Source organism: Janibacter endophyticus, from assembly GCF_016888335.1.
GTDB lineage: Bacteria > Actinomycetota > Actinomycetes > Actinomycetales > Dermatophilaceae > Marihabitans > Marihabitans endophyticum.
This window is the reverse complement of sequence record NZ_JAFEJG010000004.1, coordinates 672,597-728,943: the sequence shown is the minus strand read 5'-3', so window position 1 is coordinate 728,943 and position 56,347 is coordinate 672,597. Positions and strand designations below refer to the sequence as shown.

The following is a 56,347-nucleotide window of genomic DNA, read 5'->3' as shown; positions in this document are numbered from 1 at the left end:
AGAGGGACACGCCGCCGAGGACGAGGAAGCCGAGGAAGGCGCCCGTGCCGATCCAGCGCCACACGCGCGGCGCCCCGCGGCGGGGTCGGCGTCGGGTGGGCGAAGGGGGGGTGCTCGTCTCGTCCGTCACCGCACCATCGTCTCATCGCGGCCTGCCGCTACCGTGACCCGGTGAGCCGACCCACCGCCGACATCCCGCAGATGAAGCTCCGCCCGTCGACCCGGCCCGACCCGGCCGAGGTGCCTGGCCTGCGCTGGGGCGTCCTCGGCGCCGGCTGGATCGCGAGCGAGCTGGTCCACGCCCTCGAGGTCGGGGAGCACGGGAGCACCCGGCAGCAGGTCGTCGCCGTCGGCTCTCGGGACCTGGGGCGGGCGGAGGCGTTCGTCGCCGAGCACTGCCGGGCGCATGCGCGGGAGCACGGGCCGGTGCGGGCGTACGGCTCGTACGAGGAGCTCGTGCTGGCCCCGGACGTCGACGTCGTCTACGTCGCCTCGCCGCACAGCGAGCACCTCGAGCACGCCCTGCTCGCCGTGCGGGCGGGCAAGCACGTGCTCGTCGAGAAGGCCTTCACCGCCGACGCCGGGCAGGCCCGCGCGCTCGTCACCGCGATCCGCGAGGCAGGGGTCTTCGGCATGGAGGCGATGTGGAGCCGCTTCCTGCCGCACTACGACGTCGTCCGCGAGACGATCGCCGCCGGGCTGCTCGGCGAGGTGACGACGGTGCTCGCCGACCACGGTCAGCGGCTGTGGCCGGGCGGTCCCCGCCGGCTGGCCGACCCGGACCTGGCCGGCGGGTCGCTGCGCGACCTCGGGATCTATCCCCTCTCGCTGGCCTCGATGGTCCTCGGAGGGATCGAGTCGGTCGCGGCGGTGGGGACACCGACGGACGAAGGGGTCGACGCGCGGGTCGCGATGGCCGTCCGGGGACCCTCCGGCGCGGTCGGTGCGCTGTCCTGCGACATGTCGACCCGGACGCCGACGACGGCGAGCATCAACGGGACCTGGGCCCGGATCGAGATCGACGGCGACTTCTACGCGCCGACGACGATCCGGCTGGCCGGCAGCGACGGTGTCGTGCTCGACGAGATCGTCAGCGACCCCTTCGAGATGCACCGAGGGCTGCGGCACGAGGCGTGCGAGGTCGCCCGGCGGGTGCTCGCCGGCGAGACCGAGTCCCCGCTCATGCCGCTCGACGAGTCGGTACGGCTCATGGAGGTCATGGACGAGGTCCGCGCCGCCGTCAGCTGAGGGGGAGATGGGTGGAGAGGTCGGTGCGGCGACCGCTGACCCGCAGCGACCCCTTCGCCACGGCGTCAGACCAGGCCAGCCGGCCGGTGGCGAGCTCGAGCCAGGTCTGCGGGTCGGTCTCGACGACGGCCGGTGGGGTCCCGCGGGTGTGCACCGTGCCCTCGACGCACTGGACGGCGGCGAAGGGAGGGACCCGCACCTCGACGGACCGGCCGGGTGCCGCCTCCGCGAGCAGGGCGAGGGTCCAGCGGACCGCGGTAGCCGTCTCGGTCCGCGAGGGCGACTCGGCCCCGGCCCAGCCGGCGAGCGCCGCCCGGCCGTCCTCGTCACTCACCTTGCGTGCCATGACGCGACATCTTCCCACGTCAGGGACCGTTCACCGACTCTTTGCCCGTTCGCCGAGCGGTGGTCCCCCGGCTCCGGCAGAGTGACCGCGTCCCGTCATGCCCTCTGGCGGTGACCGCTGCCCGACCCGCCACAGAAGGACCACACTCCATGCGCCACATCTCCCGCCGCGCCTGCGCCGTCACCGGCGCGGCTGCCCTGACGTTCGTCGGGCTCGCCGCCCCGACCGCCATGGCCGCCGACCCCGTCGAGCCCGGGGTGATCGACCCGGCCCTGACGAGCGTCAACCTGCTGAACATCAACGACTTCCATGGTCGGATCGACGACAACGGCACCGGTGAGCTCGGCCTGAAGTTCGCCTGCACCCTCGAGACCACCAAGGCGGACCTCGGCGAGGACTCGACGGTCTTCCTCTCCGCGGGTGACAACATCGGCGCATCCCCCTTCACGTCCTCCAGCCAGGACGACAACCCGACGATCGACTACCTCAACGCCCTGGAGCTCAAGGCGTCGGCCGTCGGCAACCACGAGTTCGACAAGGGCTTCTCCGACCTCACCGGCCGGGTCAGCACCCGCGCCGACTGGGACTATCTCGGCGCCAACGTGTACGAGCGCGGGACGAGCACCCCCGCGCTCCAGGAGTACTCGATCCAGACGGTCAACGGCCTGCGGGTCGCCGTCATCGGCGTCGTCACCGACGAGACCCCCGAGCTGGTCACGCCGACCGGCGTGAGCGGCCTCGACTTCGGGGACCCGGTCGCGGCGGTCAACCGGGTAGCTGCCCAGCTGAGCGACGGCGAGGACGCCAACGGCGAGGCCGACGTCATCGTCGCCGAGTACCACGAGGGCGCGACCGAGGGCGTCGTCGAGGACGCCACCCTCGAGGAGGAGGTCGCCGCAGGGGGCATCTTCGGCCGGATCGTCACCGAGACGTCTGCCGAGGTGGACGCGATCTTCACCGGCCACACGCACAAGCAGTACGCCTGGGACGCCCCGATCCCCGGCGGCAGCGGCACGCGCCCGGTCCTGCAGGCCGCCTCGTACGGCGCGTTCGTCGGCCAGGTCCAGCTCGGCCTCGACCCCCAGACCGGCGAGCTCGGCCAGTACTCGGTGACCAACGTGCCGCTCGTCTCGGCTCCCACCGAGGCGTGCGCCGCAGACCCGCAGTACGCAGCTGCCAAGGCTGTTGTCGACCAGGCCGTCGCCACGGCGAAGCCCATCGGCGAGCAGGTCATCGCCACGGTCGCCGACGACATCACCACGGCGGTCAAGCCGGACGGCAGCCGTGACGACCGTCTCCGCGAGTCCAGCCTCGGCAACCTCACCGCCCAGGTCTGGCTCGAGTCGATGAACGCCACCGGACGTCCCGGCGCCGACATCGGCATGATGAACCCGGGGTCCCTGCGGGCCGAGCTCTACTACGAGCCGACCGGCAACGAGGCTGCCGGCGAGGTGACCTACGCCGAGGCCGCGTCGATCAACCCCTTCGCCAACACGCTGCAGACGATCGACATCACGGGTGCCCAGCTCAGGACCGTCCTCGAGCAGCAGTGGCAGCCGGAGGGTGCCTCCCGTCCGTTCCTCAAGCTCGGCCTCTCGGAGAACCTCACCTACACCTTCGACCCCGACGCTCCTGCAGGGAGCCGCATCCTCTCGGTGATGCTCGACGGCCAGCCCATCGACCCGGCCGCGACGTACACGGTCGCGTCCTCGTCCTTCCTCATCGCCGGCGGTGACAACTTCACCGAGCTGCGCGAGGGCACCACCATGCGAGACTCCGGCCTCATCGACATGGACGCCTTCGTCAACTACCTCAGGGCGAACAGCCCGGTCGCGCCGAGCTTCGCCAAGCATGCGATCGCCGTCCAGGACCAGCCGGCACAGCTCACCGCGGGCGAGACGACGACCTTCACGGTCTCGGGTCTCGACCTCACGAGCAAGGACGCGCCGCGCAACACCCAGGTCGAGGTCTTCCTCGGGGAGCGCTCGCTCGGCGTCTTCCCGGTCGAGGAGGTCCTCACCGAGGCTCCGCCCTTCCCGACCCGCAACGGGCGCGCCGAGATCAGCATCGACGTCCCGGAGGACGTCGCCGGGGGCGACGCCACCATCCGCCTCGTGGCGGCCGACACGGGCACCGTCTCCACCTTCCCGGTCACCGTGATCGCCGCCGCGACCTCGACGACGACCACGGACGACGATGACGACGAGCCGTCGAGCACGAGCACGACGAGCGACGACGACACCACGTCGACCTCGACGAGCACGAGCGGCACGCCGACCTCCACGGCGACGGTGACCGGCCCGGTCGTCGAGACCGACGACTTCGCCCCGGGCGCCACCCCGGGCGCGGTGGCGAGCCTGCTCGGCCTGCTCCTCGCGGGCGGCGCGGCCGCCGGGACGTTCCTCGTCCGCCGCCGGAGCGCGCTGCGTCAGCACTGACGCACCACGTGCGGACGAAGGGGGCCGCCCGTCAGGGCAGCCCCCTTCGGCCGCTCTAGGGTGGCTCGGGTGAGCGAGGTCGAACTGGTCCGGGACGAGCAGGGCGGGGTCACCGTCATGGTCGACGGGCAGCCGCAGAGCCACGTCGACGTCGACGACCCGGAGGGGCTGGCCTTCGAGTACGTCCAGCACCTGGCCGCCGCCATCGACGCGCTCACCGAGGGCACGATCACGATCACCCACGTCGGCGGCGCCGGGCTGACCCTGGCTCGCTGGGTGGAGCACACCCGACCCGGATCACCACAGATCGTCCTCGAGCCGGATGCGGCCCTCACCGAGATCGTCCGACGAGAGCTCCCCCTCCCCCGCCGGCACCGCATCCGGGTGCGACCCGTCGACGGTCGCAGCGGGGTCGCCGCCCTGCGGGATGCCAGCGCCGACGTGGTCGTCGTCGACGCCTTCGCCGGCGGCCAGGTGCCGAGCGAGCTGACGACGCGCGAGTTCTTCGGCGAGGTGGCGCGGGTGCTGACCGCGCAGGGCGTGCTGCTCGTCAACGCGCCGGACGAGCCGGGTCTCAAGCACGTCGGGAGGGTCCTCGCCGGGATCCGCGAGGTGCTGCCCGAGGTGACCCTCGTCGCGACGACCGAGGTGCTCAAGGGGCGGCGTTTCGGCAACACGATCCTCGTGGGGTCACGACGCCCGGTCGACACCGACGAGATCGCTCGTCAGGTCCGGCGCTGGCCCTTCCCCAGCGGGGTGCTCGGCGCACGCGAGCTGACCCGGCGGTTCAGCGGGTCGCGGTCGCTCACGGACGCCGATCCCGCTCCGTCGCCGGTCGCTCCCGAGCTGGGGGCGTGGCGTCTGCGCTGATGCTCAGCCCGCCAGCAGGCCGGTCACCGCGGCCGGGACCCGCGCCATGTCGGTGAGGACGAGGTCGGCGTCGGCGAACCACGCGTGCGGGGTCATGTCCGACTCGTAGCCGATGACGTGCATGCCGGCGGCACGCCCGGCCTCGATGCCGGCGAGGCTGTCCTCGACGACGACGCACCGATGCGGGGCATACCCCATCGCGCTCGCCGCGTGGAGGAAGACGTCCGGCGCCGGCTTGCCGCGCTCGACCTCCTGGCTGCTGAAGCGGAGCTCCTCCGGGAGCAGGTCGGCCAGGCCGGTCGCCTCGAGCTTGTACTCGAGGGCGCGGCGCAGCGACCCGGACGCGACGCAGATGTCGTAGCCCGCCGCGAGGCAGCCCTCGACCGCCTCACGCGCCCCCGCGACGATCTCGAGCTCGTCGTGGCTGGCGCGGAACTCCGTGCGGAAACGCCGCTCCCAGTCGGGGTCAAGAGGGCTGCCCTTGAGTGCGGCCAGGGTGAGCCGGTTGTCGGCGTAGGCCTTGCCGACGAAGGTGTCGATGATCTCCGCCGGTGTCAGGCGCAGACCCAGGTCGGTGGTCATCCGACCCCAGGTCCGCACGTTGAGCCGCTCGGAGTCGACGAGCACGCCGTCGCAGTCGAAGACGACGAGCCCGGTCGCCATGCTCAGGAGGCGAAGTAGCGACGCATCGTGCCCGTGTGGGCCTCTCGCATCGCCTCGACGTCGAGCTCGAGCACGTCCTTGACCTTGAGACCCGAGCCCCCCGTCACGCCGACCCGGGCGACCGGGACCCCGTGCGCTGCCGCGAGGTTGACGAGCGTGGCGAGCCCTGCCTCGTCGGCGACCGTCACGACGGCGCGGGCGACCGACTCGGACAGCAGCGTCGTCACGGCATCGACACCGTCGCGCTCGCAGACCGCCGCAAGGTCGATGCTCGCTCCCACACCGTGCCGCAGCACCGACTCGGCGAGGGTGACCGCCAGGCCACCGTCCGAGACGTCGTGGCTGCTCGTGACGACACCCGCGCGGACCGCGGCGACGAAGAAGTCGGCGAGCGCCTTCTCCGCCGCGAGGTCGACCTGCGGCGGCAGCCCGCCGAGGTGCCCGTGCAGCGCGTGCGCCCACTCGCCGCCGTCGAGCTCGTCGCGGGTGGCGCCGAGGAGGACGACCGGCTGGCCGTCACCGACGAAACCGGCACCCACCCCCTTCGTCACGTCGTCGAGGACGCCGAGGACGCCGACGACCGGCGTCGGATGGATCGCCGTCTCACCGGTCTGGTTGTAGAAGGAGACGTTGCCGCCGGTCACGGGGATGCCGAGCTCGAGGCAGGCGTCGTAGAGGCCGGCGACCGAGCGCTCGAACTGCCACATGACGTCCGGGTCCTCGGGCGAGCCGAAGTTCAGGCAGTCGGTGACGGCCAGCGGCAGCGCGCCGGACGTGGCGACGTTGCGGTAGCTCTCGGCGAGCGCGAGCTGGGCGCCGGCGTAGGGGTCGAGGCGGCCGAAGCGGCCGTTGCAGTCGGTCGAGACGGCGACGCCGAGCCCGGTCTGCTCGTCGATCCGGACGACGCCGGAGTCGGCGGGCATGGCCTGCTTGGTGTTGCCGAGGACGTAGCGGTCGTACTGGTCGGTGACCCACGACTTGTCGCAGATGTTCGGCGAGGCGAGCAGGTCGAGGACGACCTGGCCCATCTCCTCGGCCTGCGGCCGCGGCAGCGAGTCGCTCGTGTCGGCCTGCAGGGCGTCGAGCCAGCCGGGACGGGCGAAGGGGCGCTCGTAGACCGGTCCGTCGTGGGCCACCGAGCGGGGCGGCACGTCGACGATCGTCTCGCCGTGCCAGGTGATGACGAGGCGGCCCGAGTCGGTGACCTCGCCGAGCACGGTCGCCTCGACGTCCCACCTGTCGGTGATCGCCATGAAGGCCTCGACCTGGTCGGGGGCGACGACCGCCATCATCCGCTCCTGGCTCTCGGACATGAGGATCTCCTCGGCCCGGAGGGTGGAGTCGCGCAACGGGACCCGGTCGAGCTCGACAGTCATGCCGCCGTCACCGGCGGAGGCCAGCTCGGAGGTGGCGCAGGACAGCCCGGCGCCGCCGAGGTCCTGGATGCCCTCGACGACCCCGGCCGCGTAGAGCTCCAGGCAGCACTCGATGAGGACCTTCTCGGCGAAGGGGTCGCCGACCTGGACCGCGGGACGCTTCGTCGGTCCCCCTTCGTCGAAGGTCTCCGAGGCGAGGACCGAGACGCCGCCGATGCCGTCGCCGCCGGTCTTGGCACCGAAGAGGACGATCTTGTTGCCGACGCCCGAGGCGTTGGCGAGGTGGAGGTCCTCGTGGCGCAGCTTGCCGACGCACAGGGCGTTGACGAGCGGGTTGCCCTGGTAGCAGTCGTCGAAGACGATCTCGCCGCCGATGTTGGGCAGGCCGAGGCAGTTGCCGTAGCCGCCGATGCCCTTGACGACACCCGGGAGGACGCGCGCGGTGTCCGGGTGGTCGATGGCGCCGAAGCGCAGCGGGTCCATGACGGCGACCGGGCGGGCGCCCATGGCCATGATGTCGCGGACGATACCGCCGATGCCGGTCGCGGCCCCCTGGTACGGCTCGACGTAGCTCGGGTGGTTGTGCGACTCGACCTTGAAGGTCACCGCCCAGCCCTGGCCGATGTCGATGACCCCGGCGTTCTCCCCGATGCCGGCGAGGGTCTTGCCGAGCGGGGTCTCGCTCGGGAGGTCGCCGAAGCGGCGGAGGTGGACCTTCGAGGACTTGTAGGAGCAGTGCTCGGACCACATGACCGAGTACATCGCAAGCTCGGCGATCGTCGGCCGGCGGCCGAGGATCTCACGGATGCGCGCGTACTCGTCCTCCTTGAGCCCGAGGTCGGCCCAGGGCTGCTCGAGGTCCGGGGTCTGCCCGGCGTGGTCGACCGTGTCGAGGCTCATGCGGACACCACCTGCTGGAGGACGGAGGTGAAGAAGGTGCGGCCGTCGAGGCTCGGGCCGAAGCCCTCCTCGACGCAGTGCTCGGGGTGCGGCATGAGGCCGACGACGTTGCCGCGCTCGTTGGTGATGCCGGCGATGTCGCGGTAGCTGCCGTTGGGGTTGGTGCCGGTGTAGCGGAAGGCGACCCGACCCTCGCCCTCGAGCCGGTCGAGGGTGGCCGCGTCGGCGACGAACTGACCGTCCTGGTTCTTCAGGACGATGGTGATCTCCTGCCCCTCCTCGAACTGGTGGGTCCAGGCGGTCGACGCGTTCTCGACCCGCAGGCCCTGGTCGCGGCAGACGAACTTCCTGTGGTCGTTCTGGATCATCGCGCCGGGCAGGAGGTGGCTCTCGCAGAGGATCTGGAAGCCGTTGCAGATCCCGAGGACCGGCATGCCCGCCGCCGCGCCCCGGACGACCTCGTCCATGACGGGGGCAAAGCGGGAGATGGCGCCGGCGCGGAGGTAGTCGCCGTAGGAGAAGCCGCCGGGGATGACGACCGCGTCGACGCCCTCGAGGTCGGCGTCGCGGTGCCAGAGGGCGACGGCCTCGCCGCCGCAGAGGTCGACGGCCCGACGGGCGTCGTGGTCGTCGAGGGAGCCGGGGAAGGTGACGACGCCGATCTTCACTGCACGGACCCGGTGATCGGGGCCTGCTCGGGCTCGTCGTGGGTCAGCTCGTGGACGTCGACGACGTCCTCGATGACCGGGTTGGAGAGGAGCGTCTCCGCGGCCTCGCGGGCGCGGGACAGGTGCTCGTCCGTGACGTCGCCGTCGACGGAGAGCACGAACCGCTTGCCCTGACGGACATCGGTGAAGTCCTCGAAACCGAGGCGCGGCAGGGCCCCTCGGACGGCCTGACCCTGGGGGTCGAGGATCTCGGGCTTGAGCATGACGTCGACGACGATGCGTCCCACTGGGGCTCCTGGTGCGAAGGGGGTGCGTCCAGGGCCGAGTCTAGGGCCGGGCTCTCGTGGCGACGAACGCAGTCACTCCGTGGGAACCGTCGCAGATGCGAGCGCCGATGCGATGTCTGCGATCTCGGCCAGCTCGCCCGTAGCGATCGCGATGACGAGGTCGTAGGCCTCGTCGTTGGAGACCCCCAACCTCCGACCGTTGAGCCCGTACACCGTGATGATCGCTGCCAGGGTGAGTCGCTTGTCGCCGTCGACCAGTGCGTGGTTGCGGGCGGTGGACTGGGCCAGCGCGGCAGCTCGCTCGTCGAGCGCCGGATAGGCGTCAGGTCCATCACTGGCCGAGCCGCTCCATCGCCTCCGCGTAGCGCGGGAGCTCCACGTCGAGGATCGCGTCGATCGCGCGGCCGCGGTCTAGGCGCCCCGCCTCCAGCATCACGGCACGCCGCACGACCTCCTGCCGGGACACTCCCTGGGCCTCGACCAGCTGGTCCAGGGCAGCCTCGAGCTCGGCGTCGGTGCGCAGGGTGAACGCCATGAGTCGATGGCATCGCCGCGATACCATCGAGTGCAGGCTCAGGCGAAGGTCTGCCCCGTGATCCGCTCGTAGGCCTCGACGTACTTGGCTCGAGTGGCGTCGACGACCTCCACGGGCAACGCCGGCGGCTCGTCGCCGGAGGCCTTGTCCCAGCCGGAGGCGGGGGAGGTGAGCCAGTCGCGGACGAACTGCTTGTCGAAGCTCGGCTGCTGCCGGCCCGGCTCCCAGCCGTCGGCCGGCCAGAAGCGCGAGCTGTCGGGGGTGAGCACCTCGTCTGCGAGGACGATCTCGCAGTCGGCGCCACGCTCGCGGATGGCCACCCGCACGTCCTCGTCCTGACCCAGCTCGAGACCGCGGAGCCCGAACTCGACCTTGGTGTCGGCGAGGAGGATGCCCCGCTCGGCGGCGATCTCGTTGCCGCGCGCGAGGATCTCGACGGTCAGATCGCGGACCCGCTCGGCGAGCGCCGGGCCGATCTCGGCGACGACCCCTTCGTACGGGATCGGCTCGTCGTGCTGCCCCATCGGCGCCTTGGTCGAGGGGGTGAAGATGGGCTCCGGGAGCCGCGACCCGTCGACGAGCCCCTCCGGCAGCGCGACCCCGCTCACCGAGCCGTTCGCCCGGTACTCGCTGAGGCCACCCCCGGTGAGGTAGGCGCGGGCGACGCACTCGACGGGCAGCATGTCGAGCCGCTCGACGACGACCGCGCGCCCGGCGACCGCGGCGGGCACGTCGACGCTGATGACGTGGTTGGGGACGATGTCGGCGAGCTGGTCGAACCACCACAGCGACATCTGGGTCAGCACCGCGCCCTTGTCGGGGATCGGGGTGTCGAGGACGAAGTCGTACGCGCTCAGCCGGTCGCTCGCCACGAGGAGCAGCTGGTCGTAGAGGAGGTTGCCCGCGTCGTCGAGCGGGGCGTAGAGGTCTCGGACCTTGCCGGAGTACTCGTGGGCGTAGCCGGGCAGCTCGGGGGTCATGGCCCCATCCTTCCAGCCGGCGAAGGGGTGTCGTCAGCCAGAGAGGTCGAAGGCGTGACGTATCGCGGCAGCGAGGTCGGGCTCCTGCGAGTCGAAGAGGTAGCCGATCTGACGACCAAGTGCCGCTCGCGCCACGGTGACGGTGGCGTCCAGGTTGACCACGGACTCGACCTGGACACCGTTCGCGGCACCGACGGGCACCTCGACGGACAGGCCTCGGATCGTCGTCGTGATGGGCGCCACCGTCACGAGCGAGCGCACGTCCAGCACCGCCGCTCGGGTCAGCACCACGGCAGGCCGCGGCTTGTCGAGCTGGACGACGTGGATCGGTCGCACCCTCAGTCGTCCAGGGCGGGCGTGCTCCGCGACGCGAGCCACGACTCCAGCTCGCCCAGGTCCCCCTCGGCGCTCGCGCGCGCGTAGACCTCGGCGTCGTGCTCAGCCAGCCTGCGTCGCAGCTCGCGTTCGAGCGCGGACTCCATCACCTCGGCACGGCTGGACACCGCACCCGACCGGACGAGCTCGTCCACCGCCGTGACGAGATCGTCCGCCAGACGGAGAGAGACCTGGATGCTCATGAGACCCACTGTAACCCGACCTGGGTGACAGTGGTCGATCGCCGCGGTCAGGGGACGTGCAGCTCGCCGCGCGAGGCCCGCAGCGCGATGTCGGTGCGGTGGTGGCTGCCCTCGAGGTCGACCTGCTCGACGGCCGCGTAGGCCCGGTCGCGCGCCTCGGTGAGGTCGGCGCCCAGGGCGACGACGGAGAGGACGCGGCCGCCCGCGGAGACGAGGGTGCCGTCCTCCCCCTTCGCCGTGCCGGCGTGGAGGACGTACGCGTCGTCACCGATCTCCTCGAGGCCGGCGATCGGCTCACCCGTCGCCGGCGACGCGGGGTAGCCGGGGGCCGCGACGACGACCGTCACCGCGGACTCGTCCCGCCACCGCAGCGGCTCGGCCTCGTCGAGGCGACCCTGCGCGGCGGCCATGAGCAGCCCGCCCAGCGGCGTCTCGAGGCGGGCGAGCACGGCCTGCGTCTCGGGGTCGCCGAAGCGGACGTTGAACTCGATGACCCTCGGCCCGCCGGCGGTCAGCGCGAGGCCGACGTACAGGACCCCGACGAAGGGGGTGCCTCGTCGCGCCATCTCGTCGACGACCGGCTGGGCGATGCGGTCGACGACGTCGTCGACGAGCCCCTCGGGCGCCCACGTCAGCGGCGAGTACGCGCCCATGCCACCGGTGTTGGGTCCCTCGTCGCCGTCGAAGACGCGCTTGAAGTCCTGGGCGAGGTCGAGCGGCACCACGGAGCTGCCGTCGCAGATGCAGAAGAGGGAGGCCTCGGGCCCGTCGAGGTACTCCTCGACGACGACCTGGGCGTCGCCCCCCTTCGCCAGGCAGGCCAGTCCGTGCTCGAGCGCGACGCCCCGGTCCTCGGTGACGACGACGCCCTTGCCGGCGGCGAGGCCGTCGTCCTTGACGACGTAGGGGGCGCCGAAGGCGTCGAGCGCCTCGGCGAGCTCCGCCTCGGTCGTCGCGACGTGCGCGACGCCGGTCGGGACCTCGGCGGCGGCCATGACCTCCTTGGCGAAGGCCTTGCTGCCCTCGAGCGTCGCCGCCTCCCGGCCCGGGCCGAAGCAGGCGATGCCCGCGTCGCGGACGGCGTCGGCGACCCCCGCGACGAGCGGTGCCTCGGGACCGACGACGACGAGGTCGACCGCGTGCTCGCGGGCGAGCGCGACGACCGCGCTCGGGTCGGAGGCGTCGACCGGGAGGCACATCGTCACGAGGTCGATGCCGGGGTTGCCCGGTGCCGCGAGGACGACGTCGACGGCCGGGTCGGCGAGCAGGGAGCGGACGAGCGCGTGCTCCCGCGCCCCGGAGCCGATGACGAGTGCCTTCACGTGGCTGAGCCTAGGGCGTGACGACGAGGGAAGAAAAAGGTGGGGCGCAGAGGATCCGGCGGGCAGGGGGGGAATCCGCCGGCTCAACTCTGCGCCCCCGCGCCCATGAGGTCAGGGGGGGACACCTCACGAGCGCGCCGACCCCGCAGGGTCGATAGATGAGAGTTTGACCATCGAGGCCGGTGGAAGGCAACCCAGCCTCTGTCGCGAGACCGACACTGTCGGAAACCCGCCATACTGACGGGCATGACGACCCACGGGGAACTGACCGCCCCCATGACCACCTACGACTACCTCGTGCCCGAGGAGGAGCTGAGGCGCTACTACGTCGAGCTGATCCAGGACCCGTCCGCCACCCGGGACTCGCTCGTCGCCGCAGGAGCCCACCCGGCCACCCTCGACCGGGTGCTGGGCCTCCTCGCCTACCGCGGGCTCATCGAGATCTCCCTCGACGGGCGCATCGAGGTCGCGCCGCCCGAGCCGGCCCTGGCGGCCTTCACCTCGGAGGTCGAGCGGGAGATCCGCCGCGTCCGTGCCTCGGCCCACCAGCTCGGCCTGCTGCACCGCAAGGCTCGCGACCAGGAGGACGCGAGGCGCAACCCGCTGCGCGTGGCCACCCTGCGGTCGGTGGCCGAGATCCGGGCGGTCACGACGTCGATGGTCGCCGAGGCCGAGGAGTCGGTCCTCGCCATGCGCGCCTACGGCACCCGCAGCATCCAGCTGCTCACGACGCCCGGCATCGACCACGACGCCCCGACGCTGGACAGCGCGGGCCACCCGCTGCGCCAGATCGCGGTCTACGACACCCGGCTGCTCGAGCTCGACGGGGCGCTGGCCTCCCTGCAGCGCCGACAGGCGGCGGGCGAGCGGATCCGGCTCGTGCGCGACGTCCCGCTCTCCGCGATCGTCGTCGACGGCATGTCAGCGGTCATCGACCTCACCAACGTCGACCCTGACGGCGACGGCTCGGCCGCGGTCTGGGACAGCCCGCTCATCGCGGGCATGGCCGGGATGGTGGAGGGCTTCTTCCGGCGAGGCACACCCCTCCCGGACATCGACGAGGGCAACGACCCCGAGGCCGGGCTCACCGCACGCGACCGCACGATCCTCACCCTCCTCGCGAGCGGTGCGTCCGACCCGATGGTGGCCCGACAGCTCGGGGTCAGCGTGCGGACCGTCGAGCGTCGCGTCCGGGTGCTCATGGACCAGCTCGACGCGATCTCACGGATGCAGCTCGGGATCGAGGCCGTGCGCCACGGACTCCTGTAGGCGAACTAGACTCGACCCTCGCCCGCGACCGCGGGCCGTACCCCGACGAAGGCAGCAGAGCAGGACAACGTGTCGGACAGCTCCTCCAGGTCCTCGGTCAGCGAGGTCTCACCCCAGGTCGCCGCTGAGATCGCGACCGAGCAGGCCCACCTCGACCGGGTCCGCTCCGAGCTCGCCAAGGCGTCCTCCCGCGCGGGCCTCGTCGCGACCGACGGCATGTCTCGCGGGCGCACCGACCGCACCGGGGACGTCCGCGACGAGGAGATGTCCGGGCTCTTCGAGCGCGACGCCCTCGTCTACACGGCCGCTCGCCGGATCGCCTCCCTCGAGCACCAGCACGAGGGTCTGGTCTTCGGCCGTCTGGACATCGACCACGGCGGGGACATGGCCCCCGCCGACCGGGAGGTCCGCTACGTCGGGCGGCTCGGCGTGCGCGACGACGACTACGAGCCGCTCGTCATCGACTGGCGCGCCCCCGCCGCATCGCCTTTCTACCGAGCGACCCCCGTGGAGAACCTCGGAGTGATCCGCCGGCGGGTGCTCCGCTCGCGCGACGACACGGTCGTCGGCGTCGAGGACGACCTCATGGTCCCCGAGGCGCCCGACGACATCGTCGTCATCGGCGACGGCGCCCTCCTCGCCGCGCTCACGCGAGCCCGCGGCACCCGGATGCGCGACATCGTGGCGACCATCCAGGCCCACCAGGACGAGGCCATCCGGGCGAGCGACCGCGGCGTCACCGAGATCACCGGCGGCCCGGGCACGGGCAAGACCGTCGTCGCCCTCCACCGCGCCGCCTACCTGCTCTATGCCGACCGGCGCCGTTACGAGAGCGGCGGCATCCTCGTCGTCGGACCCTCCGCGGCGTACACCGCCTACATCGAGCGGGTCCTGCCCTCGCTCGGCGAGGACTCGGTCGCGCTGCGGGCGCTCGGCGACATCGTCGACGCCATCGACACCTCGCGGCTCGACACCCCCGAGGTCGCCGCGATTAAGGGGTCCCTGCGGATGCGGACACTCGTCTCCCGGCTGCTCCAGGAGCCGGTGCCGGACGCGCCGACCGAGCTGCGGGCCTTCGTCGGCGGCATCGCCCTGCGCATCGACGCCGACCGCCTCGCCGCCATCCGGCGCCAGGTCCTGCGCGACCGTCCCCGCAACCAGGGCACCAAGGCCGCGCGCGAGCTCCTCGCGGAGGTCGCGTGGGCCTCGCACCGTGAGGGCGACCGCGACGAGTTCCTCGACGCCTTCGACGAGTCGATCGCGGTCGACTCCTTCATGGAGGCGTGGTGGCCACAGGTCGACCCGCGCCAGGCGATGCTCTGGCTCGCCGACACCGAGCGCGCCTACCGCGTCACCCAGGGTGTGCTCTCCCAGGGTGACGCCGCCGCCTTCGCGTACTCGATGCGCGAGGCGCTCGAGCTCGGCACGTGGAGCGTCGGCGACGTCGCGATCGTCGACGAGCTCTCGGTGCGCCTCGGCCCGGTCGAGGACGCACCCTCGGAAGAGCGCGGCTTCTACGAGATCGACGAGCTCGACGCGCGCGCGGCCGAGCGCGAGCTGACGACGATGGGTTCGTCGGTGGCCCCCCGGGCGATCGAGTCCGAGGTCTCCCCGACGCAGGCGCGCGAGCGCCTCCTCCACGGCCGGATCGGCCGCCCGGCGACCTACGCCCACGTGCTCGTCGACGAGGCGCAGGACCTCTCCCCCATGCAGTGGCGGATGGTCGGCCGGAGGGGTCGCCGAGCCTCGTGGACGGTCGTCGGCGACGCGGCGCAGGCGTCGTGGCCCGACGCCCAGGAAGCGCGGTCGGCCCGCGACGAGGCCTTCGGGTCCAACGAGCGGCGTGGCTTCCACATGCAGACCAACTACCGCAACGCGCGCGAGATCTTCGACTACGCCCGCGACGTCATCCTCCCTGTGGTGCCGGACGCGGACATCCCCCAGGCCGTCCGCGAGACCGGGCACTCGCCCGTCGAGCTGCCCTTCGGCGACGTCCTCGACGACCGTGCCCCGGGGGTGGGCGAGGTCGCCCACGAGGCCGTCCGGGCACTCCTCGACGAGGTCGACGGGTCGATCGCGGTCATCACCCCGGCTCGTCACGCCGGCCGGGTCGCCGACCTCGCCGACCACGAGAGCGGCCGCGTCGTCGTCCTCGACCCGATGTCGACCAAGGGCCTGGAGTGGGACGCGACGGTCGTCGTCGACCCCGACGCGATCATCGCCGAGTCCCCCGGTGGTGCTCGGGTCCTCTACGTCGCGCTGACCCGCGCCGCCCACCGGATGACCGTCCTTCGACCCACGACCTGAGCTCACCCCTTCGCCCATGACGAAGGGGGTGACCCGGCACGTGATCGTGCGGGCCACCCCCTCGAAGGAGCGGTCGTGCGCTCAGCCGGACTTGCGGCGGAACATCTGCTGGGCGCCGGAGGTCTCGGGCCCGTGGGCACCGTGGACCTTGCCGTCGCGACCGTCGGCGGAGACGTTTGCCCCGCCGTGGGCCTGCTTGCGCTCCAGCGCCTGCCGGAACTTCTCCTTGACGTCCTCCGGCGCGCTCTCGTGCTTGCTCACGCGCACCACCTCCTTGCGTCGTCGGTCGCGGCGGGACTGCCCGCCGTCCCCGTCACCGTTCCACCCGTCAGCCGAGCGCGCAACGGCATTTCACCCGCCGGTAGGGTGAGGGGGTTGTCCGACGAGCACCGAGGAGATGTCAGATGCCGGCGATCGTGCTGGTCGGAGCCCAGTGGGGCGACGAGGGCAAGGGCAAGGCCACGGACCTGCTGGGGCGGGACGTCGACTACGTCGTGAAGTTCAACGGCGGCAACAACGCCGGCCACACGGTCGTCATCGACGGCGAGAAGTACGCCCTGCACCTCCTGCCCTCCGGGATCCTCTCCCCCAACTGCACCCCCGTCATCGGCAACGGCGTCGTCGTCGACCTCGAGGTGCTCTTCCAGGAGCTCGACGGGCTCATCGCCCGCGGCGTCGACGTCTCCAAGCTGCAGGTCAGCGCCAACGCGCACGTCATCGCGCCGTACAACCGCACCCTCGACAAGGTCACCGAGCGCTTCCTCGGGTCGCGCAAGATCGGGACCACCGGGCGCGGCATCGGACCGACCTACGCCGACAAGATGAACCGGATCGGCATCCGCGTGCAGGACATCTTCGACGAGTCGATCCTGCGGCAGAAGGTCGAGGCCGCGCTCGGCTTCAAGAACCAGGTGCTGGCGAAGGTCTACAACACCCGCGCCGTCGAGACCGAGCGCGTGGTCGCCGAGCTGCGCTCCTACGCCGAGCGGCTCGCCCCGATGGTCACCGACACCACGCTCGAGCTCGAGCGGGCCCTCGACGCCGGCCAGAACGTCCTCCTCGAGGCCGGCCAGGCGACCCTGCTCGACATCGACCACGGCACCTACCCCTTCGTCACGAGCTCCTCGGCGACGGCCGGCGGCGCCTGCACCGGCTCGGGCATCCCCCCGACCCGCGTGAGCCGGGTCATCGCGATCCTCAAGGCGTACACGACACGCGTCGGCGAGGGCCCCTTCCCGACCGAGCTCTTCGACCACGACGGCGAGTTTCTCCGCGCAACCGGCCACGAGTACGGCACGACGACAGGTCGCCCGCGGCGCTGCGGCTGGGTCGACACGGTCGTCGGCCGCTACGCCACCCGGATCAACGGCGTCACCGACTTCGTCATCACCAAGCTCGACGTCCTCACCGGTCTCGAGCGGCTCCCGATCTGCGTCGCGTACGACGTCGACGGGGTCCGCCACGACGAGATGCCGGTCAACCAGAGCGACTTCCACCACGCGAGGCCCGTCTACGAGTACCTCGACGGCTGGTCGGAGGACATCACCGGCTGCCGCACCTTCGAGGAGCTGCCGGCCAACGCGCAGGCCTACGTGCTGCGCGTCGAGGAGCTCATCGGCGCCCGGGTCTCCGCGATCGGTGTCGGTCCGGGCCGCGAGGAGATCATCCAGCGGCACCCGCTGCTCGACCCGCGCGAGGACTGAGCCGCCACTCAGGCCCGGCCGGCCCTCGCGAGCGCGACCCCGAGCTGGTAGCGCGTCGTCACCCGGTGCTGCTCCATGAGCGCCGCCACCCGACGGCGCACCGTCCGCAGGGCGACGCCGAGGTGCCGCGCGATCGTCTCGTCCTTGTAGCCCAGGCCGAGCAGCTCGATGAGGCGCTCGTCGGCACCCGGGTCCTCCGCCCCCCGGCTCGGCGACCGCCCCCAGGCCAGGTCGAACCACGCCTGGAAGGCACCCACGATCACCGGGCTGCGGATGACGAGGTACTCCGACCCCGCGTCGCCCCACACCGAGGGCGTGACCACCACCTCGTCGCTGAAGATGGCGAACTCGTGCGTCAGCAGGTCACCGACCCGCTGCTCCTGCCCTGCCGCGTGCAGCGCATCGAGCCGGCTGACGTTCTCCGGGGAGTCGAGCACCTCGGGCCGATAGATGGTGCGCTGACGCTGACCCTCCCTGGCCCGCTCCAGCTCGTGGGCCGCGTGCTCGGCCTCGGTCCCGGCCCCGACGTCCGGATCGAGGAAGACGTTGTCGACGGAGGCGACCATGCCCGCGAGCCGGTCGACGATTGGCGCCGCGATCGCCTGGTCGAGGATCTCGACCCCGGGGCTGCGGGGTGCCCCCTCGCCCCGGGTGAGGTCCGCGCGCAGCATCATCATCGCGTCGCCGATCTCGGCCAGCTCCACCCGCCGCTCGGCGAGGCGGCTCAGCTCCAGCGTGAGCATGCGCTCTAGCCGCTCGAAGGGAGGCACGCTGCTCGTCGGCGACATGTTGGCATGTTAGTGCCACTGTCCTATTGGTGTCGCTGCTGAGCCCCTTTTCGCTCCTGACCTGGGGCACAATGGACGCATAGAGGGGGCGCTGGCGCCGGGGATCAGGGGACTCCGGACCAGCGCCCCTGATATTTGTCCATCGCGACCTTCGGGTCACGGTGCTCGTGCCGTTCAGGGGGAGGCGCGAGGAAGGGGCCAGGCTCAGGTGAGCCGGGCCCCTTCTCGCATGCTCAGGGCAGCAAGACCTGCGCCGCCTCGGCCGAGCTGTCGTGGAGGAAGGTGCGGCAGCGCTCCTCCTCCTCGACCTCGCCGATCGCGCCGGCGGCCCGGGCGAGCGCGGCGAGCGCCCGCAGGAAGCCACGGTTCGGCTCGTGCGACCACGGCACCGGACCCTGGCCCCGCCAGCCGTTGCGGCGAAGGGAGTCCAGCGCGCGGTGGTAGCCGGTCCGGGCGTAGGCGTAGCCCTCGATCGTCCGGCCGGAGGCCAGGGCGTCCTCGGCGAGGACGGCCCAGGCCAGTGACGACGAGGGGTGGGCCGCCGCGACCTCGGCGGGGGACACCCCTTCGTCCAGGCGGTTGGCGGCCGGGTCCTCCGGGAGGAGGGTCTCGGGGATGCCGAGCAGGTTGTCCATCAGGCCTTGACCGAGGTGCCGGCAGAGCGGAGGTTCTCGCAGGCCTCGACGACGCGACGCGCCATGGCCGCCTCGGCCTCCTTGCCCCAGGCGCGCGGGTCGTACTGCTTCTTGTTGCCGACCTCGCCGTCAACCTTGAGGACGCCCTCGTAGTGCTGCAGCATCCAGCCGGCGACCGGGCGGGTGAAGGCGTACTGGGTGTCGGTGTCGACGTTCATCTTCACGACGCCGTAGTCGACGGCGTCGGAGATCTCCTGCGCGGTCGAGCCCGAGCCGCCATGGAAGACGAGGTCGAGCGGCTTGTCGCCCTTGTCGCTGCCGTACTTGGCGACGATCGCCTCCTGGCACTCCTTGAGGATCTCCGGGCGGAGCTTGACGTTGCCCGGCTTGTAGACGCCGTGGACGTTGCCGAAGGTCAGCGCCGCCATGTAGCGGCCCTGCTCGCCGAGACCGAGGGCCTCGACGGTGGCAAGCGCGTCCTCGGGGGTCGTGTAGAGCTGGTCGTTGATCTCGTTGGCGACACCGTCCTCCTCGCCACCGACGACACCGATCTCGACCTCGAGGATGATGTCGGCCGCCACCGCGAGGGCGAGCAGCTCCTGCGCGATCTGGAGGTTCTCGTTGAGCGGCACGGCCGAGCCGTCCCACATGTGCGACTGGAAGATCGGGGTGCCGAACTTGTCCTTGTGCTCCTGGCTCGCCTGGAGCAGCGGGCGGACGAAGCCGTCGAGCTTGTCCTTGGGGCAGTGGTCGGTGTGCAGCGCGATGTTGACGTCGTAGTGCTTGGCGACCTCGTTCGCGTAGGCGGCGAGCGCCAGCGAGCCGGTGACCATGTTCTTGACCGTCGGGCCGGACAGGTACTCCGCGCCGCCGGTGGAGACCTGGACGATGCCGTCCGAGCCCGCCTCCGCGAAGCCACGGATCGCGGCGTTGAGGGTCTGGCTGGAGGTGACGTTGATCGCCGGGTAGGCGAAGGATCCGGCCTTCGCGCGGTCGAGCATGTCCCGGTAGACCTCGGGGGTTGCGATGGGCATGGCGACTCTCTCCTTGTCAGCGGTGACGGGGCTTGTCCTGCCTCGATCCTTCCACGCCCGGCTCGTCGAGGACAGCAGACCCCTCCCGCTGAGACCGATCCCCCGAGGCGCGCTCCCTCAGGGCGCTCTGGAGTGCCGGTCCGGCCTCGACGACGTAGGCGTCCGAGCCCGTCCGCACACCCGCCACATCGAACTCGCGCAGGACCTCCCGGATCACGGCGTGCTGCGCCTCGCGGGTGTCGAGCTGGGTCGACCCGGACCAGAAGCGCAGCTCCATCCGGACCGTGCCGTTGCCGATGCTCGTGAGGAGCGCCTCGGGCACCGGCTCGGCGAGGACCGACGGGAGATCGGCCATCGCCTCGAGCGCGACCGAACGGGCCACGTCAAGGTCGGTGGTGTCCTCGAGGTCGACCCCGACGGTCGAGCGCACGTACTCGAAGCCGGTCTGCACGGTCACGACCTCGGAGTGCAGCGTGCCGTTGGGGATGAGGACGAGACGCCCGTCGAAGGTGCGGATGGAGGTCGATGAGAGCCCGATCTGGACGACGGTGCCGCGATGCTGCCCGCACTCGATCTGGTCACCGACCCGGAAGCGGTCGCGCGCGAGCAGGATGATCCCGGCGAAGGTGTTGCCCAGCACGGTCTGGAAGGCGATACCGGCGGCGATCGAGATGACGCCGACCCCGCCGAGGACGTTGACCGGCTTGATGCTCGGGAAGACGACGGTGAGCGCCACGGCGACGCCGAGCACGACCACCGCCCAGCCGGCGAGCCGCCCGAAGACGTCGGACGAGCTCGCGCCGCGCCCACGCCGACGGAGCACCCACCCGACCGCATGCCGGAGCACCCAGGCCAGGACCAGCGCCGCGAGCAGCACCGCACCCGCGACGGCCGCGCCCTGCCAGGTGACAGCCGGTAGCTGGATGACGTCCTCGTCCATCACGACCCTCCCTGCCAGGCGGCGATCCGCTCCACCGCCTCGGCGACAGCGGCTGGGCCGGCGGCGAAGCTCAGACGCACGTGCTCGTGACCGGCGACGCCGTCGAAGTCGTTGCCCGGCGTCACCGCGACACCGGTCGCGTCGAGCAGCGCCGCGGCGTAGGTGGGCGCGTCCCGCCACCGCTCCAGCTGCCGGCCGAGGTGGGCGTAGTAGTAGAAGGCGCCGTCGGCCGGGGCCGCGGCCCCCCAGCCCAGCCGCGGTGCCGCCTCGAGCAGGAGACGACGGGTGTGCGCGAACTCGGCCACGCCCCCTTCGCACTGCTCCAGTGCCGCCGGTTCGAAGGCTGCGACGGCCGCCTCCTGGGCCGGGACGGGCGGGCAGAGCGCGATGCTGCCGGCCAGCGCGTCGACGGCCGCGGCGAGGTCCTCGGGCATGAGCATCCAGCCCAGCCGCCAGCCGGTCATGCCCCAGTACTTGCTGAACGAGCTGATGACGACGACGCCGTCGTCGATCTCCGCCGCGCACACCCCGCGCGGGTCGGGCCCGCCGGGCTCGGGGTAGGTGACACCGTGGTAGATCTCGTCGCTCACGAGGCGGACGTCGTGCTCCCGGCACCAGTGAGTGATCGCCGTGAGCTCGGCGCGGTCGACCATCGTGCCGGTCGGGTTCGCCGGCGAGGCGAGCACGAGACCAGCGAGCGGGGCCTGCGAGTGGGCCTCGTCGAGCATCGCCGGGGTCGGCTGGTAGCGCACGTCCGCGCCGCAGTCGAGGTCGACCACTTCGCAACCCAGGCTGCTGAGGATGTTGCGGTAGGCGGGGTAGCCGGGCCGGGCGAGCGCGACCCGGTCACCGGCGTCGAAGGCCGCGAGGAAGGCCAGGACGAAGGCCCCCGAGCTGCCCGTGGTGACGGCGACCCGGCCAGGCGGGACATCGAGGTCGTACCAGCGTCGGTAGTGGCCGGCGATCGCTGCCCGCAGCGCGGCCGTGCCCAGCGCCGGGGTGTAGGTCAGCGGCCGACGGGAGGCGTGCAGCTCGGCGGCCGCCAGCGACACCGCGTCCGGCGCCCCGCCGGACGGCTCCCCCGCGCAGAGCGAGATGACGTCGCGCCCCTCGGCGCGCAGCTGCGCAACCCGGGCCAGCACCTCCATGACCGTGAAGGGCGGGACCTGCGAACGGCGAGAGGGACCGAGCGAGCTCATGCCCCGATCCTCCCAGGCCGACCCGGGCACGGAGCCGCTAGGGGACCTCGGGCGCGGCCCCGGCCGGCCGCTGGCCGTGGACGTGACGTCGGACCCAGGCGTGCATGGCGATCGCAGCGGCGGCGCCGGCGTTCATCGAGCGGGTCGAGCCGTGCTGCCCGATCTCGAGGACGACGTCGCACGCAGTGAGCATCTCCGGTGAGATCCCCGGCCCCTCCTGGCCGAGGACCAGCACGCACTCACGGGGCAGGTCGAAGGTCTCCAACGGCACCGCACCGGGGACGTTGTCGATCCCGACGACCGTCAGCCCCTCCCCCTTCGCCCAGGCCGCGAAGTCCGCGACGGTGGGGTGGTGGTGCTCAACCTGGTAGCGGTCGGTGACCATGGCGCCCCGACGGTTCCACCGGCGACGGCCGACGATGTGGAAGGCCGCGGCACCGAGGGCGTTGGCGGTCCGGACGACCGAGCCGATGTTGAAGTCGTGCTCCCAGTTCTCGATCGCGACGTGGAAGCCGTGCCGGCGCGTCTCGAGGTCGGCGACGATCGCCTCGTGGCGCCAGTAGCGGTACCGGTCGAGGACGTTGCGCCGGTCGCCCTCCCTGAGCAGCTCGGGGTCGAGGCGGTCGTCCTCCGGCCACGGCCCGTCCCAGGGGCCCACCCCCACGACCCGACCTTCGACCCCTTCGCTCACGGTCGACCAACCTAGCCCGGCGCCCGGGCAGGGATCACACCGCCGGCACAGCACACTCCCAGGCGCCCCCGCCTACCCTGGGCAGAGCGAACGCCCCGCCGCGGGGCGCACCGACCGCGGGAAGGGCGGCATGCAACAGCTCATCGACTGGGTCCTCGGGATCATGGAGTCCGTCGGAGGACCCGGCATCGCGCTGGCGATCTTCCTCGAGAACCTCTTCCCGCCGATCCCCAGCGAGGTCGTCCTGCCGCTCGCCGGCTTCACCGCCGCCAACGGGGAGTACACGATCGTCGAGGCCGTCCTCTGGGCCACCCTCGGATCGGTGACCGGCGCCCTGCTCCTCTACGGCTTCGGCGCGGTCGTCGGCATGGACCGGCTGCGCGTCATCGCGCACCGGATGCCGCTCGTCGACGTCTCGGACGTCGACAAGGCCGACACGTGGTTCACGAGGCACGGCCGCAAGGCGGTCTTCTTCGGCCGGCTCATCCCCGGCATCCGCAGCCTGATCTCGATCCCTGCGGGCGTCGACCGGATGCCGCTCACCGGCTTCCTCGCGATGACCACCGCCGGCTCCCTGCTGTGGAACACCGCGCTCATCTCCGCCGGCTACGCCCTCGGCTCGAGGTACCACGTCGTCGAGCAGTACATCGACCCGATCAGCAAGGTCATCTACGTGCTCATCGTCCTTGCGGTCGTCGCCTGGGTGATCTTCCTCGTCCGTCGCAACAAGCGGCGCAGCCACGACCCCGACCACGAGATCGACCCCGACACCCTGACCTGACCCGCCGGGCACGACGAAGGGGTGAGCCTCCCGCTGAGGGAGGCTCACCCCTTCGCGCTGTCGCCTCAGACCTCGGCGTTCCACGCCTCCTTGTAGCCGAGCTTGCCGCTCGTCTGGAGCAGCGCCCGACGGTAGATCCGGGTCGCGGCGACGAGGACCACCGCGGTGACGGCGACGAGCGCGAGCAGCGCGAGGCCCGCCTGCCACCAGTCGGCCGTACCCGACACGAGACGCATCGGCATGAGCACCGCGGAGAAGGGCGGCAGCCAGGACAGCACCTCGGCGACCGTGCCGCTCGCGAGGAGGGCGGAGAAGAAGACCGCCATGAGCAGCATCGTCACCGGGGTGGCCGTCGACTGGACGTCCTCGACCCGGCTGGCCAGCGCGCCGGCGACCGCGAAGAGGGTCGCGAGGAGGACGAAGCCGGCGAGGTAGAAGGCGACGTACCAGAGGATGCCGGTGCTCAGGCTGGGCAGCATCGAGCCGAGGTCGGTGAAGGTGATCCCGACGAGGCCCACGGCGACGAAGAGCGCGAGCTGGCCGACGGCGAGGACGACGTTGCCGAGGATCTTGCCCGCGAGCAGCTGGGTCGTCGGCATCGACGTCGCGATGATCTCGACGATCCGGGACTGCTTCTCCTCGACGACGCTCGACGCGAGCGTCATGCCAAACATCATCGCGGAGAAGTAGAAGAGGATCGCCATGATGAAGCCGACGGCCTGGCCGAGCGCCGCTTGGTCGGCATCGCCCTCGAGCAGGGCCGTGCGGACCTCGCTGCCCTGCGTGAGCGCGGCGGCCGTCGTCCCAGCCTCCTGCGCCCTGGCCTCGAGCACCTGCTGGGCAACGGTCTGGGTGACCACCTGCTGCAGGGCGCCGTCCTGGTCCTCGTAGCCGACGAGCGTCCAGGCGCCGTCCACCTCGTGCAGCCATCCGTCGGCCTCGCCCCCGGCGAGCGCGGACTCGGCGGCGGCCTCGTCGGCGGCGTCCGCCCGGTGCACCGTGATCTTGTCGTCGATCCCGGGGGTCGCAGCGACGACGGCGTCAGCCATCTCGACCGCGGCGGGTGTCGCCACGAGCGTGACGTCGCGGTGCCGCTCGGACTGCCAGGCCTGGAAGCCGAAGACGGCGACGAGGATCGCCAGCGACATCAGCGTGCCGCCGATGAAGGCCTTGTCCCGGAGCTTGACCGTGACCTCGCGCCGAGCGACGAGCAGCCAAGGAGCGGTGCCCGAGCTCTTCGTGCGGTCGGTGGGCTGGGTGTCGGTGCGGCTCATGCCGTGACCTCCCGGTAGATGGCGGACAGCGGCGGGACGACCCGGACCAGCTCTCGGACCCCGCCGCGCGCGAGGCCCTCGCGGAGCAGGTGGTCGACGCGCTCATCGGCGGGGTCGACCCCGGCGGCGCCCCCTGGTGCGCCGCCGGGATCGAGCTCGAGGAGGGCCGTCGGCCCGTCGATGTCCACGCAGTGCACCCCGGGGACCGCGCGGACCCAGCCGGCGTCGCCGGCGAGAGTGAGCCGGTAGCGGACCGGCCCCTGCGAGCGGAGCTCCTCGGTCGTGCCCTCGGCGCGGACCTGACCGGCGGCGAGAACGACCAGCCGGTCGCAGAGCCGCTCGACGAGGTCGAGCTGGTGGCTCGAGAAGAGCACGGGCACCCCGCGGGCGGTCTGCTCACGGAGCAGGTCGGCCATGGAGTCGACGGCCGCCGGGTCGAGCCCGGAGAAGGGCTCGTCGAGGACGAGCGCCGCCGGGCGCGACATGACGGCCGCGATGATCTGGACCCGCTGCTGGTTGCCGAGCGAGAGCTTCTCGACCGTGTCGCCGGCCCGGTCCCCGAGACCGAACCGCTCGAGGAGACCCTGGGCCTCCCCCTTCGCCTCGCCCGGGTCGACGCCCTTGAGGGAGGCGAGGTAGACGAGCTGCTCGAGGATCTTCTGCTTGGGGTAGAGGCCCCGCTCCTCGGGCATGTAGCCGATGCGACGGCGCTCGGCGGTGGTCACCGGGTGGTCGCCCCAACGGACCTCGCCGCCGTGGATCCCGAGGACGCCCATGATCATCCGCATGGTCGTCGTCTTGCCGGCACCGTTGCCGCCGACGAAGCCGGTCATCAGCCCCTCCGGCACGGTGAAGCTCACCGCGTCGACGACCGTGCGGTCGCCGAAGCGGCGGGTCAGGTCGGAGACCGTGATGGTCGCTGGTCGCGTCGTCATGACACCGAACCTACGAAGGACGGGGAGCGAGAGGATCAGCCGCGCGACTGATCCTGGGCCGGGCACCTCTCCCCCTCGAGGGGGAGCCCGAAGCTACTCGCGGGTCCGACGACCGTTGCTCGAGCCACTCGGTGCCGGAGCCCTGACAAACCGGGGGCGGGCACCGGGACTCCTGGGGCAACGGTCGCTCTACCCGCGAGTCATGAGCGGCGACTCAGCCGGTGTGGACGATGCCGGTCTCGTGAGCGACGACGACCGCCTGGACGCGGTCGCGCAGGTGCAGCTTCGCGAGGACGTTCGAGACGTGGGTCTTGACCGTCGCCTCACCGATGAAGAGCTCGGCGGCGATCTCGGCGTTGGACCGCCCGCGCCCCACGGTGACGAGGACCTCGCGCTCGCGGTCGGTGAGCAGCGCGAGGTCGTGCTCGGTCTGTGCGGGCGCTGCCTCGCCGCCCGGCTGCCCACCGGGGCCGGCGAGCTCGTCGCCACGTCCCTGCTCGACCATCTTGGCGATGACCCGGCGGGTCACCTCGGGCGCGAGCAGCGCGTTGCCGTCGCCGACCGCGCGGACGGCGGCGACGAGGTCGTCGGGATCGGCGTTCTTGAGGAGGAACCCGCTGGCTCCCGCGGCGAGCGCGTCGAAGAGGTAGTCGTCGCGGTCGAAGGTCGTGAGCACGACGACCTTGCCGAGCCCGGCGGCGACGATCTCGGCGGTCGCGGCGATCCCGTCCTTGCGCGGCATCTGCACGTCCATGAGGACGAGGTCGGGTCGCAGCTCGGCGGCCTGCGCCACGGCCTCGACCCCGTCGCCGGCCTCCCCGACGACCTCGATGTCGTCCTCGCCGGAGAGCATCATCGCGAAACCGGAGCGGATGAGGCGCTGGTCGTCGACGAGGAGGACGCGAAGGGGTCCGCGCCGGACCTCCTCGGTGGTCGCCGTCGGTGCGGGCTCAGGGGTGTCGGTCATGCGGGGTCCTTCGTCGGGGTGAGCGGGGCGCGCAGGCGGACACGGTAGCCACCGAGCGCCCGGGGCCCGATGTCGACCGTCCCGCTGAGCGAGGCGGCGCGCTCGCGCACGCCCATGTGACCGAGGCCCGAGCCGGACGTGCCGGGCCGGGGCCGCCCGTCGTCGTTCACCTCGACCTCGGCGAAGGGGGCCGGGCCGCTCGCCTCGACGCGCACGACGACGCGGGCGGATCGAGCCGTGGAGTGCTTGGCGACATTGGTGAGGGACTCCTGAGCGGTGCGGTAGAGCGAGTGGCCCAAGGCGCCAGGCACCCGGTCGAGGGCGTCCGGGCCGTCGGTGACCAGCTCGTGGACGACGCTCAGCGAGGCGCTGCTGCGCTCCGCCACGAGGTCGGCGATGTCCTCCAGACCTGGCTCCGGCCCACGGTCTGCCGCCGCGGCACGCTCACCCGCACCACCCCCTTCGCCCTCGCCGCCGGCCAGGTCCGTGCGCAGGGTGCCGAGCAGGCCACGCATCTGGGTCACCGCGTCACGGCTCGACCCCTCGATCGTGCTCAGCGCCTGACGGGCGGCGTCCGGGTCGCGGTCGAGGACCTTGCGGGCGGCACCGGCCTGGACCCCGATGACCGAGACGTGGTGGGCGACGACGTCATGGAGCTCGCGGGCGATCCGCAGGCGCTCTTCGACGACGGCCTGGCGCTGCAGCTCGTCGGCCTGGGTGCGGATGGTCCGGGCTTGCTCGGCGAGGTGGGCCCGCTGCCGGGCGTTGCGCCAGGAGACCTGACCGCCGCCGACGGCGCCGCCAAAGAAGACGACGTTGATGAGCGAGGTGAGCAGGACCCCGGACACGACGGGTGGGAGGGCCCCGGTGGTCGCCTGGGCATCGTCGATCCCCATGTACTCGTCGACGACGTTGCCGACGGCGAACCCCCACACGAGCCACGCGGCCATCGCCAGCAGGACCGCGCCGACGACGAGCACCATCTCGGAGCGGCGCCGGGCCCAAGCCACCCCGGAGAAGACGAGGGTGAAGTAGACGACCTGGGTCGTGAGCAGGCTGGCCATGAGCGGCGAGCAGGTGGCGATGGCCCAGAACGCGACGGACCCGCCGACGAGGATCCCGAGCGGCCAGCGGCGCCGGCCGAGGAGCAGCAGGCACGGCCCGGCGGTGAGCAGCCACTGCTGCCAGAGCGGCTCCTCGACGTGGCGCAGCGAGCCGACGCCCCGCATCAGCTCGAGGGTGGCCAGGCTGAGGACCGCGACGACCGCGGTGCCGATGACGTCCCCGCGGGTGAGCGCGCGGCCGGGGCGCTCTCAGGGGTCGTCGACCGCGAAGAAACGGCGCAGGGAAGAGAGCAGCGGCACCCGGTCACCCTAGGAGAGGACGGCGGACGCCCGCCTCCCCCGTGCGGAGGAGACGGGCGCGTCAGCGGGCGAGATCAGTCGTCGTCCCACTCGTCGTCGTCCCAGTCGTCATCGTCCCAGTCGTCATCGTCGTCGTAGGTCGCGCGCGGCGCGACGGGCGGCGGGGCGACCGTGCGGGGAGCCTGGGTCGCCCGGGGCTTGGGTGCGGGCTGCGGCGCACGGGTCGCGGTGGGCTTCGGCGCGGGCTTCTTCGTCGCGCTGGGCTTCTTGGTCGCGCTCGGCTTCTTCGTGGTCGTCGACGACGTGGGGCCGGACGTCGAGGAGCTGCTCGTCTCGGCGAGCTGCCCGATCTGGACACCCGGGACGGCCGGCTCGGCCGGCTCGGTGGCCTGGGCCCAGAGCACGGCGGACATGGCCCCCATGAGGAGGAAGCCCACGACGGCGGCGATCAGCTTCATGTCCTCCAGGCTCCCAGGCGTGCATGACCAGCCGGTGAGGACTCCATGAGAGGGCTCTCATGAACCGCGGCGGCGAGCCACCCCTGCGCCTGCGCGGCCCAGCGCGGCCGGAAAAGGTAGATGCTCGCGAGCCGCAGCCGGGTGGCGGCGCGGTAGGCGGCCATCCGGCGCGCGTCGACCCGCAGCGTCGCGGCCGCGGCGGCGACGCCCTCGACACCCGCCGTGACGGCCTCGGACGACCACAGGCCCTGCTGCCCGCGCAGCAGGACGTGCTCGTGGAGGTTCGCGAGGTCGAGCTCTGGCTCGGCGAGCGCGGCGGTGTCGAGGTCGAGCAGGCCGAGGCGCTCACCCACGAGGATCTGCTTGTCATGGAGGTCGCGGTGGCTCGGGGCGCCCGGGTCACCAGGGTCGGTGAGCAGTGCGGCACGGACGTCCGCGAGCCGCGCCAGGATCCCGTCGCGCAGCTCCGGCGGGGGTGCCCACACGGTGAGAGCCCGACGCACGGCGGTGCCGGTGAGCTCGGCCTCGGCAGCCGCGTCGTGGACCGGCAGGTCGACGGCGCCGGGTCGGGCGAGCCGGGGCCACCCGGCGGCGAAGGTGCGCCAGGCCCGTCGGACGACCCGCAGGTCGGTCCCGGCTCCGAGGTCGTGGAGCGGCACTCCGGGCAGGGTGCTCAGCGACACGGCACCCGACCGCCCGGGGAGCGGGTGCGCGCTCGGTGACCCCCACCCGGCCCGGCCGGCGAGGAGCGCACCGGTGGCGTGCGCCTCGACGATCGTGTCGACCTTGTCGGGCCGCACGACCTTGACGTGGTCGCGGGCGCGACGCACCACGGCGCGACGGCCGACCCGGTGCACGACGAGGTCCCCGCGCAGGCCCTCGAGGCCAGGCAGCCGGTCGTCGGTGGCGAAGGGGGTGAGTCGCGCGTCGCGCAGCGTCCAGCCGGAGTCTGCGCAGGAGGCGTCGCGACGGAGCGTGGCCTCGCCAGCACGGAGGCGCCCGAGCGGGTCGCGGCCCTCGAGGCGGACCCGCAGCTCGTCGTCGGAGACCGACCGGGGCCAGGCCCGGCCGACGGTGATCACGTCGGCGCCGGCGCGGATCTCCCGGGGGACGATGCTCATCGCAGGAGGTCCGCGATCATGGCGAGGATGCCGGAGGTTGCGTCCCGCCAGTCCGGGCGCGCCTGGCGCAGCGGCTCCTGCGCGCGGGAGAGCAGCGCCGCGGCCGTGGCACCCGCGAGGTCCTCGGTCGCGGGCCAGCGACCGCCAGCGTCCTCGTAGCCGCGCCGGAGGCCTTCGCCGACGGGGCCACCGGGAGCGCCCGAGCGCAGGCTCTCGACGGCGAGGGCGGAGGCGATGTCGCGGACGGCCGGGCCGATGCCCGCGCGGTCGAGGTCGATGACGCGCGGACCTGTCGCGGTGAGGATCACCTGGTCGGCGGAGTAGTCGCCGTGCAGGAGCACCCGCGGCGCGCGGCGCGCCTCGGGCAGCGTGCGGACGAGCGACTCCATGCGCGCACCGAGGCGGGGGTCGAGCACCCCGAGGTCTCCCGCGGCTCGCCTCAGCCCGGCGCGGTCGAGGGTGGGCAGGTCGGGCACCGAGGGTCCGCTCGTGTGCGGCGTGGAGTGGACCCTGGCCAGCAGCCGACCGAGGTGCTCACCCGACGCGTGGCCGCTCTGCGGGTCGGCTCCCAGACGGTGCTCGAGGCTGTGCCCCGGCACCCACTCCCACCGGGTGAGGTGCGGGCCGGACCGGCCCCGGAGCACGGCCGTGAGGGCGGCCGTCTCGTCGAGGAGCGCCGGTGCCCACGCCTCGACCTCGGGCTGCGGCTCGGCGGTGACCCGGATCTGGGCGGCCCCCCGCCGCAGGACGAGCCGTCGCAGAGGGTTGTGCCGTACGACGACCGAGGCGTCGACGACGTCGGCATGCCGGGCGAGGATCCCGGCGAGCTTGGGGTCGCTCCACAGGTCACCGCTGGAGACGAAGAGCCCACCACCGGCCGACCGCAGCGTGACCTCCCGGCCCACCCGGTCGCCACGCTCGACGTCCCGCTTGCCGCGGTCGAGGTCGGCGGTCACCCGGGCCCAGCCGGCCGGGCCCTCGTCGTCGGCGAGCGCCGCGACGGCGTACTGACCCGGCTTGTGCCGGACGCGGGTCACCGTGATGTCGCCCCGGTCGAGGACGCTCCGGAGGCGGTCAGGGTCGAGGACGACGTCGAGGTCTGCGTAGCCGGTCGTCGTGGTCATGACCCGCTCCCGGTCGGCTCGAGCGCATCGACGCGGAAGGCGCTCCCCTCGGGCAGCTCCTCGTCAGGGCCACCCTGCCAGCGCACGTCGCCGTCCTCGATCCAGACGATCCGGTCGCACTCGCGCGCGGTCGCCTCGTCGTGCGTGACGACGATCGTCGTGCGTCCCTCGGTGAGCTCGGCCAGGGCCGTCCGCACCGACGCGGCGCTCCGGGGGTCGAGCCCCGTCGTCGCCTCGTCGAGGACGATGACCGCGCTGTCGCGCAGCACCGCCCGGGCGATGGCGATGCGCTGCCGCTGGCCGCCCGAGAGGGTGGAGCCACGCTCGCCGACGACGGTGTCGTAGGCGTTCGGCTGCTCCATGATGAAGTCGTGGGCACGCGCCTTGCGCGCCGCGGCCCAGACGTCGGCGATGGTCGCCTCGGGACGCCCCTGACGGATGTTGTCGGCGATGGTCCCGGTGAAGAGGACGGACTCCTGGAGGAGCATCGTCACCTCCTGCCGCACCACCGCGAGGTCGAGGTCGCGCAGGTCGTGGCCGTCGAGCGTCACCCGGCCGGCGGAGGGGTCCTGCAGCCGCGAGAGGAGTGCGGTCAGGGTCGACTTGCCCGCGCCGCTCGGCCCGACGAGCGCCACTCGCTGGCCGGCCGGGATGTCGAGGTCCATCCCGTCGAGGACGGGACGACCCGACCCGTAGCCGGCCACCACCCCTTCGAGCCGGAGGGCACCCCGGAGCCGACGCAGCCGGACCGGCTGCTCCGGCGAGCGGATCTCCGGCTGCACGTCGAGGAGGTCGGCGACCCGCTCCCCTGAGGCGGCGGCGCGCGAGATGCGGCCGGTGTACTTCGCGATGTCACGCAGCGGCTTCATCGCCGTCTTGAGGTAGGTGAGGAAGAGGACGAGGTCACCCGGGGTCATCGCCTGCTCCATGACCCGCCAGCCACCCATGAAGATCACGACCGCGGTGGCAACGCCGACGACGACGTCGGTGGCGCGCTCGAGGCCCGCGGCCAGACGGCGTGCCTTGACGCCGTCGCGCAGCGCCTTGGCGTTGCTGCCGCCGAAGGCCTCCGACACCTGGCCCTCGAGCGTGTACGCCTGGACGACCGGGATCGCACCGATCGCCTCCTGGGCGACCCCGGCGAGGTCGCCCTCGCTCTTGCGGGTCTTGCGCGAGGCGGTCGTGATGCGGCTCGTGCTGCCCCGCGAGATGAGCATGAAGACGAGCGCGGCCGCGACGACGACGAGGGCGAGCAGCGGGTCGAGCCACAGCATGACGCCGGACATGACGACGAGGGTGAAGATGTTGACGAGCAGCGGCAGGCCTGCGGTGACCGCGACCTCCTGGAGCTTGCCGACGTCGCCGACGAGGCGCTGGACGATGTCGGCCGAGCGGTTCGTCGAGTGGTACTGCTTCGAGAGCGAGGTGACGTGGTCGAAGGTCCGCTGCCGCAGCCGGGTCGCGACGCGGCTGCCGGCGAGGGCGAAGGCGACGGTCGCGAGGTAGTTGCACACGGCACGGAGCCCGACGAGCGAGATCGTCGCGAGCGCGGCCGCACCGAGGAGGGCCCGGCTGGCCTCCGGGCCGTCCGAGGCGAGGTCCGCTCCGAGGGAGCGGGTCACCGCGTCGACGACGAACTTCACCGGCCAGGGCTCGAGGACGCGGAAGAGCACCTCGAGGACCAGGGCGAGCGAGCCACCGGCGATGAGCCAGCGCTGGTCGGGCAGGTGCGGGCGCAGCAGGGCCAGGGTGCGACGAAGGGGTCCGCGCAGGGTGACCTTGTCGGCGGTCTTGGCGGTCTGGGCGGCGCTCTGGGCCGAGGGCTGGTCCGCGCTCATGCGACCGGCTCCCCGACGAGGTCGAGACCCTCGACCGCCCGGTCGAGCACGTGGCCCCAGGTGTGTCGGCTCAGCACGCGGCAGCGCCCGGCCCGGCCCATCCGCTCGGCACGGTCCGGCACCGAGACGAGCCCGTCGACAGCGGCGGCGAGCGCCTCGGGGTCGGACGGCGGGACGAGCAGCCCGGTGACGCCGTCGCGGACGAGCTCGCCGAGCTGGCCGACGTCGCTCGCGACCACGGGCAGTGCGGCCGCGCTGTACTCGAGCACCTTGAGCGGCGAGAAGTACTGGTCCTGGCCGTCGGGGTAGGGGGCCACTGCGACGTGCGCGCCCTGGAGCTGCGCCGGGATCTCGTCCGGGGTCACCGCCCCGCGGAAGTCGACGTCGAGACCGAGCTCATCGGCCCGCGCGCGCAGGGCGGAGGCCTGCGGGCCGTCGCCGACGATGCGGACCTGCCACGGGCGCCGGGCCATCGCCGCGGCCTCGAGCAGGTGCTCGACGCCGTGCCACGGCTTGAGGGTGCCGACGAAGACGACGGTCGGGGTGTCGTTCGCGTCGTGCCGGACGGCACCGATGCGCTGCGGGTCGACGCCGTTGGGGGTGACGACGACCCGGGCACCGGGGACGCGCTCGCGGACCCAGGCGGCGACCGGCTCGGAGACGGCCAGGACGCGGTCGGCCGCCGTTGCCTGCACGGTGAGCGCCGCACGGGCGCCCGCCGCGTCGACGAGCTCACGGTGGGTGGCCTGCTCCTCGATGAGCGGCGCGTTGACCTCGAGCAGCCCCACGGCGCGGGACCGCTCGGTCACGGTGGCCAGGGCTCTCGAGAAGAGCGAGTAGCGCTCGTGGACGATGTCGGCGCCGTCGTCGAGCACGGCCTCGGCGAGCCGGGCCGCCGCCTCGCGCTGGGCACGCTCGCGGGCGGCGGTGCCGCCCTCGGCGGCCTTGGCCACGGGGATGTGCGTCACGGGCACGTCGGCGAGGTCCGCAGGGACGTGGTCCCCGACCCGGACGAGGTAGAGGCGCACCTGTGCCCCCTTCGCCCGCCAGGCCCGGGCCATCTCCTGGATGTGCACCGAGGCCCCCTTCGTCCCGAAGGCGGGGACGCCCGGGTCGGCGCAGACATAGGCGACCCTCATGCCGCACCCCCGGTGCTCACGGCGAGCAGTCTCGCCTGGGTGCGGGTGTCGTGCTCGCGCTCGACGAGGGCGCGGGCGCGCTCGGCGACGGCCTCACGCGGGAAGTCGGCGGCGGCGACCCGGGCGAGCGCGCCGGCCAGCCCCTCGACGTCGCCCGGGGTGAGCAGCACGCCGGTCTCGGGCTCGTCGACGGTGCCGCGTACCACCTCGGGGATGCCGGTCACCGCGGTCGAGACGACCGGGGTGCCGACGGCCATGGCCTCGAGGATCACGGTGGGCAGCCCGTCGGCGTTGCCGTCCGCGCCGACGACGCAGGGCGCCACGAAGACGTCGGCGTCCCGGAGGTGCTCGAGGACCTCGTCCTGGGGACGGGAGCCGAGCCAGGTGACGATGCCGTCGAGGCCGAGCCGGTTCGCTTGTGCCGCAAGGACGTCCGCCAGCTCACCACCGCCGGCGACCTCGACCCGCAGGTCGAGCCCCGCCGCGCGGGCGCGGACGGCGGCGTCGAGGAGGACGCCGAAGCCCTTCTTCTCGACGAGCCGACCGACCGCGAGGACGCGCAGGGGACCATCGACCGGGCGGGGCGCGCGGTAGGGGAAGCCGGTGAGGTCGAGGCCGTTGGCGACGCGGGCCACCGTGGCGTGCGGGGCGATGCCGGCCAGGTGGCGCTCGTTGTAGTCGCTGATCGCGACGACGGTCTCGGCGTCGTGGAGGAGGTCGGCGAGGAGGTCACGGTCGACGTCCTCGTGGAAGATGTCCTTCGCGTGGGTCGTGACGCTCCAGGGGATGCCGGCCAGACCCGCGGCGATCGCCGTGACACGCGCCTGGGCCGAGGCGAAGTGGGCGTGCAGGCGGGTGATCCCGCGGGCCCGCACGGCGAGCGCCAGCTCGATGCCCTGCGCGACCTCGTCGGCCTCCAGGCGGGAGGTCAGGGGCAGCAGCTCGGCCATCCGCTCGGCGAAGCCGGGGAGCTCGGCGTGGCCGCGGGCGATCGTCTCCCACAGCTGCGAGGCCTTGAGGGCACGCGGCAGGTGGTGGACGGGCGCCTGGACGCGGGCGAGCGCGGCGTGGAAGTGGGTGTCGGTCGTCGGCCGCAGCGCGAAGACCTCGATCTGCTCGCCGTGCGCCTCGCGGGCGAGGATCTCGGTGACGACGAAGGTCTCGGAGAAGCGAGGGTAGACCTTGACGACGTAGCCGATCCGCACGGTGGTCTCAGACGGCCGCACGGACGGTCTCCTCGCAGGTCGAAGGGGTGAGCAGGGCGGCGGCCTGGCGGCCCACCTCGGCGAGGCCGTCGCGACGCAGGTGGCGCCGGTCGACGCTGCCGGTGGCGTTGGCGGCGAACCAGGCGCCGAGGCTCTCCGGCGTGAGCTCGGAGGCCCGCAGGATGTCCACCGCGCCGGTGCGTGCCAGCGACCGGGCCCGGATGAGCTGCTCGAGGCGGGGGACCTCGCGGGGGACGACGAGGGCGGGGCGGTCGGTGCTCAGCACCTCGCACACGGTGTTGTAGCCGCCCATGCAGGCGACCGCCTCGGCGGAGCGGATGGCGAGGAGACCCTCGGGCACCTCGTCGAGGATCTCGGTGCGCGGGCCCGCGAGCGCGTCGAGGCTGGAGCGCTCCTCGGCGGACATCTGCGGTCCGGCGACGACGAAGTGGCCCATGCCCTCGGGGACCGTGGCCTGCGCCGCTGCGCGGCAGAGGTCGGCACCGTCGTGGCCGCCACCGACCATCGTGAGGAGGTAGGGCCGGACGAGGTCGCGCAGGAAGCTGCGGGTGGTGCGGCCCAGCGAGAGGTAGCCGGTGTGCACGACGAGGTCGTGCAGCGCCTCCGGAACCGCGCCGGTGCGCCGCAGGTCGGTGACCGACTCGTCGCCGTAGACCCAGATGGCGTCGAAGAGGTCGCGGACCCGCTCGGTCCCGACCCGCTCCCACTCGGCCTGGGCCACCTCGGGCTCGTCGAGCACCTCGCGCAGCCCGAGGACGACCTGGGTGCCGGGCAGCTCGGCGCGCAGCTGACGCAGCGGCTCGAGGAGCTCCTCGTCGACGCCGAAGGCGTGCCGGTCGACGACGACGAGGTCGGGGGTGAAGGCGTTGATCGCGCCGGCGAGGATCGCCCGGCGGACGTCGATGAGGTCGGGCATCGGCACGTCGACCTCGCGCGGTGTGTAGCCGAGGCCGCCCTTGCTGATGCCGGGGAGCCGGACGACGTCGAAGGCGGGCGGCAGGTGGCCGACGACCCGCTCGACCCCGGTGAGGAGGAGGCCGGTCACGGGCCGCCCGGTGAGCTCGGGGAGGTGCCGGCTCAGCGCGTGGGCGATGGCGAGGTTGCGCCGCTGGTGGCCGAGGCCGACCGAGTCGTGGGAGTACAGGACGACCCGCAGCGGGGTGGCGTCATGACGGGTGGCGGGCCGGATGTCCATGGGCAGCAATAGAACTGCGCCGCGATGAGCGGGTCGTGAACTCTTTCTGAGAGCCCTCTCATGCTCCGCTCAGGGGAAGCGGTAGCCCAGGCCGCGGACGGTGAGGATGCGTGCGGCCCCGATCTTGCCGCGGAGGTAGCCGATGTAGACGTCGACGACGTTGCTGCTCGTCTCGGCGCCGTCCCACACCCTCTCGATGAGCTGCTCGCGGGAGAGCACCTGACCCGGGTGCTCGACGAAGGCCCGCAGCAGGGTGAACTCACGCGCTGAGAGGGTCACCGGCTCACCGCCGACGGTCACCTCGCGGGTCACGATGTCGAGGACGAGGTCGTCGCGCTCGAGCCGGGTCGCCTCGGTCGTGGCCGGGCCGTGGTCACGCAGCCGCAGCTTGATGCGGGCCAGGAGCTCGGCGAAGGTGTAGGGCTTGGCGAGGTAGTCGTCGGCGCCGCCCTCGAGCCCGGCGACCTTGTCCTCCGCGGAGTCTCGGGCCGTGCACATGATGACGGGGACGTCGACGTCCATGCCCCTGATGAGCTTGAGCACGGTGAAGCCGTCCATCCGCGGCAGCCCCACGTCGAGCACGACGAGGTCGACCTCGCCACCGGTCGCGTGCTCGAGCGCCGCCATGCCGTCGACCGCGACGACGGTCTCGTAGCCCGCCTTGCGCAGGCCCTTGTCGATGAAGCGGGAGAGGTGCTCCTCGTCCTCGACGATCAGGATGCGGGCCACGGTGTCTCCTCCGAGGGCGGGGTGTGCCTTGGGACGGGCGAAGGGGGTGTGGCCAGGCTAGCGGCGGCCCTTCAGCCCGGGGCAGGCAGGACCATGGTGAAGGTGCTGCCGCGGCCGGGGGCCGAGTCCAGCTCGACCGTGCCGCCGTGCGCCCGTGCGATGGCCCGGACGATCGGCAGCCCCAGCCCGCTCCCCTCGACGCCCCGGTGCTCCTCGACCCGGGCGAAGCGCTCGAAGACGCGCTGCTGCTCCGCCTCGTCGATGCCGGTTCCCTCGTCGGTGACGGAGATCGCCAGCCGGCGACCGCTGCCCTCACCGCGCCAGCGGCTGGTCAGCGTGATCTGGGTGCCGGGCTCGGAGAACTTCACGGCGTTGGCGCACAGCTGCTGCACGGCCTGGACGACCCGGTCCCGGTCGAGCCGGACGAGACCGTCGACCGAGCCCCCGTCGACCCACTCCCTCTCGCCGAGCGCGCGGACGAGCGAGACGAGGTCCGCGTGGAGGGCCGCGACGTCGACCCGGTCGGTCCGGACGAAGTCGGGACGCTCCAGCCGGGCGAGGAGGAGGAGGTCGTCGACGATCCGGCTCATCCGGTCGACCTCGATGAGCTCGATCTGCCGGACCGCCTCGACGTCCTCGACGTCCTCGACGTCGAGGACCTCGAGGTTGCCCCGCATGATCGTCAGCGGCGTCCGCAGCTCGTGGGCGGTGTCGTCGAGGAAGCGTCGCTGCGCGAGGAAGGACCCCTCGAGCCGGTCCAGCATGCGGTTGAAGGAGCGCGCGAGCGAGGAGATCTCGGTCTGCTGGTCCGGGACCGCGACCCGGCGGGAGAGGTCGCGGTCGTCCACCTCCTCGGCGGCGGTGGCGAGGTCGGCGAGGGGGGCGAGCAGGCGCCGCACGGCGACGTAGAGGATGCCGCCGGCGAGGAGCAGGGTGATCAGGCTCGCCAGGGCGAAGCCCTGCATGAGCGAGGTGAGGCTGGCCAGCCGGCTGTCCCCGTCGATCGCGACGACGAGCGTGCCCTCGGTGCTGTCGCCCTGCACCGAGGTGATCGCCAGCCGCAAGGCCTGGGTGTCGGTCCGCACGGTGCGCAGGACGACCTCGCCGGGCCGACGCTCGGCGAGGACGACGTCGACGACGGCTTGCTGCGTGAGGTCGACGGTGCGGTCACCGCCGGAGACGAGGGTGGGCGTCTGGTCGTCACCGACGAAGGCCCCCATCGTCTCGTCTTCACCCGTGACGTTGTACCGCAGGAAGTCCTCGAGGAGGACGCCGACGTCACTGTAGGGGCGCCCGTCGGCGTTCGCCTGCTGCGAGCGTTGCCGCAGCTCCTCGACCTCCTGGAGGAGCTCGGCGTCGACCTGCTCGACGACGGCGGAGCGCTGCCAGGCGTACGCGACCGCGCCGGCGAGGACGAGGCTGAGGGCGAGGACGGCCGTGATGAGCGCGACGAGGCGCTGCCCGATCCCCAGCTGACGCTCGGCCATGTCAGCCGCCCTCCTCTCCTGCCCACGGACCCGCACGAACCTAGCGTGTCGCCGCCAGCCGCACGGTCTGCGACTGCCCGACCCGCTGGCGGACCCGCGCGATCCGGCGGACCGACGGGAGGCCCTCGAGGGGGAGTACTCGCGCGTCAGCCAGCGCGCTTACATCGAGACGGTCAGCCCTTCGGCGTGAGGACGTCGAGGCCGAGGAAGGGACGCAACGCCTCGGGGACCCGCACGGAGCCGTCGGCCTGCTGGTGGTTCTCGAGGATCGCGACGAGCCAGCGGGTGGTGGCGAGCGTGCCGTTGAGAGTCGCGGCGACGTGGGTCTTGCCGTCGGCATCCTTGAAGCGGGTGCCGAGCCTGCGCGCCTGGTAGGTGGTGCAGTTCGACGTCGAGGTGAGCTCGCGGTAGCGGCCTTGGGTCGGGACCCACGCCTCGCAGTCGTACTTGCGGGCGGCCGGGCCACCGAGGTCGCCCGCCGCCGTGTCGATGATGCGGTAGGGCAGCTCGACCTTCGCGAGCATCTCGCGCTCCCACGCGAGCAGCCGCTCGTGCTCCGCGGCCGCGTCCGCCGGGTCGCAGTAGACGAACATCTCGAGCTTGTTGAACTGGTGGACCCGGATGATGCCGCGGGTGTCCTTGCCATAGCTGCCCGCCTCGCGGCGGTAGCAGGTCGACCAGCCGGCGTAGCGGCGGGCGCCGCCGGCGAGGTCGAGGATCTCCCCCGCGTGGTACCCCGCGAGCGCCACCTCGGAGGTGCCGGTGAGGAAGAGGTCGTCGGCCGGGAGGTGGTAGACCTCCTCCTCGTGCGCGTCGATGAAGCCCGCACCGGCCATGACCTCCCGCGACACGAGGGTCGGCGTGATCATCAGCGTGAAGCCGGCCGCGGTCGCCTGCGCCACCGCCATGTTGAGCAGCGCGAGCTCGAGCTGCGCGCCGACCCCGGTAAGGAAGTAGAAGCGGCTGCCGGCGACCTTCGCCCCACGCTCCATGTCGATGGCGTCGAGGCTCTCGGCGAGCGCGAGGTGGTCCTTGGGCTCGAAGCCCTCGGCCGCGAAGTCACGGATCTGACCGACCGTCTCGCGGACGACGTAGTCGTCCTCGCCGCCGGTCGGGACGCCGGGCTCGATGACGTTGCCGACGGTGCGCAGCAGCCGGTCGAGCTCGGCCTGGGCCTCGCCCTGGGCAGCGTCGAGCTCCTTGACCCGCGAGGCGAGCGCGGCCCCCTTCGCCTTGAGCTCGTCGGCCTGCGCCTCGAGGGCGCTGACGTCCTCGCCGGCCTTCCTGCCCTTGGCGATCTGGCCCATGAGCGGACCGAGTCCCTTGCCGGAGGCCTTCTGCTCCGCGCGCACCGACTCGAAGTCGGCGATCGTCGAGCGTCGGCGCTCGTCGGCCGCGAGGATCGCGTCCACGACGGAGTCGTCCTCGCCCCGGGCACGCTGGCTGGCGCGCACGACGTCGGGCTGGTCACGCAGGAGCTTGATGTCGATCACGTGGCCGAGGATATCGACACGCGGTGCTGCTCGATCCAGGCCATGCTCCGGCGGGCAGCGACGCCGTGGACGACGACCGAGACGACGATGGTGAAGGCGACCGTCGACCACAGCCACCGCTGCTCGGGGAAGTTCGCCTGCCCGAGCGCGTACGCCAGGTAGTAGATCGAGCCGACCCCACGCACGCCGAAGAAGGCGACGACGCCGCGCTCGCGCCAGTCAAGGTCGCCGCACTCGTCATCGTGGCCGATGCCGACCCGCAGCGCGATCGCCGCGGACAGCGGGCGGATGACGAAGATCAGCGCCAGCCCCAGGGCGACGCCGCGCCAGTTGAGGTGGTCGAGCAGGCCGCGGGTGAGCTGGATGCCGATCATGAGGAGCACGAGCAGGACGAGGATTCGCTCGAGGCGCTCGACGACCGCATGCATGTGCTGGTGGTAGACGCTGCCCCGCTCCAGCGATCGCATGGTCATCGCGCACGCGAAGACCGCGAGGAAGCCGTAGCCACCGGCCAGCTCGGCCGCTCCATACGCGGAGAGGATGGCGGCCAGGGCCAGCAGGGGCTCGCCGTTCTCGGCCATCCGCAGCGACTGTGCGCGGGACTGGAAGGCGAGCCGCCCGAGCACCCAGCCGACGACCACCCCGGCGACGACACCAATGGCCACCTTGCCCACCAGCTCCCACGCGACCCAGCGCAGCGCCCACTGCGCCGGGTCCCCCTTCGAGGCGAGGAAGACCGCGGCGTAGACGAAGGGGAAGGCCAGCCCGTCGTTCAGACCCGCCTCGGAGGTGAGGGCGAAGCGCACCTCGTCGCCCTCGTCGAAGTGGTCGGGGTCACCGGGCCCTTTCGGCTCGTCCTCCTCGCCGGGGGCGGAGTCGACGGTCGGGCCCTCGACCTGGACGTCGCTCGCGAGGACCGGGTCGGTCGGTGCGAGCGCGGCCCCGAGCAGCAGCGCCGCGGCCGGCGCCACTCCCAGCGCCACCGCACCGACGAGGTAGACCCCGGCGATGGTCAGCGGCATCGCGATGAGCAGCAGCCGCCAGGTGGCGCTCCACCGCCGCCAGGTGCCGAGGCGACGCAGGCTGAGTGGGCGGTCCAGGGCCAGACCGACCCCCATGAGGGCGATGAGGACGGTCAGTTCGGCGACGTGCTCGATCGTGGGGCGGATGTCGACCGGGTCGAGGTTGGTGCCCTCGGGCATCGGCAGGAAGCCGACGAGGACGCCGACGAGCACGAGGACCATGGGCACGGACACCGACACCCGGTCGAGGGCGACCGGCAGGACCACCGCCACGAGGAGCGCGATACCGGCGACGAGGTAGACGGCGTCGGCGGGCATGACCGCGATCCTAAGCGTGCGGCGCTGCGGTAGCGTCCCGCACGTGTCTGGCTCCTGGCTCCTCCTGCTCGCGGTGCTGCTGTGCCTGCTGCTGCTCGCGGTGGTGCTGGCTCTCGTCGTGACCGACCCCGGTCCACGCGGTGGGCGGGGGCGCCGGGTGCGGCCGCCGCGCAGTGCCTTCCGGCGGGCGGCGAAGGGGGGTGAGCTGGCCCGACGGCAGCGGGCCGCGATCATCATCAACCCAACGAAGGTGCCCGACGTGGCCGTGGCTCGCGACGAGCTGGCTGCGGTGTGCGAGCGGCTCGAGTGGGACGAGCCGATCTTCTACGAGACGACCGTGGACGACCCGGGGACCGGCCAGGCGCGTCTCGCCGTGGACGAAGGGGTGGACCTCGTCTGTCCGCTCGGCGGCGACGGCACGATCCGGGCCGTCGCGGTGGCGCTGGCGGGCACCCGCATCCCCATGGGCATGCTGCCCCGCGGCACGGGCAACCTCCTCGCCCGCAACCTCGATGTCCCCTTCGGAGACGTCGAGGAGTCCTTCCGCGTCGCGTGCTCGGGCCGCAACCGGGCGATCGACGTCGCCTGGCTCGAGCTCGACCCGGTCGCCGAGGTCGAGGCGGACGACGAGGCTCAGGCCGAGAAGCCCGTGACAGGCCCGCCGGTCGAGCGCCACCCCTTCCTCGTCATGGCAGGCATGGGCTTCGACGCCGAGATCATGGGCGGCACGAGCGAGGAGCTCAAGAGCTCGGTGGGCTGGACCGCCTACGTCGTCACCGGGATGCGCAAGCTCTTTGTCAAGCGCTTCCAGGTCCGCTGGACCGTGGACGGGCAGGCGCAGAAGCAGGTCGCTGCGCGCACCATCGTCTTCGGCAACTGCGGGATCCTCACTGGGGGCATCGTGCTCATGCCGCAGGCCCAGCTCGACGACGGCCTGCTCGACTGCGTCGTCGTCTCGCCGAAGACGATCTTCGGCTGGGGCGCGCTCGCCGGCCGTGTGCTGAGTCGCTCGGAGAAGGACATGACCCAGCTCGTGCGCAGGACGGGGTCCGAGTTCACCGTCGAGGTCGACGACGCTCACCCCGTCCAGGTCGACGGCGACGTCATCGGCGAGGCGCACCGCCTGCGGGTGACGGTCGACAAGCAGGCCCTCATCGTCCGGGTGCGCTGACCCCTTCGCCCTCGCTCAGCCGTCGATGGCGAAGGAGCGGTCCTCCTCGGGCACGACGCCGTCCGGGTAGGTCTTGGCCAGCTCGTCGAGCGTCGGACGCTGCGGGTAGCGCACGTCGTCGGGGAGCAGGTCTGCGATCGCGGTCATGATCCGCTCGGTGTCACGCGCCTCGCTGCGGTACTTCAGCTCGATCGGCGGGCCGAAGGTCACGGTGACCGTGGGCGGGTTGAGGACCGAGAGCATGTGAGGCACCCTCGACGAGCGGGGCCAGACCTGCTCGGTCCCGGTGAAGGCGAAGGGGATGACCGGGGCCTTGGTCATCCGGGCCAGCCGGGCGGCACCAGGCTTGCCGCGGAGCTCGTGGGCGAAGAACGCCGGGCCGCGCGGGATCGTGCCCTCGGGGAGGATGCCGACGAGCTCGCCGCCGGCGATCGCGTTGGCGGCCAGCATGAGCGGGTCGAGGGCATCCCCCTTCGTCGTGTCGTCGGTGCCCTGCCGGTCGACGCGGATGCCGCCGAGCGCCTTCATCACCGGGCCCATGATCGGCACGTCGAAGATCTCCTTCTTGCCGAGGAAGCGCCCCGTGCGGCCCGAGCGGCGCATCGCGACGACCATCGCGGGGAAGTCGAAGTAGCTGCGGTGGTTGCCGACCAAGATCGCGCCACCCTCCTGCGGCACGTGCTCGAGCCCGTTGACCTCGAAGCGCGCGTACGGGAAGAGCTCGGGCCGGGCCAGCAGGAAGGCGATCTGCTGCACCTCGAGACCGAGGACGGGCACCTTGAGCACGCCGGGCGAGGTGTCGAAGCTGAGGATCGGCCAGCGCTTGGCCATCGCGGCCGCGAAGAGGCGCGGGTCGGGGTTGACCGCGCCCGGGTTGCCCACGGCCATGAGGAGGGGCAGGTCGTAGATCGAGTCGGAGTAGGCGTACGACTCTGACAGGTCGACGTCGTGGTCCTGGGCCCAGGCCCGGACCGCGCTCAGCTTGCCCGTGGACCACACGAAGGGGCCGTCGAGCGTCCCGGTGAAGCGACCCCCCTTCGCCCGGTACCGGGTCGCGACGACGTGGTCGATGCCCATCCGCTCGGCGAAGGGCCGGATGAGGTGCTCCGGCGTCGTCGTCGCGAGGACGACCTCGCGGCCGGCCCGGTGGTGCTCCTCGATGAGCATGCGGGCGAAGGGCTCGACGAGCTCGGAGAGCCGCTCCCCCGCGATCGCGGCCGCCTCGTCGAAGGCGTCGACGGCGCGCCCGCGAGCGACGAGGGAGGCCTGCCGGGCGAGGGCGATCGATCCGAGGGACTCGCCGAAGAGGTCGAAGTAACCGAAGATCGCCCGCTCGAAGGGCAGCCCGCTCTTGACCACCCCGGTCTCACGCATCGCCGCCGAGAGCGCCGGCCCGGAGGCCCGGCGCAGGAGGGTCCGGTCGAGGTCGAAGAAGGCTGCCGCACGCATGCGGGCCAACCTACTGGCCCTCCCTCGTCTCAGGCCGGGTAGGTGACCGACGTCTGGACCCGTGGGCGCACCGTGCGCTCGACCCCACGCCACCGGGCCAGCGCCAGGAGCGCGACCGTGGCGACGGCGATCGCACCCCACGAGGTGAGCGTGCTCACCGCGTCGCTCGACGTGTCGGTGCCGATGAAGCTGTCCGCGAGGTTGCCGAAGAGGATCGCGTAGCCGATGGCGAAGAGGTTGTTCACCGCGTGCAGCACGACGGCTGCCTCGAGGCCCCCGGTGCGCCAGGTGAGGATCACCATGCCGGTCGCCATGCCCATGAGGTCGAGGAAGACCCACGGGTCGAGCGAGCCGTGCGCGAGCGCGAAGAGGGAGGACGAGAGCAGGATCGCCGCGACGAGCGCGACCCACCGGTGCCGGAAGACCGCGCCCATCTGCTGCATGATCCACCCGCGGAAGAGGTACTCCTCGCCGGCGCTCTGCAGCGGGGTCGTGAGGAGCATGAGCACGAGCAGGAGCACCCAGTGCTCGGGGCGCTGACCCTCGCCGCCCGCACCGCCGCCGGCCGCCGTCGTGGGCATGAGCGCGCTCGCAGCGACGATGTAGGCACCCCACGCCGGCACGAGCAGCGCCGCGCACCACGCGGCCCAGCCCCAGCGGAAGCGCCCGACGACCGAGGAGACGAAGCCCGGCCGCACCTGGTAGATCAGCCACGTCGTGAGCCCGGCGAGCGGGATGAGGGTGGCGAGCATGAGGTTCTGCGTCCCGAAGATCCACGGGTCGTCCATGCGGAGGATCTCGGTCATGTCGCCGTTGAGGACGCTGTCGACATCCCCCGTGATGATCATCAGGCCGAGCATCATGACGACGCCGAAGCCGATCGCCAGCACCCCGAAACCCACGAGCACGGCGGGCACGGCGACGAGCGGACGCCACCAGGCGTTGCCCCGGCCCGTGAGCGCCATGTGGTACTCGGCGCCCTCCGCGAGCACCGGCTGCCGCGGCGGGGGCTGGTAGGGCGCGTACCCCTGCTGGGACGGCATCGGCTGGTACCGCTGCTGCTCGGGCGTCAGCACCGGGTACCCGGGAGAGATCTCGCTCATGGACCCAGTCTCGCCCGGGGGACGGGCGGGACGCATCCACCCCCGGTATCGACCCCCCTTCGCCCGGGGTATCGGGCCCGTCAACCCACCTAGGGTGGCCGGGTGACGATCCGCGTAGCCCTCGAGCACCGCACGACCTACCGATTCCCCGAGCCGGTGCGGGTCTACCCCCACACGGTCCGGCTGCGTCCGGCGCCGCACTCGCGCACGCCGATCGCCAGCTACAGCCTGCGGGTGCAGCCGGAGGGCCACTTCCTCAACTGGCAGCAGGACCCCTTCGGCAACTGGCTCGCGCGGTTCGTCTTCCCCGAGCCGGTCACCGAGCTCGACATCACCGTCGACCTCGTCGCCGACATGACCGTGATCAACCCCTTCGACTTCTTCGTCGAGGACTTCGCGAGCACCGTCCCCTTCGCCTACCCGCCGATGCTGCGCGACGACCTCGAGCCGTACCTTCGCCCGGTGGACGACGGGCCCGAGGGGTCGGGCCTGTCGGCCGAGACGACGGCGTGGGTCGAGCGGACGGTCGAGGGCATCGTCGGCGAAGGGGGTCTGACCAAGGGCCCGGGCGAAGGGGTGGCCGTCGTCGACTTCCTCGTCCGCCTCAACCAGGCGATCCGGGGCGACGTCGACTACTCGGTCCGGATGGAGCCGGGCGTCCAGACCCCCGCCGAGACCCTCGACCGGGCGATCGGCTCGTGCCGCGACTCCGCCTGGCTGCTCGTCGCCGCGCTGCGGCACGTCGGGCTCGCCGCCCGCTTCGTCTCCGGCTACCTCGTGCAGCTGACCGCCGACCAGTCGGCCGTGGGCGATCCCTCGCTGGACGGCCCGGCGGAGGACTTCACCGACCTCCACGCATGGGCCGAGGTCTTCGTCCCCGGCGCCGGCTGGGTCGGCCTCGACGCGACCTCCGGCCTGCTCGCCGGGGAGGGGCACATCCCCCTCTCGTGCACCCCGCACCCGTCGTCCTCAGCCCCGATCTCGGGAGCCACCGGCCCCACCGAGGTCGACTTCTCCTTCTCCAACACCGTCACCCGCATCGCCGAGGACCCTCGTGTCACCAAGCCCTACACCGACGAGCAGTGGAGCCGGATCACGGCGCTCGGCTCAGCCGTCGACGGACTCCTGGCGAAGGGGGACGTGCGGCTGACGATGGGCGGCGAGCCGACCTTCGTCGCTGCCGGGGGGACCGACGACCCGCAGTGGCACACCGCCGCCGACGGTGACGAGAAGCGTCGGCTCGCGATGCAGCTCGCGCAGCGGCTCGTGCGCCCCGGCATGCTCCGCCGGCACGGCCAGGGCAAGTGGTACCCGGGCGAGCCGCTCCCCCGGTGGGCGATCTCCCTGAGCGAGCGGCTCGACGGGGAACCGCTGTGGCGCGACCCCGCTCTCCTCGACGATCCCTGGGGCACGGAACGCCTCCGCTCGGGCAGCCCCGAGTCCGCCGCTGCCGCACGGGATCTGGCCGTCGGTATCGCCCGACGTCTGGGCATCGCCCCGGACCACCTCGTCGCCGCGCACGAGGACCCCCTGCTCGCGCTCGCCGCCGAGGCCTCGCAACCCGAGGGTGAAGGGCGGACCGAGGCAGACCTCGCCCCCGACGACGACGCCCTGCAGACCCCGCAGAGCCGCAAGCGCCTCGTCGCCGGCATCGACGAGGCCGGGCTCGGCGACCGGGTCGCGACCCCCGCCGCCTGGGTGCTCCCCGTCTTCGTCACCCCCGACGGGGACGGCTGGGGCACGACGACATGGCGCACCCGCCGCGGCCACCTCATGCTCGTCCCCGGCGACTCCCCCGCCGGTCTGCGGCTGCCCCTGGGCTCCGTCGCGTGGGGCGAGGGACCCTCGGTGCCCGAGCGGTCCCCCTTCGCCGAGCGCGGGCAGCTACCCGCCGCCGATGCGTCCGCGCTGGTGGAGGTCGACGCTGCCCCGGCCGCGGTCCTCGACGTCGAGGACGCCCCCCGGACGGCGATGGCGGTCGAGCACCGCGACGGGCACCTCTTCGTCTTCCTCCCGCCGGTGGAGGAGATGGAGCGCGCCGTCGAGCTCGTCGCCGCGGTCGAGGCGGCCGCTGCCGAGGTCGGTCAGCCCGTGGTCCTCGAGGGCTACGGGCTGCCGGACGACGCCCGGGTGCGGACGATGTCGGTCACCCCTGACCCCGGCGTCATCGAGGTCAACGTCGCCCCGACCTCGACGTGGGGGGAGCTCGTCGAGCAGACCGAGTCGCTCTACGAGCACGCCCGCCAGATCCGGCTCTCGACGGAGAAGTTCGACCTCGACGGCTCGCACACCGGCACCGGTGGCGGCAACCACCTCACGCTCGGCGGGCCGCGCCCGGTCGACTCCCCGCTGCTGCGCCGGCCCGACCTGCTGCGCTCGCTCATCACCTACTGGCAGCACCACCCGTCCCTGAGCTATCTCTTCTCCGGTCGCTACATCGGCCCGACGAGCCAGGCCCCGCGCGTCGACGAGGGCCGGGCCGAGAACCTCTACGAGCTCGAGATCGCCTTCGCCCAGATGGACCACGTGCTCGCGATGGAGCACGACCCGCAGGACGTCGAGGAGCCGCTCGACGAGGAGCGCTACGTCAGGAGGGGCACCCGGCCCTGGCTCGTCGACCGGCTGCTGCGCCACCTGCTCACCGACATCACCGGCAACACCCATCGCGCGGAGTTCTGCATCGACAAGCTCTTCGCGCCCGGCTCCGAGCGGGGCCGGCTCGGGCTGCTCGAGATGCGCGGCTTCGAGATGCCTCCGCACCCGCGGATGGCGCTGCTCCAGGCGCTGCTCGTGCGGGCCCTCGTCGCCCGCTTCTGGGATCAGCCCTACTCCGGTCCCCTCGTCCACTGGGGCACGCGGCTGCACGACCGCTTCCTCCTGCCCGGCTTCGTCGCGACCGACCTGCGTGACGTCATCGAGGACACGAACCGTTACCTCACCTCGGTCGGGGCGCCGCTGCTCGACCCGGCGTGGTTCGACCCCTTCCTCGAGTTCCGCTTCCCGCGGCTCGGTGACGTCGAGGTCGACGGGGTGGCTCTGGAGCTGCGCGCGGCCGTCGAACCGTGGCACGTCCTCGGCGAGGAGGTCACCCAGACCGGGACAGCACGGTACGTCGACTCCTCGGTCGAGAAGGTCCAGGTCCGCGCGACCGGGCTCGTCGAGGGACGTCACCTCGTGACGTGCAACGGGGTCCCGGTACCGATGGTGCCCGTCGCCGAGCAGGGGTGGGGCGGTCCGGTCGGAGCGTCCGGGGCGGGCGGAGCCTTCGTCGGCGGGGTGCGCTACCGGGCCTGGGCGCCCCCCTCGGCGCTGCACCCGACGATCGGCGTGCACGCCCCGCTCGTCTTCGACCTCGTCGACCGGTGGAACAGCCGCTCGCTCGGCGGCTTCACGTACCACGTGACGCACCCCGGTGGCGTCGCGCACGAGTCGTTCCCGGTGAACGCGGCGGCCGCGGAGTCGAGGCGCAACGCCCGTTTCGTCGTCGGCGGACACACGCCAGGACCGGTCGATCTCGACGCGATCCCCTCGCTCACGTCCGCGATGTCGCCGGCGGTCACGGACTATCCGTGCACGGTCGACCTGCGCCGCTTCCCCGGCGTCGACCGGGTCGCGACGGCACCAGACGAGTTCGCCGGGCCGCCGGCGGAGATCGACCCGTCGGCGAGGCCGGACGCCCCGCCGCTGCCGGGGGAGCCGATCATGGAGACGGCGGCCGAGGGCGCCTTCGGCCGCGCCGACGTCTCCGAGTCTGTCGATGTCGACGCACCGGTGGGCGGCACCGCATGAGCGCGGGGGCCGAGACCTTCGCGATCATCGCGCGGGACTGACGTCGCAGCCCTGCTCCTCACGGTCGGCTCAGCCCGCGATCCCTGGACACTCCTTTGACGCAGTGACCTCGCCGGAGAATGCTGTCACCATGCGAGTCCTCGTCTCGGGCGCCACCGGCTTCGTCGGTCGCCGCCTCGTCCCCGCCCTTGTCGACGCCGGCCACGACGTGCTGGCGATGACCCGCAGGCCCGAGCGCTACGAGGGGCCCGGCACCCCGGTGGAGGGCGACGTCACGAACCCCTCGTCGCTCGAGACCGCGATGGCGGGCGCCGAGATCGCCTACTACCTGGTCCACTCCCTCGACGAGGACGACTTCGAGGAGACCGAGGCGCGATCGGCGCGAGCCTTCGGAGAGGCGGCCGCCGCAGCCGGGGTGCGGCAGATCATCTTCCTCGGTGGGCTCGGCCCGGAGGATGCCGACAAGCTGTCCGTCCACCTGCGCTCGCGGCGGGCGGTCGAGTCGCTGCTCGGCGAAGGGGGCGTGCCCGTGACCGTCCTGCGCGCCGCCGTGGTCGTCGGTGACGGCGGCATCTCGTGGGAGATCACCCGCCAGCTGGTCGAGAACCTGCCCGCCATGGTCGTGCCGCAGTGGGCGAGCACCAAGACCCAACCGATCGCGCTCGACGACGTCGTGCGCTACCTCGTCGGGGTCGCCGGCAACGAGCAGGCCTCGGGGAAGGTCTTCGAGATCGGCGGTCCCGAGGCGCTCACCTACGTCGACATGCTCCAGATCGCCTCGGAGGTCATCCACGGCCGACGGATCCCGCTCGCCCCCGTCCCCGTGCTGACGCCCGGTCTGTCGTCCCGCTGGCTCGCCTTCGTCACCGACGTCGACGCGACGACGGGCCGCAACCTCATCGACTCCATGGACGTCGAGGTGATCGTCACCGACGACACCGTTCGCGAGGTCGTCCCGTTCGAGCCGCTGAGCTACCGGGATGCGGTCGAGAGGGCGATGGCCGAGCGCGCGCGCTGAGTCGCCGAGCGGCGGGTCAGACCCCCTCGACGGCCCGCCTGACCCGCTCGAGGGTGCGGACCATCCCGGACTCCATCTCGGCCTCGAAGGGGGCGACCCCTCCGAGCACCCTGTCCTGGAGCATGAGCGAGACGGCAGTCATCCCGCCGCTCGCGTCGCGGCGGTGGGTCAGTCTGGTGCCGCTCGCGGTCGGCTCGAGCTCGAAGCTCCAGACGGCCGCGTTGTCCTTGACCCGGTAGGCGTAGCGTCGGCCGGGCTCGAACTCGACGACCTTCGCCCTCGTCGGCCACACGAGCGGCCCACGCCGGTTGATGTTGAGGGTGCGCGTCCCCCGCGCGACGGGGGCGTTGCCGCGAACGATGGTCCGGACCACCTGGTCGGAGAAGCCGCCCATCACGCGCGGGTCGGAGACGACCGCCCACACCCGCTCCGGCGGGGCAGCGATGTCGACGGCGGCCTCGAGCAGGGGTGCGTGGGTCTGGGTCATGCGCTCGACCCTAGCCGCCCTCCCTCGCGCTCCTGCTCTTCGGCATGCCTGCCTCCTTACTCTCGGTCCTGGTCGTTGCGGTCCAGGTCGCGGGTGGCCGGGCCCTCGAGGACCCGACCGTCGGCGTCGAAGCGGGAGCCGTGGAGCGGGCAGTCCCACGAGGACTCCGCGTCGTTCCACTCGAGGATCCCGCCGAGGTGGGTGCAGACCCGGCTCACCGGGCAGTCTCGACGCTCCCCCTTCGCCCGGGCCGTCAGCTCCCCGGCCCAGCCGGCGACCAGGCCGGCTCCGACGGCGGCGTTCGTCGCGACACCGGAGGTGATGTCGCGCGGCGTGGGCAGGCCGCCCCGGAGGGTCGTCGCCCAGTCGCTCGGCACCCCGCGGAGGATGTCCGCGCTGAGGGTGAGTGCGGCGGCGACGGCGTTGGTCATGCCCCACTTGTCGTAGCCCGTCGCGACGTGCACCCGACCCTGGCTGCGGGGCATCGGTCCGACGACGGGGACGCGACCGGCGGGGCGGTAGTCCTGAGCGGACCAGCTGTGCGTGAGGTGCAGACCGGGGAAGTGCTCGTGCGCCCACTCCACGAGCCCGTCGACCTGAGCCCGCTCGGAGCGGACCCGACCGACGACGTGGTCGTTGCCGCCGACGAGGAGCATCGTCCCGGTCTCGGTGGTCGCCGTCCGCAGCGAGCGGGCCGGGTCGTCCGTCGAGAGGTACATCCCCTGCGGCACCGGCAGGCTCGCCTCGAAGGCTGTCGCGTACGAGCGGTGCGCCTCGAGCCGTGCAAAGTGCAGGCCGCGGTCGAGCACGGGCGTACCCGTGGCGAGGACGACCTGCTGCGCGCGGATCTCGCCGACGGTGGTCTGAGCGACGCACGGCTCCCCGGTCTCGACGCCGGTGAGACGCACGCCGTCGACGACCCGGCCGCCGTTGCGCTCGAGCTCACGCAGCAGCGTCTCGAGGACCCGGGTGGGGTGGATCTGCGCCTGGTCGGCCAGACGGATGGCCCGAGCGGGGAAGGGGAGCTCCGTCTCGGTCGTCGCGAGGACCGGCAGTCCCGCCTCCTGCGCGACGCCCAGCTCGTCGGCGAGGACGTCCCGTCCGCGTGGTGTCGTCGCGTAGGTCCAGGCGATCCGGGTGTCGTAGGCGACGTCGCGCTCGTCGAGGAGACGGAGCAACCAGGCCTGGCCCTCCCGGTTGGCCTCGACGTAGGCCCGCACGACGTCGGCGGAGTGGTGCCGCCGCATCTGCGAGAGCACCGTGCCCTGGAGCAGGGAGAGCTTGGCAGTCGTGTTGCCCGTCGCGACCGCGCCGACGTGCCGCGCCTCGACGACCGTGACGTCCTGGCCCGCCCGCGCGAGGAGCACCGCCGTGGCCAGCCCGGTGAGCCCGGCACCGACGACGAGGGTGTCGACGGAGCCGGGGAGCCCCGCCGGGGTCGGGGTCGGCAGGCAGGTGTCGAGCCACAGGGAGGTCATGCCTCGACCGTAGCCCGATCACACCCCTCGCGGCGGTTGAGGCAGGCACGAACGGGACCTCTGGAGCTGTCGCCCCGGGATATCGGGGGCAACCTCTCCAGAGGTCCCGTTACTGACGGGTAGGGGTCAGCGGCCGGAGCTGAATTCCGCCGCCGAGCGGGTCCTGCGCTGGCCGCTCTGCGCGGAGGAGGACCCGTTGCGCCCCTGGCCGCCGCGGCCCCGGCCGCCCTGCGGGCGCTGGCCACCCTCGCGGGCCTGACCCTGGCCGCCCGAGCGACCCCGACCGCCGGAGGAGCCGCCGGCCGGGCGGGCACCGGAGCGACCCCCCTTCGGGCTGCCGGCGCGCTGCTGCGGCACCTCGTGGATGATCGCACCGGGGAACTCGCGCTCACCCGGGGCGAGCTCGCCGAGCAGCGGGTGGGCGGCGGTGACCTCGGTCGTGCGCGGCTTGATGCCGGCCTTGCGCATGAGGGTGCGGACGTCGCCGTTCTGGTCCGGGGTCATCAACGTGATGACGGTGCCGGCCGAGCCCGCGCGGGCGGTGCGGCCCGAGCGGTGGAGGTACGCCTTGTGCTCGACGGGCGGGTCGGCGTGGATGACGAGCGCGACGTCGTCGACGTGGATGCCGCGCGCGGCGATGTCGGTCGCGACGAGCGTCGTCGCCTTGCCGGAGTGGAAGGCCTCCATCGTCCGGGTGCGCGCGCCCTGGCTGAGGTTGCCGTGGAGCTCGACAGCGGGGATGCCGCGCTGGCCGAGCTGCTTGGCGAACTTCTTCGCGCGGTGCTTGGTCCGGGCGAAGACGACGGTGCGGCCGGGGGCGGCGGCCAGGTCGGTGAGGACGTCGAGGTGGTCGTCGCCGCGGACCTTGAGGACGTGGTGGTCCATCGTCGAGACGGGTGACTGCGCCGAGTCGGCCTCGTGGGTGACGGGCTGGCTGAGGTAGCGCTTGACGAGCACGTCGACACCGGCGTCGAGCGTCGCGGAGAAGAGCATCCGCTGGCCGTCGCGAGGGGTCCGGTCGAGGATCCGCTTCACGCCGGGGAGGAAACCGAGGTCGGCCATGTGGTCGGCCTCGTCGAGGATGCTCACCTCGATGTCGTCGAGGTTGACGTGACCCTGGCCGATGAGGTCCTCGAGCCGGCCGGGGCAGGCGACCACGACGTCGACGCCGCGGCGGATCGCCTCGACCTGCGGGCCCTGCCCGACGCCGCCGAAGACGACGCGGCTGGTGAGCCGGGTGCCCTCGGTGAGCATCTGGAAGGACTCGTCGATCTGGGCGACCAGCTCGCGGGTCGGCGCGAGGATCAGCGCACGCGGGGCACGGCTGCGGGGGCGGCGGGGCTCCTCGGTGAGCCGGGTGATGAGCGGCAGGAGGAAGGCGAAGGTCTTGCCCGAGCCGGTCCGGCCGCGGCCGAGGACGTCACGCCCCGCGAGGGAGTCGGGCAGCGTCGCGGCCTGGATGGGGGTGGGGGTCGTGATCCCGCGCTTCGCGAGGGCAGCGACGAAGGGGGCGGGGACGCCGAGGTCGGCGAAGGTCTGGGTGTCCTGGGACATGTGTTGGTGATGCTCCACATCAGTGGGGTGGTCGTCCTGCCCGGCGCGGCAGGGGGCCGCGGCGCATCGGCGAGGAGAGGTCAGCTGCACAGGGCAGGAGGAGTCTCTCTGGCACGTCGTGGTGCCGGCACCGGGTCCGCGGCCTCGAGGCTCCGAGGGCGATCACGGTGCGACGGCCGCAGCAGAACTGGGCGAGCCGTCCCGACCACCCTAGCCGCTCCGCCGTCCCGACCCACAATCGTCACGACGAAGGGGTGGTGCCGGGTCGATCCGGCACCACCCCTTCGTCCGTGTTGCGTCAGACCGGCTGGGCGATCGGACGGCCGCGCATGGCACGCCACGCGTAGGCCACGGCGATCCCGGCGAGCGGGGTGACGACGATGGCGCCGAGGCCGCAGGTGCAGAGGACCACGATGGCCAGGCCGAGGCCGATGAGGCCGCCGAGGAGGACCTGCCCGAGGTTGTCCTTGACCGCCTCGAAGCTGCCCTTGATCGCGTCACCGAGGCTGAGGTCCTCGTCGACCACCGAGACGGGCGCGAAGTACAGCAGGATCATCGCCGCGATGCCCGGGAGGATGCAGGCGACGAGGCCGACGAGCACGATCAGACCGACGACGATGCTCACGACGAGGGCCATGAGGACGTTGTAGCCCGAGAAGAGTCGCCCGAGCTCGGCCTTGCGGCCGTCCATGACGTCGAGCGCCATCCGGTAGATGCCGAGCGAGAGGAACATCGCGATGGCGCTGCTCACGAGGTTGAGCATCGAGCTCACCGGCGTGAAGGTCACCTGCGTGGAGGACGTCGCCGGGTCCATCGCGTCGGGGTTGGTGATCGCCTCGAGGGTCCCGTCCGCGATCGCCCCGACGGCCGAGAGACCGCCGCCGATGATCAGGGTGAGGAGACCGATGACGAGGAAGGGCAGCGGGTTCTTCGTCAGGGCGGTCCAGGCGTAGGACAGCGCGTCCATCGCCTGGAAGCGGCGGGGGGCGTAGGTGGGCTGGCCGGGCGCGGGCATCGCGCCGTAGCCGCCACCCGATGCTCCTCCTGCAGGCATCGGGTAAGGCTGCTGCGGCCGCTGCTGGCCGTGGGGCGGGGGCTGCTGGCCGGGGTACGGGCCGCTGCCGGTGGGCTCGGGAGGTTCAGGTGGGAGGTTGCTCATGGCCGATCGAACCACCCTCGGTCCCTCGCCCGCCAGGGGGCCTGCCGTAGCCAGACCGGCATCAGGCCGTGGCGTAGGCGTCCTCGACGGCCCCGTCGAGGACCGCTACCGCACTCACCGGGTCCAGCGGGAGGAGGGTCGCGCCGAGCGCCTTGGCCACCTCGGCGTTGGCGCCGGCACCTCCGATCGCCACGTGGGTCACCGAGCGCAGTCGCTGGACGAGCGGGACGACGGCCTCGAAGACCGTGCGCCGCGTACCGCCGAGGACGACGACGTCGGTGCGCAGGGTGGAGGCGATCGCGTCGATGGCCGCGATCGGGGTGTCAGCACCGAGGAAGCGCACCGACCAGCCCTTCCGGGAGAGCGCGACCGCCGCCATGAGCGCGCCGATGTCATGCCGCTCGCCGGGCGGGCAGGCGACGATCGCCGTCCGCCGTCCGGTGGGGTTGAGCTCCGCCCCCTGAGCGCCGATGTGGCGACGGATGATGTGGCTCGCGAAGTGCTCGTGCGCCACCGTGACCTCGCCGTTCTCCCACTGCCGCCCGAGTCGGACGAGGTAGGGCAGGAGCACCTCGACCATGGCCGCCTCGGGGCCGAGGACCTCGATCGTCCGGGCGACGGCAGCCGTGGTGGCGGACTGGTCCAGGACGCGGACCGCCGCGTCGATCTCGGCCGCGAGCGCGTCGGGCAGCGGGCCGTCTGCGTCGGCCGTCGCCTGGCGGGTGCTCTCGACGCTGGCACGGGCCTGCTCGACGGCCGCGGCCAGCAGCAGCCCCCGGGCCTTGAGGGCGACGACCTCGTGGGCGAGGCGCTCGTCATCGGGGGTGTAGAGGCGGTAGCCCCCCGGTGTGCGCTCTGGGCTGAAGAGACCGAACCGGCGCTCCCAGACCCGCAGCACGTCAGGAGTCAGCCCGCTACGGCGCGCGAGCTCACCGATGCGGATGCCCTGGGTCACCGCCTCATCCTACGGATGTCGGGCCAGGTCACCGGTCCGGTGCGGCTCAGACCGGCGCGGTCACGTCGGCGACGCTCGCGCCGAGGGCCTCCAGGGCGGCGGCCGCGGGGACCGTCGCGGAGACCCCGTGACCGCCGGCGCCGAGGGAGATCGAGCGCCCCTCTGACTCGAGGATCGTCGCGTCCGCGACGACCGGCCAGGGGGTCGTCGAGCCGAAGGGGGTGATCGTCCCCCTCTCGTAGCCGGTCACCTCGAGGGCCGTCGCCGCGTCCGGCATGGAGACCCGGTTGACGCCGAGATGGGCGCGGAGCTTGGGCCAGTCGATCTCGCGGTCGCCGGGGACGAGGACGAGGAGGTAGTCGTCCTCGGCGCGTCGGACCACGAGGGTCTTGATGATGTCGGCCGGCCGCACACCGCGGGCCTCGGCCGCCTCCTCGAGCGAGCCCACCCGGCCGTGCCGGACGATCGTGTGCTCGATCCCGCTCTCCCGCAGGGCCTGCTCCGCGCGCTCCTCGCTCTGGCTCATGCACCTCAGGCTAGGCCCGACGTCGGCGGCGGTGGGTCATGGCGCTGGTGGCAGGATCGGGGCATGGATCTCCAGGAGATGCTCGACCAGGCCGCCACCGGATCCGTCCACGTCGAGGAGGGCTGGGGCCAGGGCCGCGCCACCTACGGCGGCCTCGTGACGGGCCTCATGCTCTCGGCGCTGCGTGCCCGGCTCCCCGGGGAGAGAGATCTCCCCCTTCGCGCGGTGACCATCTCCTTCGTCGCACCGGTCGCCGCCGGCGCCGCCGAGGCGGAGGCGACGGTCCTGCGCAGCGGCTCCAGCGCGACCCAGGGACAGGTGCACCTCCGCCAGGACGGACAGGTCGTCGCCGCGATGCTCGCGAGCTTCGGGGCACCGCGGGAGTCGAGCATCGCGGTGGCCCCGACGAC

Annotated in this window: 52 protein-coding genes and 1 pseudogene (2 of these 53 only partly in view); 11 read left to right on the top strand and 42 right to left on the bottom strand. The window is 72.6% G+C overall.

Translation table 11 applies throughout. The features are described from left to right. Positions 1–130: the 5' end (the start) of a hypothetical protein gene (locus tag JNO54_RS03535; protein ID WP_204142651.1), read on the bottom strand. 143 nt of this gene lie to the left of the window's left edge; 130 of the gene's 273 nt are visible here — the first part of the coding sequence; its start codon is at positions 128–130; its stop codon lies beyond the left edge, outside the window. A 41-nt stretch (positions 131–171) separates the two neighbouring features. Here JNO54_RS03535 and JNO54_RS03530 point away from each other — a divergent pair, with 41 nt between their 5' ends. Next, the gene (locus JNO54_RS03530) at positions 172–1,248 is read left to right on the top strand and encodes a Gfo/Idh/MocA family protein (RefSeq protein WP_307818045.1); all 1,077 of its coding nucleotides are present in this window, start codon (positions 172–174) and stop codon (positions 1,246–1,248) included. On the opposite strand, the gene JNO54_RS03525 is transcribed toward JNO54_RS03530, so the two are convergent. Next, on the bottom strand, positions 1,241–1,594 hold the full coding sequence (locus tag JNO54_RS03525) for a sterol carrier family protein (RefSeq protein ID WP_204142650.1): 354 nt from the start codon (positions 1,592–1,594) through the stop codon (positions 1,241–1,243). The genes JNO54_RS03530 and JNO54_RS03525 overlap by 8 nt on opposite strands. Positions 1,595–1,743: 149 nt before the next feature. Between JNO54_RS03525 and JNO54_RS03520 the strand changes: the two genes are divergently transcribed. Next, positions 1,744–4,032 carry a bifunctional metallophosphatase/5'-nucleotidase gene (locus tag JNO54_RS03520; protein ID WP_204142649.1) on the top strand — a complete coding sequence of 763 codons (2,289 nt, stop codon included), beginning with the start codon at positions 1,744–1,746 and terminating at the stop codon, positions 4,030–4,032. A 69-nt stretch (positions 4,033–4,101) separates the two neighbouring features. Next, a complete protein-coding gene (locus JNO54_RS03515) occupies positions 4,102–4,902 on the top strand; it encodes a spermidine synthase (RefSeq protein WP_307818044.1) in 801 nt (266 codons plus the stop codon). 3 nt (positions 4,903–4,905) lie between these two features. Here JNO54_RS03515 and JNO54_RS03510 read toward each other — a convergent pair whose 3' ends face one another. The 10 genes and pseudogenes from JNO54_RS03510 to purD form a co-directional block, all read right to left on the bottom strand. After that, complete coding sequence (locus JNO54_RS03510; RefSeq protein ID WP_204142648.1) at positions 4,906–5,565, bottom strand: HAD family hydrolase; 660 nt, start codon at positions 5,563–5,565, stop codon at positions 4,906–4,908. Positions 5,566–5,567: 2 nt separating this feature from the next. Further along, positions 5,568–7,841, bottom strand: a complete 2,274-nt coding sequence (gene purL, locus JNO54_RS03505) for a phosphoribosylformylglycinamidine synthase subunit PurL (protein ID WP_204142647.1) — start codon at positions 7,839–7,841, stop codon at positions 5,568–5,570. Then, a complete protein-coding gene (gene purQ / locus JNO54_RS03500; protein WP_204142646.1) occupies positions 7,838–8,509 on the bottom strand; it encodes a phosphoribosylformylglycinamidine synthase subunit PurQ in 672 nt (223 codons plus the stop codon). The genes purL and purQ overlap by 4 nt, the downstream gene beginning before the upstream one ends. Further along, complete coding sequence (gene purS / locus JNO54_RS03495; protein WP_204142645.1) at positions 8,506–8,796, bottom strand: phosphoribosylformylglycinamidine synthase subunit PurS; 291 nt, start codon at positions 8,794–8,796, stop codon at positions 8,506–8,508. Before purS ends, purQ begins: the two co-directional genes overlap by 4 nt. 72 nt (positions 8,797–8,868) lie before the next feature. Beyond that, positions 8,869–9,090 (bottom strand): annotated as a pseudogene (locus tag JNO54_RS03490) (type II toxin-antitoxin system death-on-curing family toxin); the annotation flags it as partial. Positions 9,091–9,127: 37 nt separating this feature from the next. Continuing rightward, positions 9,128–9,331 (bottom strand): ribbon-helix-helix protein, CopG family, encoded by a 204-nt coding sequence (locus JNO54_RS03485; RefSeq protein ID WP_204142644.1) that lies wholly within the window; start codon positions 9,329–9,331, stop codon positions 9,128–9,130. A gap of 38 nt (positions 9,332–9,369) precedes the next feature. Then, entirely contained in the window at positions 9,370–10,311 is a 942-nt protein-coding gene (locus tag JNO54_RS03480) for a phosphoribosylaminoimidazolesuccinocarboxamide synthase (protein WP_204142643.1), read from the bottom strand. 33 nt (positions 10,312–10,344) lie between these two features. Continuing rightward, the gene (locus JNO54_RS03475) at positions 10,345–10,647 is read right to left on the bottom strand and encodes a type II toxin-antitoxin system PemK/MazF family toxin (RefSeq protein WP_204142642.1); all 303 of its coding nucleotides are present in this window, start codon (positions 10,645–10,647) and stop codon (positions 10,345–10,347) included. Between the two features lie 2 nt (positions 10,648–10,649). After that, positions 10,650–10,889 (bottom strand): YlcI/YnfO family protein, encoded by a 240-nt coding sequence (locus tag JNO54_RS03470; protein WP_204142641.1) that lies wholly within the window; start codon positions 10,887–10,889, stop codon positions 10,650–10,652. 47 nt (positions 10,890–10,936) lie between these two features. Further along, positions 10,937–12,211, bottom strand: a complete 1,275-nt coding sequence (gene purD / locus JNO54_RS03465) for a phosphoribosylamine--glycine ligase (RefSeq protein ID WP_204142640.1) — start codon at positions 12,209–12,211, stop codon at positions 10,937–10,939. 246 nt (positions 12,212–12,457) lie between these two features. Here purD and JNO54_RS03460 point away from each other — a divergent pair, with 246 nt between their 5' ends. Further along, entirely contained in the window at positions 12,458–13,480 is a 1,023-nt protein-coding gene (locus JNO54_RS03460; RefSeq protein ID WP_204142639.1) for a helix-turn-helix transcriptional regulator, read from the top strand. A gap of 69 nt (positions 13,481–13,549) precedes the next feature. Next, on the top strand, positions 13,550–15,787 hold the full coding sequence (locus JNO54_RS03455; RefSeq protein ID WP_204142638.1) for a HelD family protein: 2,238 nt from the start codon (positions 13,550–13,552) through the stop codon (positions 15,785–15,787). Positions 15,788–15,868: 81 nt separating this feature from the next. On the opposite strand, the gene JNO54_RS03450 is transcribed toward JNO54_RS03455, so the two are convergent. Further along, positions 15,869–16,048: a DUF5302 domain-containing protein gene (locus tag JNO54_RS03450; protein WP_204142637.1), complete on the bottom strand. Its 180-nt coding sequence runs from the start codon at positions 16,046–16,048 to the stop codon at positions 15,869–15,871. A 143-nt stretch (positions 16,049–16,191) separates the two neighbouring features. Between JNO54_RS03450 and JNO54_RS03445 the strand changes: the two genes are divergently transcribed. Then, a complete protein-coding gene (locus tag JNO54_RS03445) occupies positions 16,192–17,490 on the top strand; it encodes an adenylosuccinate synthase (RefSeq protein ID WP_204142636.1) in 1,299 nt (432 codons plus the stop codon). Positions 17,491–17,498: 8 nt separating this feature from the next. Here the strand turns inward: JNO54_RS03445 and JNO54_RS03440 are convergent, their stop codons facing one another. The 6 genes from JNO54_RS03440 to JNO54_RS03415 all read right to left on the bottom strand — a co-directional run bounded on the left by JNO54_RS03440 (position 17,499) and on the right by JNO54_RS03415 (position 22,777). After that, positions 17,499–18,278: a helix-turn-helix transcriptional regulator gene (locus JNO54_RS03440; RefSeq protein ID WP_204142635.1), complete on the bottom strand. Its 780-nt coding sequence runs from the start codon at positions 18,276–18,278 to the stop codon at positions 17,499–17,501. 233 nt (positions 18,279–18,511) lie between these two features. Further along, positions 18,512–18,913: a DUF3151 domain-containing protein gene (locus tag JNO54_RS03435; RefSeq protein WP_204142634.1), complete on the bottom strand. Its 402-nt coding sequence runs from the start codon at positions 18,911–18,913 to the stop codon at positions 18,512–18,514. Continuing rightward, positions 18,913–19,947, bottom strand: coding sequence for a class II fructose-bisphosphate aldolase (gene fbaA, locus JNO54_RS03430; RefSeq protein ID WP_204142633.1), 1,035 nt, complete (start codon positions 19,945–19,947; stop codon positions 18,913–18,915). Before fbaA ends, JNO54_RS03435 begins: the two co-directional genes overlap by 1 nt. A gap of 16 nt (positions 19,948–19,963) precedes the next feature. Further along, positions 19,964–20,887, bottom strand: a complete 924-nt coding sequence (locus JNO54_RS03425; RefSeq protein WP_204142632.1) for a mechanosensitive ion channel family protein — start codon at positions 20,885–20,887, stop codon at positions 19,964–19,966. Then, positions 20,887–22,086, bottom strand: coding sequence for a pyridoxal phosphate-dependent aminotransferase (locus JNO54_RS03420; protein WP_204142631.1), 1,200 nt, complete (start codon positions 22,084–22,086; stop codon positions 20,887–20,889). The genes JNO54_RS03425 and JNO54_RS03420 overlap by 1 nt, the downstream gene beginning before the upstream one ends. Positions 22,087–22,123: 37 nt before the next feature. Next, entirely contained in the window at positions 22,124–22,777 is a 654-nt protein-coding gene (locus JNO54_RS03415) for a TrmH family RNA methyltransferase (RefSeq protein ID WP_204142630.1), read from the bottom strand. A 130-nt stretch (positions 22,778–22,907) separates the two neighbouring features. Here JNO54_RS03415 and JNO54_RS03410 point away from each other — a divergent pair, with 130 nt between their 5' ends. Next, positions 22,908–23,558 carry a DedA family protein gene (locus JNO54_RS03410; RefSeq protein WP_204142629.1) on the top strand — a complete coding sequence of 217 codons (651 nt, stop codon included), beginning with the start codon at positions 22,908–22,910 and terminating at the stop codon, positions 23,556–23,558. Between the two features lie 65 nt (positions 23,559–23,623). Here the strand turns inward: JNO54_RS03410 and JNO54_RS03405 are convergent, their stop codons facing one another. From JNO54_RS03405 to JNO54_RS03335, 15 genes are all read right to left on the bottom strand, one after another. Next, the gene (locus JNO54_RS03405; RefSeq protein ID WP_204142628.1) at positions 23,624–24,832 is read right to left on the bottom strand and encodes an ABC transporter permease; all 1,209 of its coding nucleotides are present in this window, start codon (positions 24,830–24,832) and stop codon (positions 23,624–23,626) included. Beyond that, positions 24,829–25,767 (bottom strand): ABC transporter ATP-binding protein, encoded by a 939-nt coding sequence (locus JNO54_RS03400; protein WP_204142627.1) that lies wholly within the window; start codon positions 25,765–25,767, stop codon positions 24,829–24,831. The genes JNO54_RS03405 and JNO54_RS03400 overlap by 4 nt, the downstream gene beginning before the upstream one ends. Positions 25,768–25,981: 214 nt before the next feature. Beyond that, the gene (locus JNO54_RS03395; protein WP_204142626.1) at positions 25,982–26,734 is read right to left on the bottom strand and encodes a response regulator; all 753 of its coding nucleotides are present in this window, start codon (positions 26,732–26,734) and stop codon (positions 25,982–25,984) included. Next, positions 26,731–27,963: a sensor histidine kinase gene (locus JNO54_RS03390; protein ID WP_204142625.1), complete on the bottom strand. Its 1,233-nt coding sequence runs from the start codon at positions 27,961–27,963 to the stop codon at positions 26,731–26,733. Before JNO54_RS03390 ends, JNO54_RS03395 begins: the two co-directional genes overlap by 4 nt. Positions 27,964–28,172: 209 nt before the next feature. Continuing rightward, complete coding sequence (locus JNO54_RS03385) at positions 28,173–28,556, bottom strand: hypothetical protein (protein ID WP_204142624.1); 384 nt, start codon at positions 28,554–28,556, stop codon at positions 28,173–28,175. Continuing rightward, on the bottom strand, positions 28,553–29,677 hold the full coding sequence (locus JNO54_RS03380) for a phosphotransferase family protein (protein WP_204142623.1): 1,125 nt from the start codon (positions 29,675–29,677) through the stop codon (positions 28,553–28,555). The genes JNO54_RS03385 and JNO54_RS03380 overlap by 4 nt, the downstream gene beginning before the upstream one ends. After that, positions 29,674–30,801, bottom strand: a complete 1,128-nt coding sequence (locus JNO54_RS03375) for an aminoglycoside phosphotransferase family protein (protein WP_204142622.1) — start codon at positions 30,799–30,801, stop codon at positions 29,674–29,676. The genes JNO54_RS03380 and JNO54_RS03375 overlap by 4 nt, the downstream gene beginning before the upstream one ends. Beyond that, positions 30,798–32,639 carry an ABC transporter ATP-binding protein gene (locus JNO54_RS03370; protein ID WP_204142621.1) on the bottom strand — a complete coding sequence of 614 codons (1,842 nt, stop codon included), beginning with the start codon at positions 32,637–32,639 and terminating at the stop codon, positions 30,798–30,800. Before JNO54_RS03370 ends, JNO54_RS03375 begins: the two co-directional genes overlap by 4 nt. Then, entirely contained in the window at positions 32,636–33,778 is a 1,143-nt protein-coding gene (locus JNO54_RS03365) for a glycosyltransferase family 4 protein (RefSeq protein WP_204142620.1), read from the bottom strand. Before JNO54_RS03365 ends, JNO54_RS03370 begins: the two co-directional genes overlap by 4 nt. Further along, positions 33,775–35,004, bottom strand: coding sequence for a glycosyltransferase (locus tag JNO54_RS03360; protein WP_307818043.1), 1,230 nt, complete (start codon positions 35,002–35,004; stop codon positions 33,775–33,777). Before JNO54_RS03360 ends, JNO54_RS03365 begins: the two co-directional genes overlap by 4 nt. Beyond that, complete coding sequence (locus JNO54_RS03355) at positions 34,991–36,199, bottom strand: glycosyltransferase family protein (RefSeq protein WP_204142619.1); 1,209 nt, start codon at positions 36,197–36,199, stop codon at positions 34,991–34,993. The genes JNO54_RS03360 and JNO54_RS03355 overlap by 14 nt, the downstream gene beginning before the upstream one ends. 69 nt (positions 36,200–36,268) lie before the next feature. Further along, positions 36,269–36,928 carry a response regulator transcription factor gene (locus JNO54_RS03350; protein ID WP_204142618.1) on the bottom strand — a complete coding sequence of 220 codons (660 nt, stop codon included), beginning with the start codon at positions 36,926–36,928 and terminating at the stop codon, positions 36,269–36,271. A 71-nt stretch (positions 36,929–36,999) separates the two neighbouring features. Further along, entirely contained in the window at positions 37,000–38,415 is a 1,416-nt protein-coding gene (locus JNO54_RS03345; RefSeq protein WP_204142617.1) for a sensor histidine kinase, read from the bottom strand. 173 nt (positions 38,416–38,588) lie between these two features. Further along, positions 38,589–39,908, bottom strand: a complete 1,320-nt coding sequence (gene serS / locus JNO54_RS03340) for a serine--tRNA ligase (protein ID WP_204142616.1) — start codon at positions 39,906–39,908, stop codon at positions 38,589–38,591. Continuing rightward, on the bottom strand, positions 39,905–41,248 hold the full coding sequence (locus tag JNO54_RS03335; protein WP_204142615.1) for a cation:proton antiporter domain-containing protein: 1,344 nt from the start codon (positions 41,246–41,248) through the stop codon (positions 39,905–39,907). The genes serS and JNO54_RS03335 overlap by 4 nt, the downstream gene beginning before the upstream one ends. 43 nt (positions 41,249–41,291) lie before the next feature. Here JNO54_RS03335 and JNO54_RS03330 point away from each other — a divergent pair, with 43 nt between their 5' ends. Then, entirely contained in the window at positions 41,292–42,419 is a 1,128-nt protein-coding gene (locus JNO54_RS03330) for a diacylglycerol/lipid kinase family protein (protein WP_204142614.1), read from the top strand. A gap of 15 nt (positions 42,420–42,434) precedes the next feature. On the opposite strand, the gene JNO54_RS03325 is transcribed toward JNO54_RS03330, so the two are convergent. Together JNO54_RS03325 and JNO54_RS03320 are read right to left on the bottom strand one after the other, a co-directional pair. Beyond that, complete coding sequence (locus JNO54_RS03325; RefSeq protein ID WP_204142613.1) at positions 42,435–43,868, bottom strand: HAD-IB family hydrolase; 1,434 nt, start codon at positions 43,866–43,868, stop codon at positions 42,435–42,437. Positions 43,869–43,897: 29 nt separating this feature from the next. After that, a complete protein-coding gene (locus JNO54_RS03320; protein ID WP_204142612.1) occupies positions 43,898–44,971 on the bottom strand; it encodes a CPBP family intramembrane glutamic endopeptidase in 1,074 nt (357 codons plus the stop codon). A gap of 102 nt (positions 44,972–45,073) precedes the next feature. On the opposite strand from JNO54_RS03320, the gene JNO54_RS03315 reads away from it, so the two are divergent. Together JNO54_RS03315 and JNO54_RS03310 are read left to right on the top strand one after the other, a co-directional pair. Next, positions 45,074–48,760 carry a transglutaminase family protein gene (locus JNO54_RS03315; RefSeq protein WP_204142611.1) on the top strand — a complete coding sequence of 1,229 codons (3,687 nt, stop codon included), beginning with the start codon at positions 45,074–45,076 and terminating at the stop codon, positions 48,758–48,760. A 130-nt stretch (positions 48,761–48,890) separates the two neighbouring features. Beyond that, entirely contained in the window at positions 48,891–49,778 is an 888-nt protein-coding gene (locus tag JNO54_RS03310; RefSeq protein WP_204142610.1) for an NAD(P)H-binding protein, read from the top strand. Positions 49,779–49,794: 16 nt separating this feature from the next. Here JNO54_RS03310 and JNO54_RS03305 read toward each other — a convergent pair whose 3' ends face one another. From JNO54_RS03305 to JNO54_RS03280, 6 genes are all read right to left on the bottom strand, one after another. Next, positions 49,795–50,265, bottom strand: coding sequence for an SRPBCC family protein (locus JNO54_RS03305; protein ID WP_204142609.1), 471 nt, complete (start codon positions 50,263–50,265; stop codon positions 49,795–49,797). A gap of 56 nt (positions 50,266–50,321) precedes the next feature. Continuing rightward, a complete protein-coding gene (locus tag JNO54_RS03300) occupies positions 50,322–51,743 on the bottom strand; it encodes an FAD-dependent oxidoreductase (protein ID WP_204142608.1) in 1,422 nt (473 codons plus the stop codon). Positions 51,744–51,869: 126 nt separating this feature from the next. Next, positions 51,870–53,297 (bottom strand): DEAD/DEAH box helicase, encoded by a 1,428-nt coding sequence (locus JNO54_RS03295; protein ID WP_204142607.1) that lies wholly within the window; start codon positions 53,295–53,297, stop codon positions 51,870–51,872. A gap of 298 nt (positions 53,298–53,595) precedes the next feature. Next, positions 53,596–54,351 (bottom strand): hypothetical protein, encoded by a 756-nt coding sequence (locus JNO54_RS03290; protein WP_204142606.1) that lies wholly within the window; start codon positions 54,349–54,351, stop codon positions 53,596–53,598. Positions 54,352–54,517: 166 nt separating this feature from the next. Next, the gene (locus JNO54_RS03285) at positions 54,518–55,411 is read right to left on the bottom strand and encodes a MerR family transcriptional regulator (RefSeq protein WP_204142605.1); all 894 of its coding nucleotides are present in this window, start codon (positions 55,409–55,411) and stop codon (positions 54,518–54,520) included. A 46-nt stretch (positions 55,412–55,457) separates the two neighbouring features. Continuing rightward, complete coding sequence (locus JNO54_RS03280; RefSeq protein WP_204142604.1) at positions 55,458–55,937, bottom strand: aminoacyl-tRNA deacylase; 480 nt, start codon at positions 55,935–55,937, stop codon at positions 55,458–55,460. Between the two features lie 63 nt (positions 55,938–56,000). On the opposite strand from JNO54_RS03280, the gene JNO54_RS03275 reads away from it, so the two are divergent. Beyond that, a protein-coding gene (locus JNO54_RS03275) for an acyl-CoA thioesterase (RefSeq protein WP_204142603.1) crosses the window boundary here: on the top strand, positions 56,001–56,347 show its 5' end (the start). 442 nt of this gene lie beyond the right edge of the window; the window shows 347 of its 789 coding nt (coding positions 1–347); the start codon lies at positions 56,001–56,003; its stop codon lies beyond the right edge, outside the window.

What these genes read in the sequence shown, in the direction of transcription:
- JNO54_RS03525 (WP_204142650.1), bottom strand. Translation starts at nt 1,594, where the DNA reads ATGGCACGCAAGGTGAGTGACGAGGACGGCCGGGCGGCGCTCGCCGGC.
- JNO54_RS03520 (WP_204142649.1), top strand. Translation starts at nt 1,744, where the DNA reads ATGCGCCACATCTCCCGCCGCGCCTGCGCCGTCACCGGCGCGGCTGCC.
- JNO54_RS03510 (WP_204142648.1), bottom strand. Translation starts at nt 5,565, where the DNA reads ATGGCGACCGGGCTCGTCGTCTTCGACTGCGACGGCGTGCTCGTCGAC.
- purL (WP_204142647.1), bottom strand. Translation starts at nt 7,841, where the DNA reads ATGAGCCTCGACACGGTCGACCACGCCGGGCAGACCCCGGACCTCGAG.
- JNO54_RS03485 (WP_204142644.1), bottom strand. Translation starts at nt 9,331, where the DNA reads ATGGCGTTCACCCTGCGCACCGACGCCGAGCTCGAGGCTGCCCTGGAC.
- JNO54_RS03480 (WP_204142643.1), bottom strand. Translation starts at nt 10,311, where the DNA reads ATGACCCCCGAGCTGCCCGGCTACGCCCACGAGTACTCCGGCAAGGTC.
- JNO54_RS03470 (WP_204142641.1), bottom strand. Translation starts at nt 10,889, where the DNA reads ATGAGCATCCAGGTCTCTCTCCGTCTGGCGGACGATCTCGTCACGGCG.
- JNO54_RS03460 (WP_204142639.1), top strand. Translation starts at nt 12,458, where the DNA reads ATGACGACCCACGGGGAACTGACCGCCCCCATGACCACCTACGACTAC.
- JNO54_RS03445 (WP_204142636.1), top strand. Translation starts at nt 16,192, where the DNA reads ATGCCGGCGATCGTGCTGGTCGGAGCCCAGTGGGGCGACGAGGGCAAG.
- JNO54_RS03440 (WP_204142635.1), bottom strand. Translation starts at nt 18,278, where the DNA reads ATGTCGCCGACGAGCAGCGTGCCTCCCTTCGAGCGGCTAGAGCGCATG.
- JNO54_RS03435 (WP_204142634.1), bottom strand. Translation starts at nt 18,913, where the DNA reads ATGGACAACCTGCTCGGCATCCCCGAGACCCTCCTCCCGGAGGACCCG.
- fbaA (WP_204142633.1), bottom strand. Translation starts at nt 19,947, where the DNA reads ATGCCCATCGCAACCCCCGAGGTCTACCGGGACATGCTCGACCGCGCG.
- JNO54_RS03425 (WP_204142632.1), bottom strand. Translation starts at nt 20,887, where the DNA reads ATGGACGAGGACGTCATCCAGCTACCGGCTGTCACCTGGCAGGGCGCG.
- JNO54_RS03420 (WP_204142631.1), bottom strand. Translation starts at nt 22,086, where the DNA reads ATGAGCTCGCTCGGTCCCTCTCGCCGTTCGCAGGTCCCGCCCTTCACG.
- JNO54_RS03410 (WP_204142629.1), top strand. Translation starts at nt 22,908, where the DNA reads ATGCAACAGCTCATCGACTGGGTCCTCGGGATCATGGAGTCCGTCGGA.
- JNO54_RS03405 (WP_204142628.1), bottom strand. Translation starts at nt 24,832, where the DNA reads ATGAGCCGCACCGACACCCAGCCCACCGACCGCACGAAGAGCTCGGGC.
- JNO54_RS03400 (WP_204142627.1), bottom strand. Translation starts at nt 25,767, where the DNA reads ATGACGACGCGACCAGCGACCATCACGGTCTCCGACCTGACCCGCCGC.
- JNO54_RS03395 (WP_204142626.1), bottom strand. Translation starts at nt 26,734, where the DNA reads ATGACCGACACCCCTGAGCCCGCACCGACGGCGACCACCGAGGAGGTC.
- JNO54_RS03390 (WP_204142625.1), bottom strand. Translation starts at nt 27,963, where the DNA reads ATGCGGGGCGTCGGCTCGCTGCGCCACGTCGAGGAGCCGCTCTGGCAG.
- JNO54_RS03385 (WP_204142624.1), bottom strand. Translation starts at nt 28,556, where the DNA reads ATGAAGCTGATCGCCGCCGTCGTGGGCTTCCTCCTCATGGGGGCCATG.
- JNO54_RS03380 (WP_204142623.1), bottom strand. Translation starts at nt 29,677, where the DNA reads ATGAGCATCGTCCCCCGGGAGATCCGCGCCGGCGCCGACGTGATCACC.
- JNO54_RS03375 (WP_204142622.1), bottom strand. Translation starts at nt 30,801, where the DNA reads ATGACCACGACGACCGGCTACGCAGACCTCGACGTCGTCCTCGACCCT.
- JNO54_RS03370 (WP_204142621.1), bottom strand. Translation starts at nt 32,639, where the DNA reads ATGAGCGCGGACCAGCCCTCGGCCCAGAGCGCCGCCCAGACCGCCAAG.
- JNO54_RS03365 (WP_204142620.1), bottom strand. Translation starts at nt 33,778, where the DNA reads ATGAGGGTCGCCTATGTCTGCGCCGACCCGGGCGTCCCCGCCTTCGGG.
- JNO54_RS03355 (WP_204142619.1), bottom strand. Translation starts at nt 36,199, where the DNA reads ATGGACATCCGGCCCGCCACCCGTCATGACGCCACCCCGCTGCGGGTC.
- JNO54_RS03345 (WP_204142617.1), bottom strand. Translation starts at nt 38,415, where the DNA reads ATGGCCGAGCGTCAGCTGGGGATCGGGCAGCGCCTCGTCGCGCTCATC.
- JNO54_RS03335 (WP_204142615.1), bottom strand. Translation starts at nt 41,248, where the DNA reads ATGCCCGCCGACGCCGTCTACCTCGTCGCCGGTATCGCGCTCCTCGTG.
- JNO54_RS03325 (WP_204142613.1), bottom strand. Translation starts at nt 43,868, where the DNA reads ATGCGTGCGGCAGCCTTCTTCGACCTCGACCGGACCCTCCTGCGCCGG.
- JNO54_RS03320 (WP_204142612.1), bottom strand. Translation starts at nt 44,971, where the DNA reads ATGAGCGAGATCTCTCCCGGGTACCCGGTGCTGACGCCCGAGCAGCAG.
- JNO54_RS03310 (WP_204142610.1), top strand. Translation starts at nt 48,891, where the DNA reads ATGCGAGTCCTCGTCTCGGGCGCCACCGGCTTCGTCGGTCGCCGCCTC.
- JNO54_RS03305 (WP_204142609.1), bottom strand. Translation starts at nt 50,265, where the DNA reads ATGACCCAGACCCACGCACCCCTGCTCGAGGCCGCCGTCGACATCGCT.
- JNO54_RS03300 (WP_204142608.1), bottom strand. Translation starts at nt 51,743, where the DNA reads ATGACCTCCCTGTGGCTCGACACCTGCCTGCCGACCCCGACCCCGGCG.
- JNO54_RS03295 (WP_204142607.1), bottom strand. Translation starts at nt 53,297, where the DNA reads ATGTCCCAGGACACCCAGACCTTCGCCGACCTCGGCGTCCCCGCCCCC.
- JNO54_RS03290 (WP_204142606.1), bottom strand. Translation starts at nt 54,351, where the DNA reads ATGCCTGCAGGAGGAGCATCGGGTGGCGGCTACGGCGCGATGCCCGCG.
- JNO54_RS03280 (WP_204142604.1), bottom strand. Translation starts at nt 55,937, where the DNA reads ATGAGCCAGAGCGAGGAGCGCGCGGAGCAGGCCCTGCGGGAGAGCGGG.